Genomic DNA, 57122 nt, shown 5'->3' on the forward strand with positions numbered 1-57122 from the left:
AACGCCCCGACGAGGTCGAAGGCCGTGCTGTGCCTGGTCACTGGGAGGGGGATCTGGTGATCGGGAAGGGCGGCACGTCGGCGGTGGCGACCCTGGTGGAACGCACCAGCCGGTTCCTGATCCTGGTCCCGCTGACCGGTCGGGACTCGCTCACGGTGACCCAGGCGGTCATCGCCGCCGTCGGCGACCTCCCGGCCACGGTGAAGCGGTCGTCGACCTGGGACTGCGGGTCGGAAATGGCTCTACACAGGGACGTTACCGCGACAGGGTTGCCGGTGTACTTCGCCCACCCGCACTCACCGTGGGAACGCGGCAGCAACGAGAACCTCAACCGCATCGTCCGCGAGTACCTGCCCACAGGTGTCGAGATCACCAGCGACCCCACCTACCTCGCCGCCATCGCCGCGGAGATCAACGACCGACCCCGTAAGATCCACGACTGGAAGAAGCCCAGCGAGGTATTCACCGAACTCCTCGAAGCAGATGCTTCCACCGCCTGAACTCGCCAGCCACTCCACCCAATCGAGCAGGACGGATGGGCGGGTGCTGTTCCAGCTCAATGACTTTGGGGATGAGGGGTGGAGGGCCTGAGGGGGTGTGGGCTGGGCTTGAGGGCTTTGTGGCTGGGGGGCTTGTGGCCTGAGGCAGGGCTACGCGGGGCTTGGGGCCGGGAGGCTTGAGGGGCTGGGCTGGGCTGGCGGCGCTTGAGTGGGGATCGCGGGGACTCTGTGGCTGAAGCTGGGCTTGGGCTTGGGCTTGGGCTTGGGCTTGGGCTTGGGCTTGGGCTTGGGCTTGGGGCAACGAAATACCCCACCTGCCTGACGGACTGGCGGTCAGGCTGGTGGGGTATTGGTCGGGCTCGGTGGTGGGCTACAGCTTGACCATGGGGACGCTGCCGATGAGCATCAGGCGGATGGTTCCCGAGGTGCCGAAGTCGATGGTCGCGGTGGCGCGTGGGCCTTGTCCGTCTGAGGCGATCACCGTGCCCAGGCCGTACTTGTCGTGGTTGACGCGGTCGCCGACGTTGAGGGTCAGGGCGGGGGTGTCCTGCCAGCCCTTGGTCGGGGACGAGCGCAGTCTGTTGGCCTGGACCGACTCGCTGGAGCGGTTGCCCCAGGTGGTGTTGCGGATCGGGGCGGAGCGCTCGGGGCCCAGTCTGCGCCAGTCCAGGAGTTCTGCCGGGATCTCGTCGAAGAAGCGGGAGGCCGGGTTGGTCATCGGCTGGCCCCAGGCGGAGCGGACCAGGGCGCGGGAGAGGTAGAGGCGTTCGCGGGCGCGGGTGATGCCGACGTAGGCCAAGCGGCGTTCCTCCGCCAGTTCCACCGGATCGCTGAGGGCGCGCATGTGCGGGAAGATCCCGTCTTCCCAGCCGGTGGCGAAGACGACCGGGTATTCCAGGCCCTTGGCCGTGTGCAGGGTCATCAGGGTGACCACGCCGCCGGATTCCTCGTCCGCGTCGGGGAGGGAGTCGGCGTCGGCGACGAGGGAGACGCGTTCCAGGAAGGCGGCCAGGGATCCCGCGATCGGGCCGGTGGGCTCGACCGGGGCGGTGTCGTCGGGGGCGTCGTCGGCCGCCGGGGCGGGGAGTTCGGTGAACTCGCGGGCGACGGTGACCAGCTCGTTGAGGTTCTCCAGGCGGGAGGCGTCCTGCGGGTCGTCGCTGGCCTCCAGCTCGGCGCGGTAGCCGGTCTGGTCGAGGACCGCGTCCAGGACCTCGGCGACGTCTTGGCCGTCGTCGACGAAACGGCGCAGGCCGTCGAGGAGTTCGACGAAGCCGGCGATCGCGCGCTGGGAGCGCGGGTTGAGCATGGCCACCTTGCCCTCGGTGGCGGCGCGCAGCGCGGCGGCGAAGGAGACGCGCTCGCGGTCGGCGTGGGCTGACACGCAGGCCTCGGCGCGGTCGCCGATGCCGCGCTTGGGCACGTTGAGGACCCGGCGCAGGCTGACCGTGTCCTCCGGGTTGGCCAGCACCCTCAGGTATGCCAGCGCGTCCCTGATCTCGCGGCGTTCGTAGAAGCGGACGCCGCCGACGACCCGGTAGGGCAGGCCGAGGCGGATGAAGATCTCCTCGAACACCCGGGACTGGTTGTTGGTGCGGTAGAAGACCGCCACGTCACTGTTGTTCGCGGCGCCGCTGTCGACCAGGCGGTCGATCTCGCCCGCGACGAAGCCTGCCTCGTCGTGCTCGTTGTCGCCGACGTAGGCGACGATCTTCTCGCCGTCGCCCATGGCCGTCCACAGGCGCTTGTCGCGGCGGCCCGCGTTGCGCGAGATCACCGCGTTGGCGGCGCTGAGGATGGTCTGGGTGGAGCGGTAGTTCTGCTCCAGCATGATCGTGGTGGCGTTCGGGTAGTCCCGTTCGAACTCCACGATGTTGCGGATGGTGGCGCCGCGGAAGGCGTAGATCGACTGGTCGGCGTCGCCGACGACGCACAGTTCGGCGGGCGGCAGAGCCGCCGGGCCGTCGGTGCCCTTGCCGACCAGCTCGCGGACCAGCGTGTACTGCGCGTGGTTGGTGTCCTGGTACTCGTCGACCAGCACGTGCCGGAAGCGCCGGTGGTAGTACTCGGCCACGTCCGGGAAGGTCTGCAGCAGCTCGACCGTGCGCATGATCAGGTCGTCGAAGTCCATCGCGTTGGCCTGGCCCAGCCTGCGCTGGTACTCGGTGTAGACCTCGGCGACCCGGCGCTCCAGGTCGTTGGTGGCGTTCGCCGCGGCCGTCTCGGCGTCGACCAGCTCGTTCTTCAGGTTCGAGATGTGCACCGACAGGGTGCGCGCGGCGTAGCGCTTCGGGTCGAGGTCGAGGTCGCGGGCGACCAGGGTGATCAGCCTGCGCGAGTCGTCGGCGTCGTAGATGGAGAAGCTGGAGGTCATGCCCAGGGTCTTGGCCTCGCGGCGCAGCACCCGCACGCACATGGAGTGGAAGGTCGACACCCACATCGCGTTGGCGCGCCGCCCGACCAGGTCGGCGACCCGCTCCCGCATCTCGGCGGCGGCCTTGTTGGTGAAGGTGATCGCCATGACCTGGCCGGGGTGCACGTGGCGCTCGGCCAGCAGGTAGGCGATCCGGCGGGTGAGCACCCTGGTCTTGCCCGAGCCCGCGCCCGCGACCACGAGCAGCGGGGTGCCGGCGTGCTCGACGGCCGCGCGCTGCTGGTCGTTGAGGTCGTCGACGAGCGCGGCCGTGCCCGCTCGCGGGTCCGGGGTGCTGGGCTGGGTGGGGAGGTCGAAGAGAGCTTCCATCGTGTCGTCAACCGTACCGGTGACCACCGACGAAGACGACGACGGCGCGCTCCCACGGACTAGGACCCACCGCTCGACGCGCCCGCCCGCGCTGTGCGAGACTCGACCCGTGCAGCGCCACGTCAGCTTTTTTTACGGGAACCGGACTCCGGCTCCCGTGGTTGTGTAGCCGCACACCAGACCACGACGAAGCCCCGGAGTCCTCGGACCCCGGGGCTTCGCTGGCTCCAGGGGTCCGGAGCTCCACGACACACCGAGGACGACGATGAGCCCCATCACCGAAGACCAGGCAGGCCAGACCAAGCCCAGCACCGAGCTGCCCGCCCCGGAGGAGGTGGCCGAGCTGCGCAAGGAGATAGACCTGCTGGACCAGGAGATCCTGCGGCTGGTGAAACGCCGCGCCGAGGTCTCCCGCACGATCGGCGCGGCGCGGATGGCCGCGGGCGGACCGCGGATCGTGGTCAACCGCGAGATGGACGTGGTGGCCCGCTACCGCGAGCTCGGCCCGGCCGGGCGGACGCTGGCGATGGCGCTGCTGGACCTCGGCCGCGGCAAGCTCGGCCGCTGACCCCGGCGAACCGGGGTCCGACTAGGGGGAATCCCCCATTCCGGATCGGCGCCGCTGGGGCAGACTGTGCCCATGGAGCTGATCGCTTTCATCGTCGTCATCGTCGGCCTGGTCGCCGCGGTGGGCAACGCCGCGTACCTGGCGCTGCTGAACTCGGCCGCGAGCAAGAAGGGGGCGAGCGGGTCCCCGGTGGCGCACTACGTGCGGAGCCGGTGGCCCGTCGCCGGCATCACCACCGCGGGCGCGGTGCTGGCGGCGCTGTTCAGCACCGGCGACGGCTTCCTGGACGTGCTGGCGATCCTGCTGGCGGCGGGTTCGGGCGCCTGGGCGGGCCAGTCGCTCTCGATCACCCGCGCCAAGTACCGCGGCGACCGCTGAGCGAGCGCGTCAAGGTTCACGCAAAAGAGTGGTGTAAGGCCCAGATCCGTTCCTGGGCCTACGAAAACGGTGGGACCGCTTAGTCTTTCCGGCGTGAATGGCGTTACTCCCCGCGACGACGTGCGCACGGCGCTGGTGGTCTGCGCGCACCCCGACGACGTGGACTTCGGGGCCGCGGGAACGGTGGCCGTGTGGACCGCCGCGGGCATCGCGGTGACCTACTGCCTGTGCACCTCCGGCGAGGCCAGCGGCGACGGCTCCCGCCCGGCCGAGGAGGTGGCCGCGGTCCGGCGCGCCGAGCAGCGCGCCGCCGCGGCCGAGGTCGGCGTCACCGAGGTGATCTTCCTCGAGCACGCCGACGGCACCGTGGAACCGACCATCGCGCTGCGCCGCGACCTGACCCGGGTGATCCGCCAGGTCCGGCCGGACCGGGTGCTCACCTGGTCCCCGGAGATCAACTGGGCGATGGTGGCGACCGCCCACCCCGACCACCGCGCCGTGGGCGCGGCCACCTTCGCCGCGGTCTACCCCGACGCGCGCAACCCCAACGCGCACCCCGCCCTCCTGCGCGACGAGGGCCTGGCGCCGTGGACGGTGCCCGAGCTGTGGCTCGCCGACGCCCCCGAGCGGCTGCGCGACCACGCCGTGGACATCACCGAGCACTTCACCCGCCGGATGGCGGCCCTGCGCGCGCACGTCTCCCAGGTCGGCGACAACCCCGGGCTGGAGGCGGGCATGCGCGCGCACTTCACCGCCGCGGCCGCCCGGCACGGGTTGCCACCCGGGCGGCTGGCGGAGGAGTTCCAGGTCGTCGACACCAGCTGACCACCACGGCGGCCGGGGACGCGGTACCGGCCGGGCACGACAGGAGTACTCACCAGATGGCGGTTACCAGGGACGAGCCGGGCAGGCACCGCGCCGGCCGGGCAGCCGACGCGCTCGGGCGCGGCAGGCCGCGGTCCGACGACGACACCGACGTGCTGCCGGTCATCGGGACCGGCCCGGACGGGCCCGCCACCGGGCTGGCCAAGTTCGACCTCGGCACCATCCCGGCCTCGGTGACCCCGCCGAGCTCCTGGCGGCGCGCGGCGTGGTTCGCGGTCACCGCGGCGGTCATGGTGGTGGTGGGCCTGACCTACGCGGCAGTCACCCTGATGAGCGGCCCGCGCAGGCCGGACGTGATCGAGGCGCTGCCCGGTCTGCCGAGCGGCCTGCCGCTGCCGTTCACCGACGTCGCACCGGAGCGAACCGTGGCGCCCCCGCCCGCGCCCGAGTCGAGCGCGCGGGCGGTCACCGCCACGACGACCACGCCACCGCCGGAGGCGCTCACCGCGGCGAGCGAACCGCCGGGGACCGCGCGGGCCGAGGAGCCGGGGCCCACGTCCGAGTCCCCGTCCTCCGAGCAGACCTCGGAGGACCCGGTCGCGCGGAGCAAGCCGAGCACGGCCACGCGCAGCACGGTGGTGACGCCGATGCTCGTGGTGGTGCCCAACGACGCCACCGCGATGGGCGACCGGACCGAGGCCTACTACCGGGCGGTCACCCACGACCCCGACGCGGCGTACGCGCTCACCAGCGGGCAGCTGCGCCGGGGCGGGCAGGACCAGATCGCCCAGCGCTACGCCGAGGTGGACCGGGTGGAGGTGCAGCAGCTGGTGATCGACCCGGCCAGGGCGCGCACCCGGGCGGTGCTGCGGGTGGTGGGCAAGGACGGGTCGGTGACCACCGAGACCCGGGAGCTGACCTTCTCCCACGGGGCCGATCCCCGCATCACGGCGGAGAAAGAGACGTCTTGACGTGTCATCATCTTCATGTTTCGGCTGGTAGGACCGGATGGCCAAGCGGCGCACCCACGGATGGACCGCGTGGCCTGCCCCATTGGGCCGATCGCACCCGACCCAGCGGGATTCAGTCGCCGCCCAGCGTGACGATTACTCTTTTCGAGTGAATCCTGCCGCCGCCTATCGCCTCGATCGGGTGACTCGCCGAGAAAGAGTGGTGTGAGCACCCGGCAGCACGGTACGAGTTGCCCCGACGAGCGACTCAAGCGGAGGAAAGCGGCAGTGGATCGTCCGACGACCGGCAGGCGGCGGGTGCGCTCCGGCTCGGTACACGTCACCGAGCTGATCCGGCGGCACCCCGTGCTCGACCTGCCCGCGGACCCGGACCCGGCGGAGCCGCCGGTGGCACCGGAGGCCGCGACGCGACTGGCCGACGCGCCCGAACCGGAGCCGGGCAAGGCCGGGTCCCGGACCGCCCAGCTGGCGAAGCTCACCGGTCTGGGTCTGGCCGTGGTCACCCTCTGCGGCGCGATCGCCACCGCCACTGTCATCGCCCGCGAGCGCCAGGGCGCGCAGGAGGCGCCGAGCGTTCGACCGGGACTGCAGATCACCGGCGAGCGCGCGCTGCTGCCGCACGAGCTCAACCGTGCCGTCACCACATCGGGTGGCAAATCGGGTGACGACCAGTCGGGGATGGCCCCGCCCGCCACCGGCGCCGCGTCCGGCAACCTGAGCATGGCGCCCGCGCCCACCTCCAGCACGCCGCCGCGCGGCGCCCGCTCGAACGACACCAGCCCGGCCCGCTCCGGTCAGGTGCCCGGTCGCCGGGTCACCTCCAGCCGCGAGCTGGTGCTGGAGTACTACCGGTTGATCGAGGTCAACCCGCGCGGCGCGTTCGACCTGGTGGCCGCCGACCTGCTGGGCACCACGCTCAACGACTTCCTCGGCTCGTGGACCGATGTGACGAGGATCGAGGTGCTCAACGTCGTCGAGCGGCCGGACGGCGTACTCGCGGTGATCCGAATGCAGCTGTCGGACGGGTCTCACCTGCGGGTTCAGCAGCTACTGACGGTCACCAAATCGGCACCGCAGCGCATCGTCGGGGCCGAACTGGTGTCCGCCCAGCTGGACTGAAGTCCAGAACACCCCCGACCGGGGGACGATTGTGACAATATGTAGCCGCTGCCGTCCTGTCCCGGTGGGTAGCGGGACTGCGTTCATGCGCGCTGAGTGAACGCCTAGCCTGGACCGGTCGGCCAACCCCGGTCCGAAGGCGGCGTCCCGACGCCGGTCGGCGGACGCGCACGGGGCCGTGGACAGCGCCGATGACGAAGAAAAAGCCCGCGAGGCGGTTCGCGGGCAAGGGAGGTTCCGGTCGGGATGAGCGACGAGGGCCGGCTGGTCGCCGGGCGCTACCGGCTGGAGCGTCGGATCGGCAGCGGCGCCATGGGCGTGGTGTGGCAGGCCTTGGACGAGCGGCTGAACCGCCCGGTGGCGGTCAAGAAGCTGCTGCTGCCACCGGGGCTGCCCCCGGACGAGGCCGACGAGGCGGTGGCCCGCTGCATGCGCGAGGGCCGGATCGCCGCGCGCCTGCACCACCCGAACGCGATCGCGGTGTTCGACGTGGTCGACGAGGACGGCGTGCCGTGCCTGATCATGGAGTACCTGCCGTCGGACAGCCTGGCGATCGCGCTCAACGAGCGCGGGCCGCTGGAGCCGACCGAGGTGGCCCGGATCGGCGCCCAGGTCGCGGCCGCGCTGGCCGCCGCGCACGCGGCCGGGATCGTGCACCGCGACATCAAGCCGGGCAACATCCTGCTCGGTGACGACGGCTCGGTGAAGATCACCGACTTCGGCATCTCCCGGGCCACCGACGACGTGACGGTCACCAAGACCGGCCTGATCGCGGGCACCCCGGCCTACCTGGCCCCCGAGGTGGCCGTCGGCCGGGACCCCTCGGCCGCCTCCGACGTGTTCTCGCTGGGCTCCACGCTCTACGCCGCGACCGAGGGCGAGCCGCCGTTCGGCCTGTCGGAGAACACCCTGGGGCTGCTGCACGCGGTCGCCTCCGGCAAGACCAACCCGCCGACCCAGTCCGGCCCGCTGACCACCGTGCTGGTCGCGCTGCTGGCCTCCGACGTCGACACCCGGCCCACCGCGGCCAAGGCGCGCGACATGCTCGCCGCGGTCGCCCGCGGCGACGACCCGGACGTCCCGCTGGTCGCGGCCGCCCCGGTCGAGGCGGCCACCCGGCTGGTGGTCCACCCGGCCGCCGACCCGACCTCGGTCGTGCGGCCCACCCCGGCCCGCCCGGCCCGGCCGACCCCCACCGGCGGCAGCAGGCCCGCGATGGCCCCGGCACCGCTGCCGCCGCGCTCGCGGATGCCGCTGGTGGTAGCGGGGGTGGGCCTCGCCGCGATCCTCACCGTGGGCGCGCTGCTGATGTTCAACCGGAACGACAAGGAACCCGGCGAGAACCAGACCCCGGGGGTCAACCTGCCCAGCTCTGTGGTCACTCCGGTCACCACGACGGAGCCGTCGCAGGTCGTCGAGACCACGACCAACAAGGGCGTGCCGGTGCCCACCACCACCGCGCCCAAGGCGACCTCGGTCGCGCCGACCACGACCACCACCTCGGTCACCACCACGACGACGACCACCAGCAAGCCCCCGCAGACCACGACGACCACCACGGCGCCGTCGGCCACCAGCACCGAGCCGACCACGACCACCACCGTCACCAACAACCCCCAGTGAGCCGGGAGCGGCAATGAGCAGCGAGCAGATCATGGTGGCGGGCCGCTACCGGCTCGGCGCGCGCATCGGCAGCGGGGCCATGGGCGTGGTCTGGCAGGCGCGCGACGAGCGGCTGCACCGCACCGTGGCCGTCAAGCAGTTGCTGTCGCAGCCCGGGCTCTCGGCCGACCAGGCCGAGGAGGCCCGGCAGCGGGCGATGCGCGAGGGCCGGATCGCCGCGCGGCTGGCGCACCCGAACGCGATCACCGTCTACGACGTGGCCGAGCACGACAACGAGCCCTGGCTGATCATGGAGTACCTGCCGTCGAAGAGCCTGGCGACGGTGCTCAACGAGCGGGAGACGCTGCCGCCGGTGGAGGCGGCCCGGATCGGCACCCAGATCGCCGCCGCGCTGGTCGCCGCGCACGCGGCGGGCATCGTGCACCGCGACGTCAAGCCCGCCAACGTGCTGCTCGGCGAGGACGGCACGGTCAAGATCACCGACTTCGGCATCTCCCGGGCCACCGGCGACATCACCGTGACCGCCACCGGGATGCTCGCGGGCACGCCCGCGTACCTGGCGCCGGAGGTGGCCAAGGGCGAGCAGCCGACCGCCGCGGCGGACGTGTTCTCGCTGGGGTCGACGCTGTACACGGCGGTGGAGGGACACTCCCCGTTCGGGTTGAGCGAGAACACCCTCGCGCTGCTTTACGCGGTTGCCGCGGGCAAGGTCGTCCCGCCGCGGCAGGCCGGGCCGCTGACCGCGCTGCTCATGCAGCTGCTGCGGGCCGACCCGCTGGAGCGCCCGACGATGACCGCGGCCAAGGACGCGCTGGCCGCGGTGGCGGCGGGCAGGCCGCTGCCGTCGATGAGCGACCAGCGCACGGTGCCCTCGTCCAAGCCGCCGGTGCGCCCGTCCGGCCCGCTACCGCTGGGCACCCGGCTGGACATGAACCCGTTCACCGAGCCGGTGCCGTCCGGGCCGGTCCCGCTGCGGCAGCAGCCGCCGATGGGGCCGCCGTCGGGTGCCATGCGAGCCGCGTCGGCGCCGCGCACGCCCCCCGGTGGGATGCGGCCGCCACGGCAGCAGCCGCCGCCACCGGAGAAGAAGAAGCACGACGCGCGGTCGGTGCTGCTGACGGTGCTGGCCATCGTCGCCGCGGCGCTGGTGGGCGTCCTGGTCGCGAGCCTGATGTCGAGCAACAACTCGCCGCAGGCCGGTGGTTCCACGCTGACGAGCACGACGGCACCCGCGCCGACCACCACGCCGAAGGTGACGACGACCCCGAAGAAGACCACCACCACGACCACGACAACCGAAGAAACGACCACTACGACGACCACGCCCGCCGGGCCGACCCCGGCGCAGTTCGAGGCCGCGCTGCGCGACTACTACGGACTGCTGCCCGGCAACCCGCAGGCCGCCTGGGCGATGCTGACCGACAAGGCGCAGGTCAAGTCGCGCGGCTACGACAGCTTCGCGAAGTTCTACGACGACCAGGCCGCCGTGCAGCTGGTGTCCGCGCGCGCCGAGGGCAACCGGGTGGCCGCGGAGATCAAGTTCACCAACAAGAAGGGCAAGACCTCCGTCGAGCCCTACTCCTTCGCGCTGGTCGAGCAGGACGGCAAGATCAAGATCGACAACTACGAGCAGGGCCGCAACGGCGGCTGACCCCGCAGGCGCGGTGGTTCGCGGGTGCGGCCCGCGCGATCAGCGGCCGCACGGCTCCGACCGCACGGACGAGCGGCCCGTGCACCGGACTCGCTGGCCAGGGCCTAGGACCGGCTGCGGGCCGCGTCGCGCAGGGCGTCGAGCAGGTCGAGCAGGGCGGGCTGTTCCAGGGACGACTCGCGCACGGCCGCGTGGATCACGCGCACCGGCTCCGGGTGGCGCAGGCGGCGCACGACCACCCCGGGGTGCCGGTTGGCCAGGCCCATCAGCGGGATCAGGCTGATCCCCAGCCCGGCGGCCACGAAGCCCTGCGCGTTCGTATAGTCCTCGCTCTCGACCACGATGTCGGGCGTGAACCCGGCGGCGCCGCAGGCGTCGTAGATGATCTGCTCGCACGGCCCGGACGGCCACTCGTTGCCCACCCACGGCTCCTCGGCGAGCTCGGCCAGGTCGATCACCCGCTTCGCGGCCAGCCGGTGGCCGACCGGCAGGACCGCGCGGTACGGGTCGTCGAGCAGGTGGGTCATCTGGATCCCGCGCGGCACCGTCTGCCGGGGGTGCACCACGATCGCCAGGTCGGCGCGGCCCTGCTCGACCTCGGGCAGCGGGTCCTCCGGGTCGAACAGCTTCAGGTCGAGCTGGACGCCGGGGTGCTCGCGGCGCAGCCGGGCCAGCGCGGGCGGGACCAGGGCGGCGCCCGCGGTGGCGAAGTAGCGGATGGCCAGCCGCCCGGTGCGACCCGCGCGCAGGTCGGCCAGCGCGGTCTCGGCCTCGGCGACGTAGCGGCTGATGATCGCGGCGTGCTCGGTGAGCAGCCGCCCGGCCGCGGTCGGCTGGACACCGCGGCCGACCCGCTCGAGCAGGGCGAGCCCGGCCTGCTTCTCCAGCGCGGCGACCTGCTGGCTGATCGCCGATGGGGTGTAGCCGAGGTTGGTCGCGGCGGCGGTGACCGACCCGCTGGTGACCACCGCGCGCAGGACCTGCATCCGTCGTACGTCAAGCATGTAGCAGAGCTTAACGGTTGGTCTACGACATTTCACTTGTGCTGTTGATAGCTCTGAGTCATCGTTTCGGAGGGGACGACCCGACAGGAGGACAACGGTGCTCAGCGGCGGCAAGGGAACCCTGGTCAGGATGGGCGTGCTGGCCCTGCTCTGGGGGTCGAGCTTCCTGTGGATCAAGCTCGCGCTGCACGGGCTGAACCCGGTGCAGATCAGCTTCGTCCGCTGCGCGCTCGGCGCCGTGGTGGTCCTCGTGCTCTGCTACTCGGCCCGCAGCAGGCTGCCGCGCGACCGCAAGGTGTGGGCGCACCTGCTCTTCGCCGCCTTCTTCGGCAACGCGCTGCCGTTCGTGCTGTTCGGGGTGGGTGAGCGCACGGTGGACTCGGGGGTCGCCGGGGTGCTCAACGCCACCACGCCGCTGTGGGCGCTGCTCATCGGCCTGGCCATCGGCACCGAACGCGGCCTGCGCCCGGTCCGGCTCGGCGGCCTGCTGCTCGGGTTCGGCGGCACGCTGCTGATCTTCGCGCCGTGGCAGCAGGCGGGGCTGGCGAGCTGGGGGGCGCTGGCGATCCTGGCCGCCGCCGCGAGCTACGCGGTCGCCTACGCCTACATCGGCCGCGTGCTGTCCGGCCGGGGGACGACGCCGATCGCCCTGTCCGCGGCGCAGCTGGTCACCGCGACCGGCCTGAGCGCGCTCGCGCTGCCGGTCGGCGGCACGGGGTCGGTGCACCTGAGCGTGACGGTGATCGTGGCGGTCAGCATCCTGGGGGTGTTCGGGACCGGCTTCGCCTTCGCCATCAACTACCGGCTGATCGCCGACGAGGGCGCGACCAACGCGACCACCGTGGGCTACCTGCTGCCGGTCGTGTCGGTGCTGCTGGGGGCGGCGTTCCTGAACGAGGGGCTGAACGTCCGGGTGATCGCGGGGATGCTCGTGGTGCTGGTCGGGGTCGGGATGACCCGGTGGCAGCGGAAGGCGCCGTCGCCGGTGCTGGCGGAGGACCCGACGGCCGTGCTCGCCAAGGCACCGTGAGCGGCCACCGAGAAGGCGGCTGAGCAGCGGTGGTCACGACACCCGGGTGAACCGGGTCGGCCGCCGGGCCCAACCGTGGTCTGATCTCCCGAGCATGATCAACTCGGCGGGGGGAGACGACGATGGGCTACGCGGACAAGGGCTATGAGTGGTACGAGTCCTCGGAGGACACCGACCAGCACACCCTCGACGACGCCGCGCTCCGGCGGACCGGTGAGGGTGGCGCGCTGTACCTCTACGAGCACGAGTTCGGCAACCGGCTCAAGCGGGGAGCGGTGCTGCGGACCCGGGTCGACCTGGAGAACCTGGGCGCGCTGGGGAGCAACTGGAGCGACCGGGTGTCCTCGGTCTACAACCACTCCGCGCACCGGGTGAAGCTGTTCGAGGACGCGGACTTCGAGGGTGCCTCGTTCGTCCTGGAGCCCGGCGCGTCGCACTCGTTCCTGGCCAACCGGATCGAGAAGTCCGGGACGCTGTCCACCGGGCTGACCAAGATCATGCCGGTGGACCTCGCCGTGGACTGGAACGACCGGATCACGTCCGTGCTCTTCGTCGCCTGACCGGTCGGACCGGCCGATCAGACCGGCCGATCAGACCAGGCGGCGGTCGGAGGCCCAGCGGGAGAGCTCGTAGCGGTTGGACAGCTGGGTCTTGCGCAGCACGCTCGACACGTGCGTCTCCACCGTCTTCACCGAGATGAACAGCTCCGAGGCGATCTCCTTGTACGCGTACCCCCGCGCGAGCAGCCGCAGGACGTCGCGCTCACGCGGGGTGAGCAGGTCGAGCTCGGGGTCGCTGATCGGCGCCGCGCCCGGGCGGTCGGCGAAGGCGTCGAGCACGAACCCGGCGAGCCGCGGGGAGAACACCGCGTCGCCCTCGGCGACGCGCAGCACCGCGGTGACCAGTTCCTGGCTGGAGATCGTCTTGGTGACGTACCCCCGCGCACCCGCGCGGATCACCGCGATGACGTCCTCGGCCGCGTCGGAGACCGACAGGGCCAGGAACACCACCTCGGGGAACGCCTTGCGGGCCTGCCGGAGCACCTCCGCGCCGCCGCCGTCGGGCATGTGGACGTCGAGCAGGACCACGTCGGGGCGCAGGTGGCCGATGCCTGCGACCGCCTCCCCGACGGTGCCCGCCTCCCCCACGACCGTGATGTCGTCGGTGAGGGTGTCGAGCTCGGCGCGCACGCCCGCGCGGAACATGCTGTGGTCGTCGACCAGGTAGACCCGGACCGGGCGCCTGGGCTGGTTCTCCGGCTGCTCACTCATGTGGTCACTTTCGCACGCGGCATGTGCAGCTGTACCTCGGTCCCGTCACCCGGTGCGGTGCGCAGCGTGATCTCGCCGCCGTTGCGCTCCATCCGGCCGCGGATCGAGTCGGCGAGGCCGTGCCGGTCGGCCGGGACGCCGTCGGGGTCGAAGCCCTTGCCGCGGTCGCGCACGAACACGGTGACCTTCTCGGCCTCGACCTCGGCGTAGACCGAGACCTCGGCGACCCCGGCGTGCTTGGCCGCGTTGACCATCGCCTCGCGGGCGGCCATCACCACGGCCATCAGCCGCTCGTCGAGTTCGCACTCGCCGACCACCACGTGCTGGACCTTGATCGCGAAGGTGTCCTCCACCTCGCCGGAGGCACGGGCCACGGCCTCGGAGAGCAGGCCGGTCGGCGAGCCGTCGGGCAGCGAGCGGCCGTAGCCGGTGGGGCCGTAGAGCCAGCTGCGCAGCTGCCGCTCCTGGCCGCGGGCCAGGCGCAGCACCTCGCGCGGGGCCTCGGCCTGCTTCTGGATGAGCGCGAGGGTCTGCAGGACCGAGTCGTGCAGGTGCGCGGCGATCTCCGCGCGCTCCTCGGTGCGGATCCGCGCCCGGCGCTCCTCGCCCAGGTCGCGGACCAGGCGCAGCCACCACGGCACGGTCAGCACGGCCACCCCGACCAGCGCGGCGACCACCGCGAGCAGCGCGAACTGCACCGAGTCGAGGCCGACGCTGCCGATCAGGAAGATCGTGATGCCGGTGGCCACCAGCGCCGCGCCGCTGAGCACCCGGACGAGCGCGGAGCGGCCCCCACCACCCATGACCGCGCCCTTGACCCGCTTGCGCTGGGACTGGTCGGCTTCCCGCCAGACCAGGACCGCGCCGACCAGGGTGAGCGCGATCGCGCCCGCGGCCCAGCCGTTGACCAGGCCGGACAGCGTGCCCGCGCCGATGGTCAGGCCCACGCCCAGGGCGATCAGGCCGAACGCCTGCTGCCGCTCGCGGGTGGAGACGTTGGACGGGTTCTCCTCGGCGGGCGCCTGCGGCACGAAGATCCACAGCAGCCCGTAGCCGACCACCCCGGCGCCGCTGAGCGCGGCGAGCAGGGCGAAGGCGATCCGGACGTAGAGCACCTGGACGCCCAGGTGGTCGGCGAGACCACCGGCGACGCCCGCGACGGTCCGGCCCGACCGGCGGCGGGTCACCCCACCCTGGCCGGGCACCGCCACCGTGCCACCGGACGTCCGCTCGATCCCCGCCTCCACCGGCCCGTGCTCCTGGAGTGCTGCTTCCACACCAGAATGCTCACACGGCGCGGTCGGCGCCACATCGGGGATGGACCCTGAGCGCAAAGTCAGGGTCGTTCCCGGATGCACGGGGACCGGGTCGGGAGCGATCGTTGTAGTCGTGAGTGGCACATCGAACCAGGCGCACGGCGCCAAGGGCGTGGAGGACACGCTCAAGGACTTCTGGGCGACCCGCCCCCGGCGGCCCCGCCAGGGCCGCAAGGTGGCGGGCGTCGCGGCCGCCATCGGCAACCGCTACGGCATCGACCCGGTCATCGCCCGGGTCGGGTTCGTGGTGGCCACCTTCTACGGTGGTGCCGGTGTCGTGTTCTACCTGCTGGGCTGGCTGTTCTTCGCCGAGGTCGACGACGAGGTCTCCCCCGTCGAGTCGGTGCTCGGCAAGGGCCGCAGCTCCAGCTCCACCGCGTTCACCATCGCGCTGGGCATCGGCGTGGTCGTCGCGTTCAGCGCCTTCCTCGACCACGACTTCAGCGGGTGGCTGGGGGTGGCCGTCGCGGCGGGTCTCGTCTACCTGCTGCACCGCACACGGGGACACCTCGGCACACCAGGCACACCCGTGGCGGCCGAGCAGCCGACCACGGCGATGCCGCCCACCACCGGGATGCCCACGGGCATGCCGACCGGGGCGCCCACGATGACGATGCCGACGGCGAGCGCGCCCACGCAGGCCGCGCCCACCGAGAGCCACGTCTACCCCACCGAGCCCCCCGCGTGGGACCCGCTGGGCGCGGCGCCGTTCGCCTGGGACCTGCCGGAGCCGAGTTCGACCCCGGAGCCCGAGCCGCCCGCCCCGCGCAAGCGGTCCAAGGTCGGCGCGATCACGCTGGCGGCGGCGTTCCTGTTCGTGGGCGCAGCGGTGATCGTCGAGCCGTACGGCGGCGCGTGGGTCTCGGTGCGCCACATCCTGGGTGTGGTGCTGGGCATCCTGGGCGCGGGCATGGTCGTCGGGTCGTTCTTCCGCGGCGGCCGCGGCCTGATCGGGCTGGCGATGCCGGTCGCGGCGCTGGGCATCGCGCTGACCGCGCTGTGGCCCAACGGCTTCTCCCCCGACGGGGTCGGCGACCTCACGGTCCGGCCGCTGACCATCGACCAGGTCAACGACACCTACGACCGCGACATCGGGTCGATCGAGGTCGACCTGACCGGGCTGCCCGCGACCGGCGAGCTGCACACCAGGGCCGAGGTCGGCGTGGGTGACGTGACGGTGATCGTGCCGCGCGACGCCGATGTCGAGGTGTACTGCTCGGTCGGGGTCGGCGACGTCGACTGCCTGGGCGAGCAGCAGGGCGGCGCGAGCCCCGAGCTGAGCAAGACCGACCTCGGCGCCGACGGCGAGGGCGGACTCCAGATCAAGGTCGACGCCGAGGTGCACGGCCCCGGATCAGTGAAGGTGCGACGTGGCTGACGAGACCAGGGTGACGCGCAGGCGGCCCGACTTCCTGACCATGTTCTTCGGGGTGATCACCCTGTTCGCCTCGGCCTACGTGCTGACCGACGGCCGGATCTGGGTGCCGACGATCGACCCCCGCTGGCTGCTGGCCGGTGGCGCGGTGCTGGTGGGGCTGCTCCTGCTGGGGGCGTCGCTGCGCAAGGGCAAGCGCGGGTAGGCCCCGCTCGCCGCTCACCAACCGAACGGCCCGGTCACCTCGGTGACCGGGCCGTTCGCGCGCCGCACTCCCACTCAGCGGCTCGCTCCCACTCAGCGGCTCACTCCCACTCGATGGTGCCCGGCGGCTTGCTCGTCACGTCCAGCACGACCCGGTTGACCTCGGCGACCTCGTTGGTGATCCGGGTGGAGACCCGTTCGAGCACCTCGTAGGGCAGCCGGGTCCAGTCGGCGGTCATGGCGTCCTCGCTGGACACCGGGCGCAGCACGACCGGGTGGCCGTAGGTGCGGCCGTCGCCCTGCACGCCGACGCTGCGGACGTCGGCCAGCAGCACCACCGGGCACTGCCAGATCGAGCGGTCCAGGCCCGCCGCGGTGAGCTCCTCGCGGGCGATCGCGTCGGCCGCGCGCAGGATCTCCAGGCGCTCGGCGTTGACCTCGCCGATGATCCGGATGCCCAGGCCCGGCCCGGGGAAGGGCTGGCGCGCCACGATCGTCTCCGGCAGGCCCAGCTCGGTGCCGACCCGGCGAACCTCGTCCTTGAACAGCGCGCGCAGCGGCTCGACCAGCTCGAACTCCAGGTCCTCGGGCAGCCCGCCGACGTTGTGGTGGCTCTTGATGTTGGCCGCGCCGGTGCCGCCGCCGGATTCGACCACGTCCGGGTAGAGCGTGCCCTGCACCAGGAAGCGGTACTTGTCGCCGCCCGCCTCGGCCTGCAGGTCCAGCTCGGCCTGCTCGAAGACCCGGATGAACTCCCGGCCGATGATCTTGCGCTTCTGCTCCGGGTCGGTCACCCCGGCCAGCGCGCCGAGGAAGCGCTCGCGGGCGTCGACGGTGACCAGCCGGACCCCGGTGGCGCTGACGTAGTCGCGCTCGACCTGGGCCCGCTCGCCCGCGCGCAGCAGGCCGTGGTCGACGAACACGCAGGTCAACCGGTCGCCGATGGCGCGCTGCACCAGGGCGGCGGCCACCGCGGAGTCGACCCCGCCGGACAGGCCGCAGATCGCCCGGCCGTCGCCGACCTGGGCCCGGATCCGGGCCACCTGCTCGTCCACGATGGACGCGGTGGTCCACTGTGGACGGATGCCCGCCACGTCGTGCAGGAACCGGCGCAGCACCTCCTGGCCGTGCGGGGAGTGGTGCACCTCGGGGTGGTACTGCACACCGGCGAAGCGCCGCTCGGTGTCCTCGAAGGCGGCGACCGGCGCGCCCTCGCTGGACGCGGTGACGGTGAAGCCCTCGGGCGCCTTGGTGACGCAGTCGCCGTGGCTCATCCACACCGGGTGGCGCGCGGGGAGGCCGTCGTGCAGGACGCCCTCGGCGGCGCCCAGGTCGGTGCGGCCGTACTCGCGGGTGCCGGTGTGCTCGACGGTGCCGCCCAGCGCGCGGGCCATGGCCTGGAAGCCGTAGCAGATGCCGAAGACCGGGACGCCCGCGTCGAAGAGGGCGGGGTCGACGGCGGGAGCGCCCTCGGCGTAGACGCTCGAGGGACCGCCGGACAGGACGATGGCGACCGGGTCCTTGGCGAGCAGGTCGGCCACGGTGGTGGTGTGCGGGACCACCTCGGAGTAGACCTGCGCCTCGCGCACCCGGCGGGCGATCAACTGGGCGTACTGGGCGCCGTAGTCCACGACGAGGACGGGGCGATCGGTCATCTTGGCCTCAACCTTCGGGTAGCAGCCGGGAGCGCGAGAACGGGAACTCGGTCTCGGCACGCAGCGAACAGCACTGGGTGCCGACCGGTCCCTCCCTGGGTTTCTCTCCCGGAGGTGCCCACCCGCCCACGGGGCGCGGGCTTCCGTGACGCTCGAACCAGACCCGCGGGAAGCGGCGGAACCCTAGTCACCAACTTCGGTCAGCCACGACCATCCTATCCTGCGCTCCTGAGCAAGCCTTCCGCCCGGTCCCGGCCTACGGTTGGGGCATGAGCGAGGACGAAGACGCCGTGGTGGCCAAGCCGCGCCCGTTCTGGGTCGCGGGCAGGCCGGAGACCAGCGAAGAGACCCTGGACGTGCGGCATCCCTTCGACGGGACCGACGTCGCCACCGTGTCCGTGCCCACCCCCGAGCACGTCGAGCGCGCGGTCGCGGCGGCGGCCGGGGTGGCCAAGCAGTTCCGGTCGCTGCCCGCGCACCGGCGCGCGGCCGCGCTGGAGCACGTGTCGCAGGCGCTGGCCGAGCGCACCGAGGAGATCGCCGAGACGATCACCGCGGAGAACGGCAAGCCGATGAAGTGGTCGACCGCCGAGGTCGGCCGGGCGGTGTCGGTGTTCCGCTTCGCCGCCGAGGAGGCGCGCAGGCACGTCGGCGAGCTGCAGCGGTTGGACACCGACGCGAGCGGCGAGGGCAGGCTCGGCCTGATCCGGCGGCGGCCGCGCGGACCGGTGCTGGCGGTGGCGCCGTTCAACTTCCCGCTGAACCTGGTGGCGCACAAGGTCGCGCCCGCGCTGGCGGTGGGCGCGCCGGTGATCGTCAAGCCCGCGTCGGCCACCCCGCTCTCGGCGCTGCTGCTCGGCGAGATCCTGGCCGAGACCGACCTGCCGGAAGGTGCCTTCTCGGTGCTGCCGGTGCGCGGGTCGGCGATGGCCGCGCTGGTCGAGGACCCCCGGCTGCCGGTGATCTCGTTCACCGGGTCGACCGGGGTCGGCTGGGGGATCATGAGGTCCGCGCCGGGCAAGCACGTGGTGATGGAGCTGGGCAGCAACAGCGCGGCCATTATCTGTCCTGATTGGACAGACCTGGACTGGGCGGCGTCCCGGATCGCGACCTTCGGCAACTACCAGGCGGGCCAGTCCTGCATCTCCGTGCAGCGGGTCGTGGTGCACCGCTCGCTGGCCGAGGAGTTCATCCCGAAGCTGGTGTCGGCGGTGGAGGCGCTCAAGACCGGCGACCCGCACGACCCGTCGGTGGACGTGGGCCCGCTGATCGACGAGGGCAACGCCGAACGCGTGGCGGACTGGATCGACGAGGCCGTCGGCGCGGGCGCGCAGCTGCTCACCGGCGGCAAGCGCACCGGCGCGACGGTGGCGCCGACGGTGCTGAGCGGCGTTCCCGCGACGGCGAAGGTGTCGTGCGAGGAGGTGTTCGGGCCGGTGCTGGTCGTGTCGGTGGTGGACACCGTCGACGAGGCGTTCGAGATCGCGAACAGCACGGACTACGGCCTCCAGGCCGGCGTGTTCACCCGCGACCTGCAGACCGCGTTCCGCGCGACCGCGGAGCTGGAGGTGGGCGGCGTGATCATCGGCGACGTCCCGTCCTACCGGGCCGACCAGATGCCCTACGGTGGCGTGAAGGGGTCGGGCAACGGGCGTGAGGGTCTCCGCTCGGCGATGAACGACTTCACCGAAGAGCAGGTGATGGTCCTTTCCGGGTTGGAGCTCTGAATGGCGTTACCCGGTGCCTTGCAGCTACCGGATGGTTCGTGGGTGCGCGGCCGGGGATTGCGGAACCCGTCCCCGGCCGGCATCCCCGACTACGGGCTCTACCTGGGCGGCAAACGCTTGCGGGAGCGGCACTCGACGAGCCTGGCGTGGTCGCACGACTGGATCCCGTGGCCGGATTTCCTACTGCCGCAAGACAACGCGCTCGCCGTCCGGCTGATCCGCGCGGCGCACGGTCGGGCGCTGGCGGGCGCGGACGTCGAGATCGCCTGCGGTGGCGGGATCGGCCGGACCGGGACGGTGATCGCCTGCCTGGCCATCCTCAGCGGGGTGGCACCAGCGGACGCGGTCGCCTGGACGCGCGCCCACCACGACCCGCGGGCGGTCGAGACCCCGTGGCAGAAGCGTTGGGTGCTGGCGTTCCCCGGGCGAGCGGCTACCTGACCGCGAGGTCGGGCGCGAGCTCCGCGCCCTTGACGTCCTCGTCGACCAGCGGCAGGTAGTCGTCCTGGTTGGTCAGGTGGTAGAGGAAGAACGCGGTCAGCAGGGCGCGGGTGAGCCGCTGGGTGGCGTGCTCGGCCTTGCCGTGCACCAGCAGGTTGCTCCAGTGCCGCCCCTCGGTGAAGCCCAGGTGCGACGCCTTCTCGATCGTGCGCACCCGGGTGGGGCCGGCCCACGAGCGGGCGATCAGCTCACCGTTGCCCGCGGGCGGGGCGACCAGGTCGTTGCCCGCGAGCACGTGCAGGGACGGCATCTCGCACCGCGCCGCCGCGTCGGTGGCGAAGGGCCTGGTCTGCGACGCCGCCAGCAGGGCCACCGCGCGCACCCGGGAGTCGTCGGCCGCCGCGAGCGCGGCGCTGCCCGCGCCGGTGGAGTGGCCCGCCAGGCCGAGCTTGTCCGGGTCGACGCTGATGGCGCCGTCGCCCAGCCGCACGCCGGTGCACACGTCCAGCGCGGTGCGCAGGTCGGCGGCCAGCAGGCGGTGGGAGCCCAGCGGCCCGGTGTGCGTGCCCGGGACCGCCACGACCAGGCCCCAGGACGCCAGGTGCCGGAACAGGCCGCGGTAGCGCAGCGGTGGCTGCAGCCAGCCGTGGCCGAAGGCGATGGCGGGCAGACCGAGACCCGAGCGGGGGGTGAACACGAGCCCGGGCATCCCGACGAGGGCCAGGTCGCCGCGCAGGACCTGGTGCGGACCGGGGCGGGAGAGGGCGTCGACGAGGTGCTTGGCCTTGGCTGCCATGGGCGCAGCCTATCGGTGCCCGGTCGACTCGGCGTGCCGCCGCGCACCCGGCCCGGCTGGTGTGTCGGTGGTCGAGAGACTCGGCGGGCGAAGCGCCGGCTACCCTGGTGCGCGTGTGCGGAATCGTGGGATATGTGGGTCATCGTCCGGCCCTCGACGTGGTGCTCGACGGCCTGCGCAGGCTCGAGTACCGAGGGTACGACTCGGCCGGTGTGGCGGTGATCGCCGACGGCGGGCTGGCCGTCGAGCGCAAGGCGGGCAGGCTGGCCAACCTGGAGGCCCGGCTCGACGAGGTGGGTCGCGACGGGTTCGCGGGCACCGCGGGCATGGGCCACACCCGGTGGGCCACGCACGGCGCGCCGGTCGACCGCAACTCCCACCCGCACCGCGACGTCAGCGGCCGGGTCGCGGTGGTGCACAACGGGATCATCGAGAACTTCATCGCGCTGCGCGCCGAGCTGGAGGCCGCCGGGATCGAGTTCGCCAGCGACACCGACTCCGAGACCGCCGCGCACCTGGTCGCCCGCGCCTACGCCGAGGGCGACACCGCGGGTGACCTGCCCGCCAGCGTGCGCGGCGTGTGCAGGCGGCTGGAGGGCGCGTTCACCCTGGTCGTGACGCACGCCGACGAGCCGGACCTGATCGTCGCCGCGCGCCGGTCGTCGCCCCTGGTTGTCGGCATCGGCGAGGGTGAGACCTTCGTCGCCTCGGACGTGGCCGCGTTCATCGAGCACACCCGCGAGGCCGTCGAGCTGGGCCAGGACCAGCTGGTGGTGATCACCCGCGCGGGCTACGAGGTGGTCGACTTCCACGGCGAGACCGCGCCGGTCAAGCCGTTCACCGTGGACTGGGACCTCTCCGCCGCCGAGAAGGGCGGCCACGAGTACTTCATGCTCAAGGAGATCGACGAGCAGCCCACGGCCCTGGCCGACACCCTGCGCGGGCACTTCGTCGGCGGCCGGATCGTGCTCGACGAGCAGCGCCTGTCCGACCAGGACCTGCGCGACGTGGACAAGGTCTTCGTCGTCGCCTGCGGCTCGGCCTACCACTCCGGCCTGGTCGCCAAGTACGCCATCGAGCACTGGACCCGGCTCCCGGTCGAGGTCGAGCTGGCCTCGGAGTTCCGCTACCGCGACCCGGTGCTCGACCGCGACACCCTGGTCGTGGCGGTGTCCCAGTCCGGTGAGACCGCCGACACTCTGGAGGCCGTGCGGCACGCCCGCGAGCAGAAGGCCCGCGTGCTGGCCGTCTGCAACACCAACGGCGCCCAGATCCCGCGCGAGTCCGACGCGGTGCTCTACACCCACGCCGGACCCGAGATCGGGGTCGCCTCGACCAAGGCGTTCCTCGCCCAGATCGCGGCGAACTACCTGGTCGGCTTGGCCTTGGCGCAGGCGCGCGGGACCAAGTACCCCGACGAGGTGGCCCGCGAGTTCCACGAGCTGGAGGCCATGCCCGAGGCGGTGCGCCGGGTGCTCGGCTGCACCGCGCGGGTACAGGAACTGGGCCGGGAGCTCTCCGACGCCAAGGCCGTGCTGTTCCTGGGCAGGCACGTGGGCTACCCGGTGGCCCTGGAGGGCGCGCTCAAGCTCAAGGAGCTCGCCTACATGCACGCCGAGGGCTTCGCCGCGGGCGAGCTCAAGCACGGCCCGATCGCGCTGATCGAGCCGGGGCTGCCGGTCGTGGTGGTAATGCCGTCGCCCAAGGGGCGGGCGGTGCTGCACTCGAAGCTGGTGTCCAACATCAGCGAGATCCAGGCCCGCGGCGCGCGCACGATCGTGATCGCCGAGGAGGGCGACGAGACCGTGCTCCCGTTCGCCGACGAGCTGATCGAGGTGCCCGCGGTTCCTACGCTGTTGCAGCCGCTGGTGTCGACGGTGCCGCTGCAGATCCTGGCCGCCGAGATCGCGCGGTCGCGCGGGTACGACGTGGACAAGCCGCGCAACCTGGCGAAGTCTGTCACCGTCGAGTAGCAGTCGAGTTGGGGAGTCGCATGCGGGCCGCTTGGACCACCGGTCGCGTCCGGGACGCCGAAGACCTCGTCCTGGCCAAGACCGCACCGGGTGCCCTGATGCGCCGGGCCGCGCACGGCGTGGCGCTGCACGCGGCGCGCCTGCTCGACTCCCGCACCGGCGGTGTGGCCGGTCGGCGGGTGGTCCTGCTCGTCGGCGCGGGCAACAACGGTGGCGACGCCCTGTGGGCAGGTGCTTTCCTGCGACGCCGCTCGGTCGGGGTCACCGCGGTGCTGCTGGCGCCCGAGCGCGCGCACGCCGAGGGCTTGGCGGCGCTCAAGCGGGCCGGTGGCCGGGTGGGCACGGTCGAGGACGTGGACTTCGCCGACCTGGTCGTCGACGGGATCGTGGGCCTGTCCGCGCGCGGTCCGCTGCGCCCGGACGCCGCCGCGGTCGTGGCCCGGGTGCGGGCGCCGGTCGTGGCCGTCGACCTGCCCAGCGGTGTCGACCCGGACACCGGCGCGGTCGACGGACCCGCGGTCCAGGCCGAGGTGACGGTGACCTTCGGCGCGTACAAGCCGGTGCACTTCCTCGCGGGTGCCCGCTGCGGCGAGGTCCACCTGGTCGAACTGGGGCTGGAGCTGTCCGAACCGGACCTCCAGGTGCTCGACCGGGCCGATGTCGCCGCGCACTGGCCACTGCCGGGCGCCGAGGACGACAAGTACACCCAGGGCGTCGTCGGGATCGCGGCCGGTTCCTCGACCTACCCCGGCGCGGCGGTGCTCTCGGTGGGTGCCGCGGTGCTCGCGACCTCCGGGCTGACCCGGTACGCGGGCTCGGCCGCCGACGAGGTCCGGAGGCGGTGGCCCGAGGTGATCGCGACCGGGTCGGTGGGCGACGCGGGCCGGGTGCAGGCCTGGGTCGCCGGGCCGGGCATGGGCACCGGCAAGGCCGCGCGGGACGTGCTCGCCCACGTGCTCGGCGCGGGCGTGACGACCTGCGTGGACGCCGACGGGATCACCCTGCTGGCCAACCACCCCGAGCTGTGGGACGCCCGCGACCCGGACGCGGCAGTGCTGCTCACCCCGCACGACCGCGAGTTCGCCCGGATCGCCGAGCCGCTGGGCATCGAGCTGGGCGCCGACCGGCCCGCCGCCGCCCGCGCGCTGGCCGCCGAGCTCAACGCCACCGTGCTCCTCAAGGGACACGCGACGGTCGTGGCGGGACCGGACGGCCGGGTGCTGGTGAACCCGGCGCGGTCGCACTGGCTGGCCACCGCGGGCTCCGGCGACGTGCTCTCCGGCGTGGTCGGCGCGCTGCTCGCCGCCGGGCTCGACCCGGTCGTGGCGGCCGGGTGCGCGGCGTTCGTCCACGTGCGAGCGGGGGAACTGGCGGCGCGCGGCGCGCCCGCGCCCGCGTCGGCCATCGTGGCCGCGCTGCCCGCGGCGATCCGTGCCGTGGTCGCGCCTGTGCGACCATAAACAGTGTTATGGCTGCTCACCCACCCCCTCGCGCCGAGGTGACCATCGACCTCGGCCTGCTGCGGCACAACGTCGCGCTGCTCGTCGACCGCGCCGCGGGCGCCGAGTCGATGGCCGTGGTCAAGGCCGACGGCTACGGCCACGGCGCCGTCCCGATCGCCCGCGCGGCCCTCGAGGCAGGCGCCACCTGGCTCGGCTCGTGCTCGCTCGACGAGGCACTGGCCCTGCGCGCGGCCGGGATCACCGCGCCGATCCTGTCCTGGTTGGACGTCGCGGGCGCCGACCTGTCCGCCGCGGTCGAGGCGGGCATCGACGTCGCGGTGTCCGATGTGGACCAACTGCGCGGGCTGCGCGGCGCCCGGCTGCACCTCAAGGTCGACACCGGCCTGTGCCGCAACGGGTGCCCGCCCGCGCGGTGGGCGGAGCTGGTGCGGGCGGCGGCCGCCTCGAACAACGAGGTGTACGCGGTGTGGTCGCACCTGGCGTGCGCGGACGAGCCCGGGCACCCGTCGATCGACCTGCAGGCCAAGCGCTTCGACGACGCCTACCACGCCGCGCTCGCGGCGGGGGTCACCCCGCGCAGGCACCTGGCGAACTCCGCGGCCACGCTGAACCGCCCCGACCTGCACTTCGACATGGTGCGGCTGGGCATCGCCATGTACGGCCTGAACCCCTTGGCGCAGCGCGAGGACCTGCGGCCGATCATGTCCTTCCGGTCGAGCGTCGCACTGGTCAAGCGGGTGGCCGCGGGCGAGTCGGTCTCATATGGACAGTCATGGACGGCCGAGCGGGACACCACGCTGGCCCTGGTCCCGGTCGGCTACGCCGACGGGATCCCACGGCTGCTGTCCAACCGGATGGAGGTGCTGGTCGGCGGGGTGCGCAGGCCGCAGCGCGGCCGGGTGTGCATGGACCAGATCGTCGTCGACTGCGGCGACGACCCGGTGGCACTGGGCGACGAGGTGGTGCTGTTCGGCTCCGGCGAGCACGGCGAACCCACCGCGACCGAGTGGGCCGAGACGATCGGCACCATCGACTACGAGATCGTCACGGGCATGCACCGCCCGCGACTGGCGCGCAGGTACGTCCGGTGAACCGGGCGGGCAAAGTCGCCGCGGGCGCGGGCGTCTTGGCGGCGGTGGCGGCAGTGGCCGTTGGTGTGACGCGGAAGCGCTCGACCGCGGACGACCCGTACGCCGACGAACCACTGGGCCAGCTGAAGCCCGACCGCGCGTTCAGCGTCGCCGCCACCGACGGGTTGGCGCTGTCGGTGGAGGAAGTGGACCCGGCGGACGGCGGAGAGCCCGTCCTGACGGTGATCCTGGTGCACGGGTTCGCGATGAGCAGGCTGGCGTGGCACTTCCAGCGCCGCGACCTGGCCGAGCTCACCGACCCGCGGGTGCGGCTGGTGCTCTACGACCACCGCAGCCACGGCCGCTCCGGCCGGGCGAACGCCACCACCAGCAGCATCGACCAGCTCGCCGCCGACCTCGACGAGGTCATCCGCGCGGTCGCGCCGGACGGCCCGCTGGTCCTCATCGGGCACTCGATGGGCGGCATGGTGGTGATGGGCCTGGCCGAGCGGCACCCGGACCTGTTCGCCGACCGGGTGCGCGGGGTGGCGTTGATCGGCACGGCCGCGGGCGAGGTCGGCAAGAGCGGGCTGCCGCGACCGCTGCTGTCGAAGTACAACCCGTTCACCCGCATCGTCGGCCAGTTCGCCGAGTGGCAGCCCGGGATGGTCGAGCTGATCCGCGCCGCGGGCGGCCAGCTGACCCGACGGGCCACCCGCACCATCGGCTTCGGCGCGAACGAGGTCAGCCCGCGGCTGGTCGACTTCCTGGTCGACATGCTCAACGTGACCCCGGTACGGGTGCTGGCCGACTTCATCGACACCCTCGGCAGCCACGACCGCTACGCCGCACTGGCCGGACTGCGGCACTGCCACGTACTCGTCCTCTCCGGCGACCACGACTGGATGACCCCGTTCAGCCACGCCGAACGGATCAACGCCGAGCTACCAGACTCCCGGCTGGTACGCGTCCGCGGCGCCGGTCACATGGTCATGGTGGAGCAGCCGGAACTGGTCAACGCGGAACTGACTACGCTGCTACGCGACTGCGCCGCCGGTCGAGGCGCAGGGCGGAAGAGGTGGTGGAACCGTGGCTGAGACAACCGAACTGCGCACGGCCGAGGACACACTGGCGTTCGGCCGGGCCCTGGGCGAGGTACTGCGCGCGGGCGACCTGGTCCTGCTCGCGGGCCCACTCGGAGCCGGGAAGACCGTGCTGGCGAAGGGCATCGCAGCGGGCCTGGGAGTGCTGGGGCGGGTGAGCAGCCCGACATTCGTCATCGCCCGCGAGCACCGCGCAGGCCAACGCGGGATCCCGATGGTGCACGTCGACGCCTACCGACTCGGCGGCGACCTCGCCGAACTGGACGACCTGGACCTCGACAGCGAACTGGTCGAGTCGGTGGTCGTGGTCGAGTGGGGCGAGGGCAGCGCGAACCGCCTGTCCGAGGACCACCTGCTGATCCGCCTCGACCGCAGGCCAGACGACAGCAGACTGGCCACCATCGAACCGCACGGCGATTGGGCTGAACGCTCTGCGTGGGCCCCGCTAAGCCAATCGCGAGCCTAGAAGCAGCACCTTCCCCTCCGCACCACCTGAACTCTTTCCACCTCAAAATAGATCCTAAGTCTTGAATCTCTAATCTCTGATCCCTAATCCCTAATCCGCGCCCGCTGGTACGCAACACCCGTTACGTTTGTGCTCGATTGGGTGGACTGCCTTCGTGTGGGGGGAGAGTGCCGCTAAACTTGCCGTGTGTGGGGATGCCCTTCACCCCACGCTTTTTCCCCACCGCGGTGCTCTAGGGGCCCCACGCGAAGGCAGTCCAGCCAATCGAGCCCCGCTCTTACTCGGGCAGCTCGTGGGGTGTGCCGCACGCCGACCTACGGTCGACCTGCATGGTGGCTCATCGCTGGGGTTGCCCGAGGAAAAGATAGGGGGCTCGATCTAGTGAACTCGCTTCGTGTGGGGCCCCTAGAGCACCGCGGTGGAGAGAAAAGGGCAGGGTAAGGGCATCCCCACCCACGGCAAGTTTAGCGGCACTCTCCCCCCACACGAAGCGAGTCCACTAGATCGAGCATCCGTAACGGGACTTGCGTACCAGCGGGGTCGGCCTCACCGCTGCGGTTTGCTGGGGGGCGGGATTCACTTGGGTGCCACCGAATTCGGCCTCACCGCTGCGGTTTGCTGGGGGGCGGCATTCACTTGGGTGCCAGCGGATTCGGCCTATCCGCTGCGGTTTGGTGGTGGTGGTGGCGGCGGCCGTGGTGTGGTGGCAGTGCCGCAATGGCGGGGTGGCCGGGGCGGCGGTGTGGCGGTGGCGTGGTGGCGGCGGTGTGATGGCGGTGGTGCTGGACAGCCTGCGGCCAGCCTTGGCGGTCACTGTGCGCTAACCCCCGAACGGGGCCGGAACGAAGCCCACCGGGGTATCGGACCACAAGCTGTTGTGCGCCATGGTGAGTCCGGATGGGACTGTCTCATCCGGACGACTGGGGAGTCGACATGCGATTGCGCGCATTCGTTTTCAGTGCGGTCTTGGCCGTGGGGGCGCTGCTCAGCGCGGTCCCGGCGGGCGCCGACGTGCGGGAGTCTCCCGTGCCGGGCGTGCGGTACGAGGTGGTGGTGCAGAGCAGTGACAAGTGTCTGGACGTCTCCGGCGCCAACCCGGACAACGGCGCCCAGGTGATCCAGTGGAGCTGCCACGGCGGTCCCAACCAGCGGTGGTGGCTGACGTCGGTCGGCGGTGGCAACTACCAGGTCCAGGTCGAGCACAGCGACAAGTGCCTCGACGTTTCCGGTGCCAGTCCGAGCAACGGGGCCCGGGTGATCCAGTGGAGCTGCCACGGCGGTCCCAACCAGCGGTGGCGGCTGGTGGCGTCGGGGCCGGACGTCTACCAGGTGCGTGTGGCGCACAGTGACAAGTGCCTGGACGTCTCCGGGGCGAGTCCGAGCAACGGCGCGAACGTGATCCAGTGGGACTGCCACGGCGGCCCCAACCAGCGGTGGCGCTTCCGCAGGCCGTAGTCGCCTGCCAGGAGGCGCACCTGGGGCAGGTGCGCCTCCCGGCCTCGTTCGGCGCGAGACCCCTGTGCCGAGGTCAGCCGTCGGGATGGGCCTGGCGGTAGGCCTGGGCGAGGCGTTCAGTCACCGTGGGGCCGCTGTTCTCGGGGAGTGGCGTGCCGAGATGGACGTGGCGCAGTTCGGCCATGTAGGCGGCCCACAGGTCCGGGCCGCCCGCCTCCAGCAGCTCCGCCCGGACCCGCAGGCGCTCGGTGGTCGGCCGGTGCCTGGTGCCCCATGCGCCGAGGTGGGCGAAGACCGGGACCAGGTCGATGGCCTGGTCGGTCAGGCTGTAGGTGGCCCGTTGGCCGCGTCGGGCGTCGTCTCGGGTGAGCAGGCCGCCTGCCACCAAACGCTTGAGGCGGTCGGCGAGGATGTTGGAGGCGATGCCCTCCTCGGAGCCCGCGAGCAGTTCGCGGAAGTGCCTGCGGCCGCCGAACATGATGTCGCGCACCACGAGCAGGCTCCACTGGTCGCCCAGGGCCTCGACCGTGGCGTTGATCGGGCAGCCCGATCGCGGCGTCCCGCGCATGACCCGTCCTCCGACCCGGTGCTTGCGTTCCACAACCACCCTCGCCTACGGTAGCGCCTAGTGCTTGCAGAGTGCAATCACCAGGGAGGGGTGGTCATGGCCAGGCTGCGGGTGCACAACTTCACCGTCACGCTGGACGGGTACGCCACCGGGACCAACCAGCGGGCGGACGCGCCGTTCGGCGACGGTGTCGACGGCCTGCACGCCTGGATGTTCGCCACCCGGTTCGGCCACGAGATGCGGGGGCTCGACGGCGGCAGCGAGGGGTTCGACCAGGAGCGCGCCCGCGCGGGCGACGACAACGTCGGCGCGACCATCATGGGGCGCAACATGTTCGGCCCGGTCCGCGGCCCGTGGCCGGACCACTCGTGGACCGGCTGGTGGGGCGACACCCCGCCCTACCGGCACGACGTGTTCGTGCTGACCCACCACCCCCGCCCGTCGTTCGCCATGGACGGCGGCACCACGTTCCACTTCGTGCCCGACGGCCCGGAAACCGCGCTGCGCCTGGCCTTCGAGGCCGCGGACGGCAAGGACGTGCGCGTCGGCGGCGGTCCCGGGACGGTCCGGCAGTACCTGCGGGCCGGGCTCATCGACGAGCTGAACCTGGTGATCACGCCCCTGCTGGCGGGTGCGGGCGAGCGCCTGTTCGACGACCTGGGCGCCGGCCTCGGTGCCTACGAGTGCGTGGAGCTGGTCACGTCCGAGACCGTCACCCACGCCCGCATCGTGCGGCGCTGACCCGCGAGCCGTCAGACGATCCCGCGGACGACCCCCAGCTCCAGCAGGTCCGCGGGCCGCAGTCGCAACCGGTCGGCCAGCGCGGGGGCCTCCGACACCGGCCGCTTGAGGATCGCCGCCGCCAGTTCCGGTGCTATCACGGAGAAGTACGCGTCCGGGGTGATCCACGTCCGGTCCGGCGCGGCCAGCGCCAGCGCGCCACCCGAGCCGCCCTCACCGACCACCAGCGTCGTCACCGGGACCCGCGCGGCGGCGACGGTGCCGAACAGCTCGGCGATGGCCGACCCGACCCCCGCCCGCTCGGCGGCCGCGTCGTTCGCCGCGCCCGGAGTGTCCACAAGGGTCAGTACCGGGATGCCGAGCCGATCGGCCAGGCGGATCAGCCGGGAGGCCGTGCGGAAACCCGCGGGAGTGGTGGCCGTACCGGTCTGCGCGGCGAAGGCGATGGCCCGCGTGCCACGCATACCAATGCCGCACAACATCCCCGGGTCGACGCCGCCCGCCCGGTCGCCCGAAATCGAGCGCCGCAGGTCGAAGTAGTCGTCCAGGTACGCCGCCGCGCGCGGCCTGCGTGCCGAACGGGTCAACTGGACGGCGGCCCAACCGGACTCCGCCGGGGTCTCGGTGCCCAACGCGTTCGGCACGTCCGCGGGTCCGGGAGAGCCAGAACCCAGCAGGGTCAACCACTCCGACACGGTTTCGGCGAGGTCGGCGGCCGAGCACAACGCGTCGACATGGCCCGCGGCGAACTGCCCCTCCGCAGTGTAGGCGACGCCGTCCTCGGGCCGCACCCGGGCGCCCGCGAAACCGACCTGGGCGCCCGGCAGGGCGAGCACCACGTCCGCTCCGGCACCGAGTGAGGCCCACAGGCCGCCGGTCGTCGGGTCGCGCAGCACCGAAACCTGCGGCACACCCGCCTGGTGCAGCAGCGCCGAGGCCCGAGCGATCCGCTGCAACTGGCGCAGTGACAGCATTCCCTCGTGCATCCGGCTGCCGCCGGTGGCCAGCAGCGCCACCAGGGGCGTCCGGGTCTCCCGCGCGTGGGTGAACGCGTGCTCGATCCGGTCGCCGGTCGCGGTGCCCACGGACCCGCCCAAGAAGCGGAAGTCGAACGCCACCAGCACGGCGGCGACCCCGCCGACCCGACCGGTGCCGCACACCACGGACTCGGTCTCCCCGGAGCGCTCGGCGGCACGCGCCCGCGCCGCGCCGTAGCCCGGCCAGTCCAACGGGCCGTCCGGGCCGTACCGCGACCCACTGTCCACAGTGAACTCAACGAACCCGGTGGCGAGCGACGCCAGCACCGAGCGGGCGCCCTCAGCCACCCAGGGCTCGCTTGGTGACCTTGCCCATCTCGTTGCGCGGCAACGACTCCAGGTAGTGCACGACCCGCGGCCGCTTGTGCGGGGCGAGCAGCCGGGACACGTGGTCGGCCAGCTCCTCGAGCGCGGGCCGCGCGTCGACCGGCACCACCCAGGCCACGATCCGCTCGCCCAGGTCCTCGTCGGGCTCGCCGGTGACCGCCACCTCGGCGACCCCCGGGTGCTCCAGCAGGGCGTTCTCGATCTCCCCCGCGCCGATCTTGTAACCGCCGCTCTTGATCAGGTCGGTGGCCCGCCGCCCGACGATCCGCAGGTACCCGTCCGGCTCCAGCACCGCCATGTCGCCGGTGCGGAACCACCCGTCGCGCAGCGCCTCGGCGGTGGCGTCCGGGCGGTTGAGGTAGCCCAGGAACAGGTTCGGCCCGCGCACCTCGATCTCGCCCACCACCCCGGGCTCGGTGAACGGCGCACCGGCGTCGTCGACCAGCCGCACGGCCACGCCGTCCACCGGCAGCCCGACGGTCCCCGGCCTGCGGTCACCCGCGGCCCGCACGCTGCAGTTCATCAGCGTCTCGGTCATCCCGTACCGCTCGACAACCCGCTGCCCGGTGGCCGCGGTGATCCGCGCGTGGTCGGTGGCGGGCAGCGCCGCCGACCCGGACACCAGCAGCCGCGCCCGGCCGATCGCCGCCGCCAGGTCCGCGTCGGCCTCGCAGTCGGCGGCGAGCCGGTGGTACATCGTCGGGACGCCGAACACGACCGTCGCGCCGTCGGCCAGCTCGCGACCGATCGCGGCCGAGTCGAAGCGCCCGATGTGGCGCACCGCGCCGCCGCGGCGCAGCGGGCCGAGCACACCCAGGATCAGCCCGTGCACGTGGAACAGCGGCAGCGCGTGCACCACGGTGTCCTCGGCGGTCCACTCCCAGGCCGCGGCCAGCGCGTCCAGGTTCGTCGCGATCGCCCGGCGGGGCAGCAGCACGCCCTTGGGCGGGCCGGTGGTGCCCGAGGTGTAGACGACGAACGCGGGCGCCTCCGGGTCGGCCTCGGCGGGCAGGTCGCCGTCGAGCCGGGCGGCCGGGTCGACGTCCACCCGGCGCAGCGCGGCCAGCGCGGGCGGCAGCTCCACCCCGGGCGCGGTCAGCACCAGCTCCGGCTCGCTGTCGGCGACGATGTGCGCCAGCTCCCGCTCACCGATCTTGGGGTTGATCGGCACCACCGCGACCCCGGCGGCCAGCCCGCCCACCACGGCCAGGCAGGTGTGCGGGCTCGGCGTGGCCCAGACCGCGACCCGCGTGGTCCCGGACACCGCGGCGGCGACCGCCCGGGCGGACCCGGCCAGGTCGGCGTGGGTGAGGGCGTCGGCGCCGAAGCGGACCGCGGCGCGCCCGGTGGGCGTGGCGAGCGTGGGCAGCAGCACCCGGCCAACCCTAGTGGCGGGCGCTGACACGGAACCGGTGAACTCCGTCGCACAGCGTGAACCCGTGTTACACGCGGACCCCACGGCGCGATAGTCAGACTCGGGAGACCTCTGGTTGGAGTCGGCGTGTACTTCGGGAAGCTGTTCGAGCTGCTGGTGCGGCGCTGGCTGGTGCTCGTCCCGCTGCTGTTGATCACCGCGGTGGCGGCGGGCTACTTCTACATCTCCACCCCGGTGGGCTACCAGTGGACCGGCACCGTGGTGATGCTCGCGCCCAAGGACGGCCGGATCGTGCGCCCGCCCAGCCAGCTCGAGCAGACCAACTCGCTGCTGGCCTTCGCCCCGACGCTGTCCACCATCACCATCATGCTGATCGAGGAGACGCACGTCTCGGCGGGCAAGCTGGCCACCCAGCCCAAGGACGCGGTCGAGATCAGCCGCGAGGGCCCGTTCATGACCGCCAAGGTCGAGGGCGCCTCCGCGGCCCGGGCCAAGCAGCTGGGCGCGGACGCCTTCGAGCTGATCCGCAAGGCCCTCAACAGCAAGCAGGAGACCCTCGGCGCGCCGCCGAGCACCTGGGTCACGGTCAGCGTGGTCACCGCGCCCGCCGAACCGGAGAAGCTGCCCAAGGCGAAGATCACCAAGGTCGGCGGCACGCTGGCCGCGGGCGGGCTGCTCGCGCTGTTCTGCGCGTTCGCCGTGGAGAGCATCGCGGTGAACCGCCGCAAGCGCGTCCAACCGGTCCACTGACAGCCGCCGGGACCAGCCTCGTACCCTTGTCGACCGTGCTGGTACTCGCGGTCGACACCGCCACCCCCGCGGTCACCGCCGGCGTCGTCGAACTGGTCGACGGGTCCGCGCGGCTGCTCGCCGCGCGCGTGACCGTCGACGCCCGCGCCCACGGTGAGCTGCTCAGCCCCCACCTGCGCGACGCGCTGGCCGCGGCGGGCCGCACGCTGGCCCAGGTCGACGCCGTGGTGTGCGGGGTCGGGCCGGGCCCGTTCACCGGGCTGCGCGCGGGCATGGTCACCGCCGCCGCCCTCGGCCACAGCCTCGACCGGCCGGTGTACCCGGTCTGCTCGCTCGACGCCATCGCCGCCGACGCGGCCGCCGACCCCCCGGGCGGGCCGCTGCTGGTGGTCACCGACGCGCGCCGCCGCGAGGTCTACTGGGCCGCCTACGCCGCCGACGGCTCCCGGGTGGCCGGCCCGTCGGTCACACCGCCCGCCGAGGTACCAGTCGCCGAGCTGGGTGTCACCCGGGTCGCCGGGGCGCGGGTCTTCGACTTCGGGCTGCCCGCGGTCGGCCCCGAGCACCCGAGCCCGCTCGGCCTGGTCGCCGCCGCGGACCTCACCGCGGAACCCGGCCCGCTCACCCCGCTCTACCTGCGCAGGCCCGACGCGGTCGAGCCTGGCGCGCGCAAGCGGGTGAGCCCGGGATGAGTGTCCGGATAGCCCCGCTGCAGCGCGCAGACCTGCGCCGGTGCGCTGAGCTGGAGCGGATCCTGTTCGCGGGCGAGGACCCGTGGAGCGAGTCCGCGTTCGCCTCGGAGCTCGACTGGGGCCACTACTACCTGGGCGCCTACGCCGACGAGCTGCTGGTCGGCTACGCGGGCCTGTCGGTGGCGGGTCCGCCCGGGGACACCGAGGCCAGCGTGCACACCATCGGCGTCGACCCGGTCTGGCACCGCAAGGGCATCGGCCGCGAGCTGCTGCGCGCCCTGCTCGCCCGCGCCGACGAGGTCGCCGCGCAGGTGTTCCTGGAGGTCCGCACGGACAACGCGGGCGCCATCGCGCTCTACCAGGCGCACGGGTTCACCACGGTGGGCCTGCGCCGCCGCTACTACCAGCCCTCCGGCGCCGACGCGTACACCATGGCCCGGCCCGCTCGGGTGGAGGAGACCACGTGACGATCATCCTGGGCATCGAGAGCTCCTGCGACGAGACCGGTGTCGGCATCGTCGAGCTCGGCGCCGACGGCGGCCTGGAGCTGCTGGCCGACGAGGTCGCCTCCAGCGTCGAGCAGCACGTCCGCTTCGGCGGCGTGGTGCCCGAGGTGGCCAGCCGCGCGCACCTGGAGGCGATGGTCCCCACCATGCGCCGCGCGTTCGAGACCGCGGGGCTCGGGCTGTCCGATGTGGACGCCATCGCGGTCACCTGCGGACCCGGCCTGGCGGGCGCGCTGCTGGTGGGCGTCTCGGCGGCGAAGGCGTACGCGATGTCGCTGGGCGTGCCGCTCTACGGCGCCAACCACCTCGCGGGCCACGTCGCCGCCGACACCCTCGAGCACGGCCCGCTGCCCTCGCCCGCGCTGGCGCTGCTGGTCTCCGGCGGCCACAGCCAGCTGCTGCGGGTGGACGACCTGGCCGGGAAGATCACCGAGATCGGCTCCACCATCGACGACGCCGCGGGCGAGGCCTACGACAAGGTCGCCCGCGTGATCGGCCTTCCCTACCCGGGCGGTCCCCCGATCGACAAGGCCGCGCAGCGCGGAAACCCTTCTGCCATCGCGTTCCCGCGCGGGCTGACCGGGCCGCGGGACGCCAAGTTCGACTTCTCGTTCTCGGGGTTGAAGACGGCCGTCGCCCGCTGGGTGGAGGCCCGCGAGCGCGACGGTGAAGAGGTCCCGGTGGACGACGTCGCGGCGTCGTTCCAGGAGGCCGTGGCCGACGTGCTCACCGCCAAGGCCGTGCGCGCGGCCACCGAGTTCGACATCGACACGCTGGTGGTCTCCGGTGGCGTGGCGGCGAACTCACGGCTCAAGCAGCTGGCCGCCGAGCGCTGCGCGAAGGCCGGGATCACCCTGCGCGTGCCGAAACCCAGGCTGTGCACCGACAACGGCGCCATGATCGCCGCGCTGGGCGCGCACCTCGTGGCCGCCGGGGTCGAACCGTCCTCTTTGGACCTCTCGGCGAACCCGGCGCTGCCGGTGTCGACGATCTCGGTCTGAGCACCGGCGTTGCCCGGGGTCGACCCGGGCAACGCCGTCCGAGCCCTAGGACTGGTTCAGGGTGGGCACCCGGTCCTCGACGACGAAGCTCGCCGCCGTGCTCACCTCGGCGCCCGCGGTGCGCACGTAGGGCAGCACCCGGAAGTCCGCCCGCAGCTCCCGGGCGGTGAAGCGGGTGCGCACGTAGCCGCGGCGGTTCTTGTAGAACTTCAGGTGCGGGTTCTCGGCCAGCACACCGGCGTTGGTGTCGTCGCCGCCGTCCCCGGTCGAGGTGATCGAGGTCGTGACCAGCTCCGTGCCGACGGTGCGCGAGTCGGGCCGGTCGTAGCCCTGCTTGACCTCGCCCGCCCAGTGCCGGTGCACATCACCGGTGAGCACCACGCCGTTGCGGGTGTGCCCCAGCGCCTCGGCCACTCGGTCGCGACTGGCCTGGTAGCCGTCCCAGGCGTCCATGCTGAAGCCCTGCTTCTCGCCCGCGGTGAGGTCGCGCTGGGCGAAGAACACCTGCTGCCCGAGGATGTCCCACCGCGACCGCGACGAGCGCAGACCGTCGAGCAGCCAGCGCTCCTGCTCGACCCCGGTGATCGTCCGGACCGGGTCGAGGCGCTCGGCGCAGTCGACCTTGGTGCCGTCACCGCAGGCCTGGTCGTCGCGGTACTGGCGGGTGTCGAGCAGGTGGAAGTTGGCCAGCGCGCCCCACCGCACCCGCCGGTAGAGCTGCATGTCGATCCCCCGCGGCCGGGCGGACCGGCGCAGCGGCATGTTCTCGTAGTACGCCTGGAACGCCGCCGCCCGGCGGGCCGGGAACTCCGGGTCGGGCTGCTCGGGAACCTCGTCGGCCCAGTTGTTCTCGACTTCATGATCGTCAAATACGACCAGCCATGGGGCGACGCGGTGCGCCTCCTGCAGGTCGGCGTCGGTCTTGTACTGGGCGTGCCGCAGCCGGTAGTCGGCCAGCGTGCGCGTCTCCGGGCCGACCACCACGCGCACGTCGGCGGCCTTGGCGGCGTACTCGTACTGGTAGTCGCCCAGGTGCAGCACCAGGTCGGGCTGGTCCTCGGCGAGCCTGCGGTAAGCGGTGAAGAAGCCCTCGCCGTAGTGCGCGCACGAGGCGAAGCACATGGTCAGCGCGCCGGTCAGGGTGTGCGGCGCGGGAGCGGTGCGCGTGCGACCGATCGGGGAGAGGTGGTCCTGCACGCGGAAGCGGTAGAAGTACTCCGTGCCCGGGCGCAGGCCCGCGAGCTCGACGTGCACGCTGTGCCCGGCCTCCGGGCGGGCGAACTCGACACCGGTGCGCACGACGTGCCGGAACCGCTCGTCGGTGGCGACCTGCCAGAGCACGGGCACCGGCCGGGCGGGCATGCCGCCGAGCCCGTCGAGCGCCAGCGGGTCCGGCGCGAGGCGGGTCCACAGCACGACACCGTCGGCGGACGGGTCGCCCGAGGCCAGGCCGAGGGTGAACGGGTCGGCGAGCTTGCGCTCCGGCACGGCCAGGGCGGGCAGGGTGGCCACGGCGGTCAGCCCGACCGCGGCGGCACCGCCCAGCAGGATCGAGCGTCGGGTGGTGTTCATCGGTGGTGGGACCTCCCGGTTCGGGGTTACCGGGGCACCCTCCACCGCCCCAGTGGCCCCCGACCCACGTCCGGGTGAGCCTCCGGTGAGTTCCTGACGTACCCCAGGTGTCGGCGGTGAGCACCCACCGGCCCCGCCCACCGCGTGGCGGCGGGCGCTACGTTCGGCCTCGTGCACCCTGTACTCGAACTGCTGCGCCACCGCCTGGCCACTGGCTCCCGCGACGACGGCAGGCGGCTCGCCCTGGCGATCGAGGGCGGCGGCAGCCGGGGCGCGTTCGCGGGCGGCATGGTCGCGGGCCTCGACGACCTCGGCCTCGCCAACGCCTTCGACGCCGTCTACGGCGCGTCGGCGGGCGCCCTCAACGGCGCGTGGTTCCTCGGTGGACAAGCCCAGGTCGGCACGATCGGCTGGTCCGACCCGACCATCATGCGCCGGGTCACCAACCCCTGGCGCCTGCGCCGGGTCGTGGACACCGAGCACCTGGTCCAGGTGGTGTACGAGGCGGTCCCGATGGACTTCGCGGCCATCCTGGCCAACCCCACCACGTTCCACCCGATGGCCACCGACGCCGACACCGGGGCGGCGGTGGACCTGCGCCCGTACGTGGTCGACCAGCGCACCCTGCAACTGGCGCTGCGCGCGTCCACGGGGCTGCCGCTGCTGTCCGGCCGCCCCGTCCCCCTAGGCGGCAGGCGGTGGGTGGACGCGGGCCTGGCCGAGGCGATCCCGTTCCGCACCCCGATCGCCGACGGCGCCACCGACGTGGTGGTGCTGCGCACCCGCCCGGTCGGCTGGTCCGCGGTACCGCCGTCCCGCCTGGAGACGGTCCTGGTGTCGCGCTACCTCCGGCGAGCGGCCCCCGGCGCCCTGGCGGCCTGGGAGTCCCGCCACACCCGCCAACTCGCCGACGACGCCGACCTGGCCGGGCACGCGTCCATCCTGGAGATCCGCCCACCCGCGGACTCCCCCGAAGTCCCCCGCCTGACCCGCGACACGGTCCTGCTGCGACGCGCGGTCCGCCTGGGCCGCGAGGCAGTGCACGCGGCGCTGGGCTAAGGGATGTCTCGTCACTCACAGCGCGGATCTCCGGTGGTGATCATGGTGTGGTGCGGGTGATCTCGGCATCGCGGTCGGAGTGGATCGTCGCGTTCACCGGGCTCACGCCCGGGCGGTTCCGCGCGCTGGCGCACAAACCTCACGATGCGTCAGATCGGGTTGTTGTTCGGGGTATCGCACTCCGCGGCGCACCGGGTGATCGACACCATCGGCCCGCTGTTGGCGCTGGGCCCGGTCCGCCAGCCCCGGGTCGATCAGGTCCCGACCCGGGACCACCGCTTGGCTGCGAAGTCGAAGAACCACCGCCACCGCCCGACTGGAAGACCGAACTGAACACCACCCACACACGCGTCCCGCCCGCCTCGAACACGCCCTCGCCGACACGAAGGGCTACCGCCGAGCCGCCCACACCCTGGCCACTACCGCAGCCAGGATCGCCTTCCTCCACAACCTCGCCCCACCACCTGACCAACCCCCGACACATCAACAACAAGATCAGTTACGAGACACCCCTAGCCGATCGCCACCGTCACCGGACGTCGCGGCGCATGCAGACCCGCAGCGCGGGATCAAGCCCGATCAGCGCCTCCCGCGCCACCACCTCCCGCAACGCCTCGGACGGCTCAACCACCCGAAACCCCAACCGCTCGTAGTACGGCGCGTTCCACGGCACGTCCCGGAAGGTCGTCAGCGTCACCGCGGGCATCCCCTGTCCCCACGCCCACGCCCCCACGTGGGTGAGCAGGTGGCCACCGAACCCGCGCCCCCGGTAGTCCGGGTGCACGCTCACCTCCGCCACGTGCGCACACCCACCGACCTCCTCGGCCAACAGGAACCCGGCCACCACCAGCGACTCGATCCACACCCAGGCCCGGTGCTCGTCGGCGAACGCACCCAACACCTCATCCGGCGGCGTGGGCATGTCGGCGATCTCGTCCATCCCGACCTCGCGGAACATCTCCCCAGCCGCCCACGAGACCTCCCGGATCCGCTCGAAGTGGTGAGGACTCGCGGTGGTGATCACCGCCCCAACCTAGCCCGCCCGCCGGGACCGGGCCTCCCGTTTGACGCGGGCGAGCAGCCCGCTGCCGCAGTACCAGCGGATCGCCGAACCTGCCAGGTCAGGGCTCGCCGTGGGACCCCGTTGCGGCGTTAGCAGTCGCGTCGGTAGAGTGCTAGTCGTACGGCACCGGTACCGCCCCGGCACCCGCGACGGCGGGGTGGCAGGAGCCGTCGGCGTGGTGTCCAATCCGGACGCCGCGCCTTGTACCTGCCAACGCTTTCGACGACCCGTGGAGGTCACAGCGGTGAGCGTGAACATCAAGCCGCTCGAGGACAAGATCGTCGTCCAGGCGAGCGAGGCCGAGGCCACGACCGCCTCCGGTCTGGTCATCCCCGACACCGCCAAGGAGAAGCCCCAGGAGGGCAAGGTCCTGGCCGTTGGCCCGGGCCGGATCGACGACAAGGGCAACCGCGTCCCGGTGGACGTGGCGGTCGGTGACGTCGTCATCTACTCCAAGTACGGCGGCACCGAGGTCAAGTACAACGGCGAGGAGTACCTGATCCTCTCCGCGCGCGACGTGCTGGCCGTCGTCAACTAAGACGGGCCCGCTGACCTGGCTGAAAACGCCCCGGCAGCCCCGTTCGGGGCCGCCGGGGCGTTGCTCGCTTCGCAACGCAAACAGATAGAGGGAGCAATGCCCAAGCAGATCAGCTTCGACGAGGACGCTCGTCGGGCGCTCGAGCGCGGTGTCAACAAGCTCGCCGACGCGGTCAAGGTCACCCTCGGCCCGCGTGGGCGGCACGTCGTGCTCGCCAAGAAGTTCGGCGGCCCCACCGTCACCAACGACGGTGTGACCATCGCCCGCGAGATCGAGCTCGAGGACTCGTTCGAGAACCTCGGCGCCCAGCTCGCCAAGAACGTCGCCACCAAGACCAACGACGTCGCCGGTGACGGCACCACCACCGCGACCGTGCTGGCCCAGGCGCTGGTGCGCGTCGGCCTGCGCAACGTCGCCGCCGGTGCGAACCCGACCGCGATCGGCAAGGGCATCCAGGCCGCCGCCGACGCGGTGGTCGCCTCGCTCAAGGCCAAGGCCACCCCGGTCAAGGGCCGCGACAACATCGCCCAGGTGGGCACCGTCGCCTCGCGCGACGCCTCGATCGGCGCGCTGCTCGGCGAGGCCATCGAGAAGGTCGGCGAGGACGGTGTGATCACCGTGGAGGAGTCCTCCACGCTGGCCACCGAGCTCGTCATCACCGAGGGCGTGCAGTTCGACAAGGGCTACGTCTCCGCGCACTTCGCGACCGACCTGGAGTCGCAGGAGGCAGTGCTGGAGGACACCTACGTCCTGCTGCACCGCGAGAAGATCTCCGCGCTGGCCGATCTGCTGCCGATCCTGGAGAAGATCGCCGAGAGCGGCAAGTCCGTGCTGATCGTGGCCGAGGACGTCGACGGCGAGGCGCTGTCCACCCTGGTGGTCAACGCCCTGCGCAAGACGATCAAGGCCGTGGCGGTCAAGGCGCCGTTCTTCGGCGACCGCCGCAAGGCGTTCCTCGACGACCTCGCCACCGTCACCGGCGGTCAGGTCATCGCGGCCGAGGTCGGTCTGAAGCTGTCCGAGGCGACCCTCGACACGCTGGGCACCGCCCGCCGCGTCGTGGTCACCAAGGACGAGACCACCCTGGTCGAGGGCGGCGGCAGCAAGGCCGACATCGCCGGGCGCGCCGAGCAGCTGCGCAAGGAGATCGAGGCCACCGACTCCGACTGGGACCGCGAGAAGCTGCAGGAGCGGCTGGCCAAGCTCTCCGGCGGGGTCGCGGTCATCAAGGTCGGCGCGGCCACCGAGACCGAGCTCTCCGAGCGCAAGCACCGCATCGAGGACGCCGTGGCGGCCACGAAGGCGGCCGTCGAGGAGGGCATCGTCCCCGGCGGCGGCGCCGCGCTGGTCCAGGTCGCCAAGGAGCTCGAGGGCAACCTCGGCCTCACCGGCGACGAGGCGACCGGTGTCGCCATCGTCCGCGAGGCGCTGTCCGCGCCGCTGTTCTGGATCGCCGCGAACGGCGGCCAGGAGGGCGCGGTCGTGGTGAACAAGGTCCGCGAGCTCCCGTGGGGCCAGGGCTTCAACGCCGCCAAGCTCACCTACGGCGACCTGCTCGCCGACGGTGTCGTGGACCCGGTCAAGGTCACCCGCTCCGCGGTGGCCAACGCCGCCTCCATCGCCCGCATGGTGCTCACCACCGAGAGCGCGGTCGTGGAGAAGAAGGCCGACGAGCCCGCCGCCACCGGGCACGGGCACGGCCACGGTCACTGATCCACCGCACTACCCACCGCACGGGGAAGGGCCCGGTCGCTCGCCGACCGGGCCCTTCCCGCGTCCGGGGCTACTTCGCCACGGCCAGCGTGCGCTTCTCGGTCTTGATGATCGCCTCCCGCTCGGACTCGGAGAGCCCGCCCCAGATCCCGTACGGCTCGTGCACGGCGAGCGCGTGGCTGCGGCACAGCGACAGCACGGGGCAGGCCTGGCAGATCGCCTTGGCCTTGGCCTCCCGGCGCGCCCTGGCAGGCCCGCGCTCGCCGTCGGGATGGAAGAAGAACGCGCTGTCCATGCCTCTGCACGAACCGTCGAGCTGCCAGTCCCACACGTCGGCGTTCGGACCGGGAAGCCTGCGAGTGTCCGCCATGGTGGCCGCCTCCTGACGAGTGGATGTCGGAGTCAATACTCCATTCGGTGCAGCGGGTTACACGCTAGAACCGCGCCAATACTTGTTCAAGGGTGATCGACTCTTTGGTTGCCCGATTCAGCCGATCGGCATCACCCGGTCGACGCAGCGTGGTCAACTATCCGGTTGCCGGACACCCCTGGTCACCCGACGATGGGTGTGTGGTGACCAAATCCGACGCCGTGCGACCAGGTGGACCTACCGAGGGTGGGTCACCGCGGGCGGACGGGCCGATATCGGAGCCCACATTGCCGGTCGCGGCGGTCGCGCGCAGGCTCGGCGTGGCCCCGTCGACGCTGCGGACCTGGGACCGCCGGTACGGCCTGGGACCCGCCGACCACGCCACCGGGACGCACCGCCGCTACGGCCCCGCCGACATCGCCCGGCTGGAGACCATGCGCCGCGCGCTGCTCAAGGGGGCCGCGCCCGCCGAGGCCGCCCAGTACGCCTTGCGGACCCCCGTGGCGGACCAGGACGGTCTGGGGAGCCGAGATCACGCCCCTGATCACGCCCCTGGTCCGGAGAGCCTGGACCACGAGCCCACGCCGGTCCGCCGCCCCGGTGGCCGCGGGCTCCCGCTGCCGGGCGGTTCGCCCGCCGCGCGCGGGCTGGTCCGGGCGGCGATGGCCATGGACGACCGCGCCGTGCAACGGCTGATCGGCGAGGCCATCGAGGTCGGCGGGGTCGTCGAGGCCTGGGACGGGGTGGTGCGGCCGGTGCTCAACGCCATCGCGGCGCGCTGGGCCCACGCAGGCGACTGCGTGGAGGTCGAGCACCTGGTCAACGAGTGCGTGCTGGCGGCCATGGTGCGCGCGACCCCGCCGGTGCCCGCGCCCCGCAACGCCCGCCCAGTACTGCTGTGCTGCGCCCCAGGCGAGACGCACAGCCTCCCGCTCTACGTCCTGCGTGCCGCCCTCGCCCAGCACGACATCGGCACCCTGATGCTCGGTGCGGCCGTCCCCGGCGCCGCCCTGGCCACCGCCGTCCGCCGGACCGCGCCCGCCGCGGTCGTCGTGTGGGCGCAGTTGGCGGGCAACGCCGACGCCGACTCGCTGGTCGCGGTGCCGCGCACGGGCAGGCGCTCGCGCCTGTTCGCCTGCGGTCCCGGGTGGGCCGAGGTCGACCTGCCCGAACGGGCCGAGCGGCTCGACGACCTCGCCGGCGCGCTGGGGCGGATCGGGGCCCACGTCCTGGGTGAACCGGATTCAGCCGCGTGAGTGACCCCGTTCGTGCGTCGCCGTGGGACGCCGCCTTCGGTTCCCGACCAGGTGACGTCCCCCAGACGGAGGGTTTGGCGCGCGGGGAGGCTTGGCTGGCGGCGGTAGCTCTCGGTGGTCGCGGCGACTACGCCGCTGCGGTCGCGGTGCTGGCCCCGCTGGTCGGTGGGAGCGACCCGGTGATCGCCGCGCTGGCCGCGGCGACCCTCGCCTCGCACCGCAGGCAGCTCGGCGGGCACGCCGCCGCGCGGGCCCTCGACGGCCACGGCCTGCGCAGGCTCGCCGAGGCCGGGCTGTTGACCACCGGGCAATCCCGGCAAGATCACCACGAGCGCCCGGACGGCCTCGGCCGGGACGGCGCCGACGCCCGGGCGGCCCGCTCGGACGTCCTGCTGGGGCTCGCCGCCGACGCGGTCGGGCTCGGCCGGGTCGGCGAGGCGCGGGCGCTCTTCGGAATCGAGTCGGCCTCGCCCGACGCGGGGTGGCGCGCGGTCGTCCGGCGGGGCTGGGTGGCCGCCGAGATCGAGCTGGTGGCCGGTGCGGCGAGCGCGGCGGTGGCGCGGGCGCGGGCGGCCGCCGCGGCTGCGGCCAGATCGGGATCGGTTCGCCACCGGGTCAAGTCGGCGCTCGTGCTGGGGGCCGCGCTGGCGGCCGCGGGAGAGCGCGCCGAGGCGCTGGAGCTGATCTCCGGTTGCCGGTCGGAATCGATCACGCACGGGCTCCGGCCGCTGCGCTGGCCGAGCGCCCTGGTGCTGGCCGACCTCGACCCGGACCGGGCGTCCGCACACCGGACTGAAGCGTCCGCGACCCTGCACTGTGTGTTACGACACTCCGACCCCGAGGGCAGGCGGCTGGCCCTCGGCTCGCCATGGCTCCCGACCTCGGGTTTTGATCTTGCTCCGAACAGGTGAACCCACCGAGACGGTCATCCGGTGGATTGGTTGACAGATTTACCACCGAATCGTGTCAAGGTTCGGGCCGTGGCGTCCGATAGGGGAAATGGAACGTCACTCGGCTGCAGGAAGGAGTCCCCGTGACGACGGTCTTGATCTGCGACGACCGCCGCAGCGTGCGGGAGGGCTTGACCCGTGTCATGTCTGCTGTACCAGGGGTCAGTCGCATCGACTGCGTAGCGCACGGTGACGAGTTGCTCGCCCGCTTCTCCCGGCAGCCGGTCGATGTCGTCCTCGTCGGCACTCAGCGCGCTGTCCCGACCGGGGTCGAAGCCACTCGTCGGCTCGTCTCCGCCAACCCGCAGGCGAACGTCATCGTCTTCGGCGCACCCGACGACGCGGGCAGCATCGCCGCGGCCATCGCGGGCGGCGCTCGCGGCTACCTCCGCTGGGACGCCTCGCGTCCCGAGCTGGTCGCCGCGCTCGCGCACACGCTGGCCAGCACCTCGGTACCGGCACCCCGCCAACCCTCCGACCCAGGTGTCCAGCTCACCGACCGCGAGCTCCAGGTGTTGCGCGGCATGAGCCAGGGCAAGAGCAACGGCCAGATCGGCCGCGAGCTCTACCTGTCGGAGGACACCGTGAAAACCCACGCCCGGCGGCTCTTCCGCAAGCTGGGCGTGCGCGACCGCGCACAGGCGGTGGCTCATGGGTTCCGGCGCGGCCTGGTCTCCTAGGGACCACAGCGTCGGCGACGAGCCGTGCGTGCCCGTTGCGGAACGGGCACGCACGGCTCGTCGTGCGTGCCCACCCGGGCAGATCGGACTCCCGGGGCGCTCGCGCGCCAGCTACTGTGTCCTGTGCCACTGCCGCCACCGCGGCGCCCAGCCGCGGCGCCGTCGTCCACCACAGCCCCCGCGGGGCCACCGAACAGGGCGGTACGGTGGTCATCGAGCCGGGGAACGGACTCGGTTCGGTGTCCTTGAGTTGACCACATTCGTAACACCAGGGCTGCATTCTGCGATGACCACATTGGGGGACGGACTGGACGCGTCGGTGAGCGCTGCCGTCGAGGGTGATCCTCGAGCGGTCGAACGCGTGCTCGCGTCTGTTCGGCCCCTCGTGGTGCGGTACTGCCGCGCCCGCGTCGGTAGGCAGGAGCGATCGTTCGCCTCGGCGGACGACGTGGCACAGGAGGTGTGTCTCGCGGTGTTGACGGCCCTGCCCGGCTACCGCGACCAAGGCCGCCCATTCCTGGCCTTCGTGTACGGGATCGCCGCGCACAAGGTCGCCGACGCGCACCGCGCCTCGGCGCGTAACCGATCGGAGCCCGTCGCCGACGTACCCGACGAACCGGAGACCGAGGCGGGGCCCGAGCAACGGGCCATGCAAGGCGAGTTGTCGAGGCGGATGAGCGAACTGCTGCGGGTACTGCCGGACAAGCAGCGCGAGATCGTGGTGCTGCGCGTGGTGGTCGGCCTGTCAGCCGAGGAGACCGCGGAGGCGGTGGGGTCGACGCCCGGCGCGGTTCGGGTGGCTCAACACCGGGCACTTGCCCGGTTGCGGAAGACTTTGTCGGCGGAGGAGGTGGCCTGAGTGCCCGATCAGAGCGATCGCGATGAGCGCGGTGTGGACGAGGTGACATCGTCGCCCCCCGCCCGCGGTGAGCACTCCAACGTGACCCCGGTCGCGTTCGGGTCCGGTCTCCGGCTCGACGACGAGTACGACCTCGACCAGCTCGCCGACCTCGAGGACTCCGACGACGCGGTCGACATCTCCCGCGTGCACGCCGACGACGCCTTCCTCGACGCCCTCGGAGCCGCCGTGCGCGGTGACCGCGGTACCGGTGGCCTGGGCGGCCTCGACTCGGACCTGCCCGACGACATCCGCGACGACGACCTCGCGGCCCTGCTCACCTCCTGGCGCGACGAGGTCGACTCGACGCCCATCGGCGAGCTGGTCGACACCAAGCTGGCGGTGGCCACCGTGTTCGCCGCCAAGCACCGCAAGCGGCGCAGACCCCGGCTGCTCGTGCCGTTCGCCGCCGCGGCCGCCGTGCTGGCCATCGCCTTCACCGGCGCGGGTCTGGCCGCCCGCGACGCCCAGCCCGGCGACACCCTGTGGGGCCTGACCAAGGTCCTCTACGCCGACCACGCCCGTTCCGTCGAGGCCGCCGCCTCCGTGCGCCAGGACCTCGACATCGCCCAGACCGCCCTCGCCGAGGGCAAGGTCGCCGAGGCGAAGTCCAAGCTCGAGGACGCCCAGAAGGGGCTCCCCGCCATCGCGAACGAGGATGGCGCCGCCGAACTGGCCGCCACCCACGCCGACCTGGTCTCCCAGCTGCCCGGCGCCCCCGCGAACGGCGTGCAGCTGCCGCCTTCGGCCTCGCCGAGCACCGCCCCGCCCGCGCCCACGACGCAGCAGCCGTCCTCCGTGCAGGTGACCGTCGTCCCGGTGCCCCCCGTGACCACCCAGCCGACGACGACCCCGCCCGCGCCGACCACCGAGCCCACGACGCAGCCCACGACGACTACCGCGCCGGAGCCCTCGGACACACCGACGCAGCCGCAGAGCGAGGCACCGCGGGTCAACGAGCCCGGCAGCAGCCCTGTGGAGTCGGGGCAGGGTCAACCGCTCACCGAGACCGGTACGACTACCACCAGCCCGTAGCAGCACGCAGGAAGGGCCCGCCGGATGTCCGGCGGGCCCTTCCTGGTGTCTGTAGGTCTCTTCCTGCCGCGCAAGCCTCTTAGAGGGCGTTCTCGTTCTCGCTGGCGGTGACGCCGTCCGCGTAGCCCCGGCAGTACTCCCAGCTGACGTAGGCCGACGGGTCCGGGTCGAACGCGGGCTCGTGCGGGCGCATCTTGCCGTCGTTGAGCAGCTGCTCGAGGCTCGCCGCCAGCAGCGCCCAGTCGTGGTAGTGCGGCTCCTCGCACTCACCGCAGTCGACCACGATGCCGCGCACCCCGCGCGACTGGAGCAGCGCCTGGTAGACCGCGAGGTCGGTCAGGTCGGCGAGCAGCTCTTCGCGTTCCTCGTGGCTCATCGGCGGGCCTGCCTCGTCATCGGGCTCGTCGAGCGCCCGGGCGGGATCGTCCGGGTCGCCCGCGAACGGGTCGGGCGGCAGCGCCCCGCGCGGGTCCCCGGCGGGGCGTTCGTCCCACGGGCCACCGGGGAGCGGGTTGGGGGGAACTGCGTCATGCGCCACGACCACGCACGGTACCGGGCGGGGCCAAGGGACTGCCCGGATACCATGGGCGAACCGGCCCGGCCGCGCGTGCACGCGGGCCAACGGCGCGGTAGCAGGCCACCCCCGAACCCCCGGCTCGGCCACCGGGTCCGCACGCCCCGCAGGAAGGTCCGCCACCCACCATGACCAGCGAGCTCAACGCCGACGGGGTTCCGCCCAAGTTCGCCACCCTCGGGCTCACCTTCGACGACGTCCTGCTGCAGCCCGCGCAGTCCGATGTGATCCCCAGCACGGTCGACACCGCGACCCGGATCTCGCGCAACGTCACGCTGCGCATCCCGCTCGCCTCGGCGGCCATGGACACCGTCACCGAGGCCCGGATGGCCATCGCGATGGCCCGCCAGGGCGGCATCGGCATCCTGCAGCGCAACCTCTCGATCGAGGAGCAGGCCCGGCAGGCCGAGACGGTCAAGCGGTCCGAGGCGGGCATGGTCACCGACCCGGTCACCTGCTCCCCCGGCGACACCCTCGCCGAGGTCGACTCGATGTGCGCCCGCTACCGGATCTCCGGTCTGCCGGTCACCGACGCCGAGGGCACCCTGGTCGGCATCATCACCAACCGGGACATGCGCTTCGAGGTCGACCACACCCGCCTGGTCAGCGAGGTCATGACCAAGGGCCCGCTGGTCACCGCGCAGGTCGGGGTCTCCGCCGAGGCCGCGCTGGGCCTGCTGCGCAGGCACAAGGTGGAGAAGCTGCCGATCGTCGACGGCGAGGGCAAGCTGCGCGGCCTGATCACCGTCAAGGACTTCGTCAAGACCGAGCAGTACCCCAACGCCACCAAGGACCCGGACGGCAGGCTGATCTGCGGCGCCGCGGTCGGCGTCGGCGAGGACGGCTACAAGCGCGCGATGACCCTGTTCGACGCCGGGGTGGACGTGTTGATGGTCGACACCGCGCACGGGCACTCCCGCGCGGTCCTCGACATCGTCGCCCGGCTGAAGAAGGAGCTCGGCGACGCGGTGGACGTCGTCGGCGGCAACGTCGCCACCCGCGCGGGCGCGCAGGCCATGGTCGACGCGGGCGCGGACGGGGTGAAGGTCGGCGTCGGCCCCGGCTCGATCTGCACCACCCGCGTGGTCGCGGGCGTCGGCGTGCCGCAGATCACCGCCATCTACGAGGCCTCGCTCGCCGCGGGTCCGGCCCGGATCCCGGTCATCGGCGACGGCGGCATCCAGTACTCGGGCGACATCGCCAAGGCCATCGCCGCGGGCGCCAGCTCGGTCATGCTGGGCAGCCTGCTTGCGGGCACCGCCGAGGCGCCGGGCGAGCTGGTCCTGGTCAACGGGAAGCAGTTCAAGAGCTACCGGGGCATGGGCTCGCTGGGCGCGATGAAGTCGCGCGGCGAGGCCAAGAGCTACTCCAAGGACCGCTACGCCCAGGACGACGTGCTCTCCGACGACAAGCTCGTCCCCGAGGGCATCGAGGGGCGGGTGCCCTTCCGCGGCCCGCTCTCGCAGGTGGTGTTCCAGCTCGTCGGCGGCCTGCGCGCGGGCATGGGCTTCACCGGCTCGCGCACCATCGCCGACCTGCAGCGGGCGCAGCTCATCCGGATCACGGCCGCGGGGCTCAAGGAGAGCCACCCGCACGACATCACGATGACCGTCGAAGCGCCGAACTACACCACTCGCTGACCTCTTAGCGCTTCCCGAAAGGAACACCCCCAGTGCGGGATCTTGTCGACATCGGCATGGGCCGGACGGCCCGGCGCGCCTTCGGGCTCGACGAGGTGGAGATCGTGCCGTCGCGGCGCACCCGCTCGTCCAAGGACGTCTCCACCACCTGGCAGATCGACGCCTACCGGTTCGACATCCCGCTGGTCACCCACCCGACCGACGCGATCGTCTCGCCCGCCACCGCGGTGGCCGTCGGCGAGCTGGGCGGGCTCGGGGTGCTCAACGCCGAGGGCCTGTGGGCGCGGCACCCGAACGTCGAGGAGACGCTGGCCCGGCTGGTCGCCGCCGCCGAGGAGGGCGAGGACCCGGCCGCGCTGGTGCGGGTGCTGCAGGAGCTGCACGCCGCGCCGCTGCGGATCGACCTGATCACCGAGGCGGTCAAGCAGGTCCGCGACTCCGGGGTGACCGTGGCGGTCCGGGTGAGCCCGCAGCGGGCCTCCGAGCTGACCCCCGACCTGCTGGCCGCGGGCGTGGAGATCCTGGTGGTGCAGGGCACGATCGTCTCCGCCGAGCACGTGGCCCGCGACTCCAACGACTCCGACGCCCCGCTGAACCTCAAGAGCTTCATCGCCGACCTGGACGTGCCGGTGATCGCGGGCGGGGTGCACGACTACCGCACTGCGATGCACCTCATGCGCACGGGCGCGGCGGGCGTGATCGTCGGCTACGGGCACTGCGACGGCGTCACCACGACCGACAGCTCGCTGGGCATCGGGGTCCCGATGGCCACCGCGATCGTCGACGCCGCCGCCGCCCGGCGGGACTACCTCGACGAGACCGGCGGCCGGTACGTGCACGTGATCGCCGACGGCGACGTGCACGCCAGCGGCGACATCGCCAAGTCGATCGCCTGCGGCGCCGACGCGGTCATGCTCGGCGCGCCGCTCGCGCTGGCCGCCGAGGCGCCCGGTCGGGGCCTGTACTGGACCTCGGCGGCGGCCCACCCGTCGCTGCCGCGCAGCCGGGTGCTGCCGGTGGCCGAGGACATCGAGGTCGACCTCAAGACGCTGCTGTTCGGCCCGTCCGCGGACGCCGACGGCCTGGTCAACCTGTTCGGCGCGCTGCGCAGGTCGATGGCCAAGACCGGCTACTCCGACCTCAAGGAGTTCCAGAAGGTCGGCCTGACGGTCCGCTCGTGAGGCGGGTCCTCGCCGCGGCGGGTGGGCTGACCCTGGCCGTGCCCGCCGACGGCGACGCCGAGCTGATGGCCGCGGGCTGGGACTCGGCGTTCGACGTCGACCCCGACGACCGCCCGCAGGCGCCGCCGGTCGGGTTGGTCAGGGCCGTCTTGCTCGACTCGCCGACCAGTGAGCTGCTCGGCCAGCTGAGTTGGCACCAGGTCGGCTGGGGCCGCACCCGGGCGTGCGCGGCGTGGAACCTCGGTATCGCGCTCTTGCCCGCCGCGCGTGGGCGAGGCGCGGGTGTGGGGTCCTTGCGGCTGTTGATCGAGCACCTCTTCGCCACCACCGACCTGGATCGCGTAGAGGCCGCGACAGACGTGGACAACGCTGCCGCCCGGCGAGCGCTAACCGCAGCTGGGTTGCGCGAAGAGGGCATCGTGCGCGGCGCACAGCTGCGCGGGGGCGTGCGGCGGGACCTGGTTCTGCTCGGGCTGCTCAGGAGCGACCTGGACTGTTACTCCAGGTCACAGAAAAATCCGTTCGGACCCTAGCCGGGGTCCCGACCAGCGCATAACCTCAGTCCATGGGCGCGCAACTCACCGGTAACAAGCCGGACTTCGACGTCGTCGTGGTCGGCTCGGGCTTCGGCGGCAGCGTCGCCGCACTGCGGCTGACCGAGAAGGGCTACCGGGTCGCGGTGGTGGAGGCCGGTCGCCGGTTCGCCGACGACGAGTTCGCCAAGACGTCCTGGGACATCCGGAACTACCTGTGGGCGCCGCGGCTCGGGTGCTTCGGCATCCAGCGCATCCACCTGCTCAAGGACGTCCTGGTGCTCGCGGGCGCGGGGGTCGGCGGCGGGTCGCTGGTGTACGCGAACACGCTCTACCGGCCGCTCAAGCCGTTCTACGCCGACCGCCAGTGGGCGCACATCACCGACTGGGAGTCCGAGCTCGGCCCGCACTACGACCAGGCGTCCCGGATGCTCGGCGTGGTCACCAACCCGACGGTGACGCCGTCGGACGAGGTGATGCGCAAGGTCGCGGCCGACATGGGCGTGGCCGACACCTACCACCCGACCCCGGTGGGCGTGTACTTCGGCGCGGCGGGCAAGCGGGCGGCCGACCCGTACTTCGGCGGCGCGGGACCGGAACGCACGGGGTGCACCGAGTGCGGGTCGTGCATGACCGGGTGCCGGGTGGGGGCCAAGAACACATTGGTCAAGAACTACCTGTACCTCGCGGAGAAGGGTGGGGCGCAGGTCATCCCGCTCACCACCGTCACCAGCGTGCGCCCGCGCGGGGATGGCTCTTACGAGATCGACGTGCGCAAGACCGGTACGCGGTCGAAGAAGTTCCGCTCCACCATCACCGCAGGGCAGGTAGTCCTAGCGGCGGGCACGTGGGGCACGCAGAACCTCTTGCACGACATGCGTGATTCCGGCACCCTGCCGAGGCTTTCCGCGCGGCTGGGCGAGCTGACCCGCACCAACTCCGAGGCGATCCTCGGCGCGGGCCGCACCTCGGTCGACCCCGAACACGACTACAGCCGCGGTGTGGCGATCACGTCCTCGATCCACCCGGACGAGACGACGCACATCGAACCGGTGCGCTACGGCAAGGGCAGCAACGCGATGAGCCTGCTGCAGACGATCGCCACCGACGGCGCGTCGCCCGTCCCGCGGTACCGGCAGGCGCTCCGGTTCATGCTCCGGCACCCGGTGCAGACCGCACAGCTGCTGCAGGGCTACCGGTGGAGCGAGCGGACGGTGATCTTGCTCGTCATGCAGAGCCTGGACAACTCGATCACCACCTACACCCGGCGCGGGCTGTTCGGGCGGCGCCGGTACACCTCCAGGCAGGGCCACGGCGAACCCAACCCGTCGTTCATCCCGGCCGGGCACGAGGCCAACCAGCTCACCGCCAAGCACATCGGCGGCATGGCGGGCGGCACCTGGGGCGACCTGGTCGACGTCCCGATCACCGCGCACTTCATCGGCGGCTGCGCGATGGGCGGCAGCGCCGAGGACGGCGTGATCGATCCCTACCACCGCGTCTACGACTACCCAGGTATCTCCGTGGTCGACGGTTCCGCGATCACCGCGAACCTGGGCGTGAACCCGTCGCTGACGATCACCGCCCAGGCCGAGCGCGCGTTCTCGCTTTGGCCCAACAAGGGCGACGCGGACCCACGTCCCCGGCAGGGGGCCGCCTACGAACGACTCACCCCGGTCGCCCCGATCCGGCCCGCGGTCCCGGCCGAGGCGCCGGGTGCGCTCCGGCTACCGATCGTGCGCGTCAACGGCGCTCCGCGCGAAACCGCCGTCCGCCAGCCCTGACTGACACGCCGGTCACGCGCGGGGGTTCGACGCCGAGGACAATCGGGCTATGAGCCCGCGCAGCAAAGGTCGCAAGACCGCTCACAAGCCAGTTGGCGGCCCCAGGCTGGTGGAGGGAGGTCAAGAGGCGTGCGACTGCCCTGACTGCCAGGGGCTGCCCACACGAGTGAGCGCTCTGATCGACGAGCTGCTCAAGACCGGGGCGGCGCTGGCGACATCGCCGGACCCACTGGACACCGAGCTGATCGCGGCCTCGTTCCTCAGTATCGGGACGCTCGCGGCGGAGGCGTTCGCCGACGCTCTCGTGCAGGTACTCATACCGGACATCGAGGCCCGCGGCGGCGTCGGCGCGGTGGCGCTGCTGCTCTGCCTCGGCGCCATCGCAGGGGACGCCCGTTCGTCCGAAGCCGCTGCCGCGGCTGCCGGCCGGCTCGTCCGCTCGGGCGCGCCCGAGCCCGCCTGGGCCGCTGAGCTGGCGACGCCGGTCCGAGCGACGGATCTGGTGCGGCTCACGAGCGGGCACGCGGCCCCGTCGATGCTCGTTGGCGTGTTCCACCGGGCGCGGCGGTCGCACGCCGTCCTGGTGGCCGTTGACCCAGACGGCGTGGCGCAGGGCGTCTTCCTCACCGGTGCGCGTGAGCTCCCCGACATCGTGCGGGCCATCGCGGCGAGTGGAGACCTCCGGCCTGAGGCGATCAGTCCGGCCGAGTACCGGCTGCTGCTGGAACAGGCCTTGGACGCCCGGCTGGACCGCGACCTGACCGAGGGGCTCGCCGAGCTCTCGGAGGACGAGGAGGACGGCCCTGGCTACAGCACCCTGTCGGTGCTGCTGCGCGCCCGCTTGGCCACCCTGCCCTGGCCGGAGGACCTCGCGGCGGAGGTGCCGGACGCCGTCGTCCTGCCCTACCGGAAGCCGCCCCGGCGGCGGTCGTCCGGGCAGGCCCCGGTGTACCAGCTCAAGATCGGCCTATCCGGTGCCAAGCCGCCGATCTGGCGCAGGCTGGAGGTTCCCGCCGACACCACCCTCGCCGGGCTGCACCAGGTGATCCAGCGCTCGTTCGACTGGGACGACAGCCACCTGCACGAGTTCGAGACCCCGTTCGGCGAGTTCGGCGTGCCGGAGCAGGGGCTCGGGCACCCGGCCACGACCTCGGTGACGCTGGAGCAGGTCGCCCCGGGCGCTGGGGCGAGGTTCGGCTACCGGTACGACTTCGGGGACAGCTGGGCCCACGACATCCTGGTCGAGAAGGTGCTCGACCGGCGGCCCGACGTCGCCTACCCCCGGTGCACCGGGGGCAGGCGCGCGGCGCCCCCGGAGGACTGCGGCGGCCTGTGGGGCTACGCCGGGCTCGTCGAGACGCTGGCGGACCCGGCCCACGAGGACCACGCCGAGCTGCTCAGGTGGCTCGGGATCGCCGACGCGGCCGAGTTCGACCCGGCTCGGTTCAGCGCCGCCGAGGTGACCGAGGCCCTGTCCGACCTGCGCTGACCGCGAGGTTGTCCACAATGCCGTGAGTCGTCCACCGGTCGCGGGCCGACCCTGTACCGAGGCGCCGACCGGTGGCAGTGTTGCGGTCGTGACGAAAGCATTCGCATCCAGCGCCGACCTCGAGCGCAAAGTCGAGACCTTCACCGAGCTCGCGGACGGCGTCTACGCGCTGACCGCCGAGGGCGACCCCAACGTGGGTGCCATCGAGGGCGAGGACTTCCTGGTCTGCTTCGAGGCCCGGGCGACACCGGTGGCGGCGCGCCGGTGGCTCGACCTGCTGCGCGAGCGCACCGACAAGCCAGTCCGCTACCTGGTGCTGAGCCACTACCACGCGGTCCGCGTGCTGGGTGCCAGCGCCTTCGACGCCCAGGAGATCGTCACCCACGAGACCACCCGCGCGCTGATCGCCGAGCGCGGGGAGGCGGACTGGGCCAGCGAGTTCGGGCGGATGCCGCGGCTGTTCGAGGAGCCCGCGAGCATCCCCGGGCTGACCTGGCCGACGCTGACCTTCACCGACCGGATGGTCATCCCGCTCGGCGGCACCCGGGGCGACCTGGTGCTCGCCCACTGCGGCCGCGGGCACACCGCGGGCGACATCGTCGCCTGGCTGCCGCAGCAGAAGATCCTGTTCGCGGGCGACCTGGTCGAGGCGCAGGCCGCGCTCTACACCGGCGACGCCTTCCACGACGACTGGGCGACGTCCACTTTGGACAACATCGGCGCGTTCGGGGCCGAGACGCTGGTCGGTGGCCGCGGCGCGGTGGCCCGGGGCCGGGCGGCGGTGGACGCCGCGGTCGCGCAGAGCAGGCACTTCCTCGACGAGCTGCGCCGGATCGTCGGCGAGGTGCACGGTCGCGGCGGCACCGTCGGCGAGGCGTTCCGCGCCACGCACACCGCGCTGGAGCCGGAGTACGGCCGCTGGCCGATCTTCGAGCACTGCCTGCCCTTCGACGTGCAGCGCTACTGGGACGAGCTCGGCGGGCACGACTGGCCGGTCGTCTGGACCGCCGAACGCGACCGCGAGGTGTGGGCGGCGCTGCAGGAGGGGGAGTGAGCGAGCCGGTCCTGGTCGTCGGCGCCGGTCCGGTGGGGATGGCGGGCGCGCTGGTCCTGGCCAGGCACGGCGTCCCCACCATCGTCGTCGACGCGCTGCCCGGGCGGCTGCTGGAGGGCAGCCGGGCGATCTGCGTGCAGCGCGACGTGCTCGACGTGCTGCACCGGGTCGAGGCGGGCTGGCCGGTGGTCGAGGCCGGGGTCACCTGGTACTCGGGCCGGATCTTCTACCGCGAGCACGAGGTCGTCACGATGAACCTCGTCGAGCCCGCGCCCGGGCACTTCCCGCCGTTCGTCAACACCCCGCAGAACAGCATCGAGCACGTCCTGGAGCAGCGGGTGCTGGCCGAGCCGCTGATCGACCTGCGGTACTCGACGAGGGCCGTCGACATCGACCAGGACGAGGACGGTGTGACCCTGCGGCTCGAGGGTCCCGAGGGTGACTACACCGTGCGCGGCACGCACTGCATCGCCGCGGACGGCAGCCGCTCGACCATCCGCAAGCTGCTCGGGCTCAGCTTCGACGGGCACTCCTTCGACGACAAGTTCCTGATCACCGACATCCGCGCCGACTTCGCCTACCCGGTGCCCGAGCGGCGGTTCTACTTCGACCCGGAGTGGAACCCGGGCCGCCAGGCCCTGCTGCACCCGCAGCCGGACTCGGTCTGGCGGATCGACTGGCAGGTGCCGGTCGACTACGACCTGGCGGCCGAGCAGGAGAGCGGCGAGCTGCACGTGCGCATCCGCAAGGTGCTCGGCGACATCGACTACGAGCTGGTGTGGGCCTCGCTCTACCGGTTCCACCAGCGCCGGGTGCCGCGCCTGGCGGTCGGCCGGGTGCTGCTCTGCGGCGACTCGGCGCACATCATGAGCCCGTTCGGCGCCCGCGGCATGAACTCCGGCCTGGCCGACGTGGAGAACGCGGCGTGGAAGATCGCCGCCGTCCGCCGCGGCTGGGGCGGTCCCGGGCTGCTGGCCTCCTACGACCTCGAACGCGGCCCGGCCACCGACGAGAACCTGCGGGTCACCGGCACCACCATGCGCTTCCTGTGCCCCGCCGACGACGACGAGTGGGCCCGCAGGCGGGAGGTGCTGGAGCGCAGCGTCACCGATCCGGCGGTTCGCGCCGACATCGACTCCGGCAAGCTGTCCGAGCCGTTCTGGTACCTGGACTCGCCGCTGACCACACCGGCGCCGGCGGCGGAGCTGGCGGCCTTCCCCCGGGCGGCCGGGCAGCCCAGGCCGCCGCTGGCCGGTGTCCTGTTGCCCGACCTGCCGATGCCCGGCGGCACCCGGCTGCGCGACCACCTGGGTCTCCGCTTCACCGTGCTGGCCGCCCGCGACGCCGCCCTGCCCGAACTCGACGGTGCCCCCGGGCAGCCGGCACCCGGTCCCGAGCCCTCGACGAACGCCACCCAGCCGCACTCGGCGCTGCACGACGGGGCAGGCACCACCCGTTCGACCACCGGCGTACCCACCTTGGGACCGCCCAGCACGGATGGGTCCCCGCAGCGGGTCCTGGCCGATCCTGCGGGCCGAGTGGCCACCCCGTCGCCCGCGCGGGCAGCCGAGTCGGCGGTCCAGGTCGGTCGAACGGAGCAGGCGGTCGCCTCCTGGTCCAACCCGCACGGGGTCGGTCAGGACATCACCGTGCTGCGGGTGCCCGACGACGTGGCGGCCGCGCTGCGGATCGGTCCGGACGGGGCGGCGCTCGTGCGGCCGGACGGCTACCTCGCCGCGGTGTTACCGAGCGTCCATTCGGCCCAATCGCTGGTGGCGGCGGTGCTGCGGGCCTCGGGGAGATCGGTTTCGGGCTGGGAAAAACAACCCTCGCCGGTGTCTACTGGGAACGGACACGGCTAGCAGTCGGGCTCCCGCGGTGCTGAGATCAGGTCCTCGCGGGTGGAAGGTCGGGGACTTGATCAGCAGGAGAACATTTCTGCGGGCGGCGGGCATCAGCACGGCGGCGGCGACCGCGGCATCGTGTTCCGGGGGGACGGCACCACGGGG

At 72.6% G+C, this 57122-nt stretch carries 53 protein-coding genes and 1 pseudogene; 41 read left to right on the forward strand and 13 right to left on the reverse strand.

The window, feature by feature from the left end; translation table 11 throughout:
* On the forward strand, nt 1–500 hold a 500-nt coding region (locus QSK30_RS27930; RefSeq protein WP_285507277.1), incomplete at its 5' end, for an IS30 family transposase.
* A gap of 370 nt (nt 501–870) precedes the next feature.
* Here QSK30_RS27930 and pcrA read toward each other — a convergent pair.
* On the reverse strand, nt 871–3243 hold the full coding sequence (gene pcrA / locus QSK30_RS27935; protein WP_285507278.1) for a DNA helicase PcrA: 2373 nt from the start codon (nt 3241–3243) through the stop codon (nt 871–873).
* A gap of 265 nt (nt 3244–3508) precedes the next feature.
* On the opposite strand from pcrA, the gene QSK30_RS27940 reads away from it, so the two are divergent.
* The 7 genes from QSK30_RS27940 (at nt 3509) to QSK30_RS27970 (ending at nt 10378) form a co-directional block, all read left to right on the forward strand.
* Nucleotides 3509–3811 carry a chorismate mutase gene (locus QSK30_RS27940; protein WP_285507279.1) on the forward strand — a complete coding sequence of 101 codons (303 nt, stop codon included), beginning with the start codon at nt 3509–3511 and terminating at the stop codon, nt 3809–3811.
* Nucleotides 3812–3883: 72 nt separating this feature from the next.
* Nucleotides 3884–4189 carry a hypothetical protein gene (locus QSK30_RS27945; RefSeq protein WP_285507280.1) on the forward strand — a complete coding sequence of 102 codons (306 nt, stop codon included), beginning with the start codon at nt 3884–3886 and terminating at the stop codon, nt 4187–4189.
* A gap of 93 nt (nt 4190–4282) precedes the next feature.
* The gene (locus QSK30_RS27950; RefSeq protein ID WP_285507281.1) at nt 4283–5014 is read left to right on the forward strand and encodes a PIG-L deacetylase family protein; all 732 of its coding nucleotides are present in this window, start codon (nt 4283–4285) and stop codon (nt 5012–5014) included.
* Nucleotides 5015–5070: 56 nt separating this feature from the next.
* Nucleotides 5071–5985, forward strand: coding sequence for an RAD23 family protein (locus QSK30_RS27955; protein ID WP_285507282.1), 915 nt, complete (start codon nt 5071–5073; stop codon nt 5983–5985).
* Nucleotides 5986–6252: 267 nt separating this feature from the next.
* On the forward strand, nt 6253–7104 hold the full coding sequence (locus tag QSK30_RS27960) for a hypothetical protein (protein ID WP_285507284.1): 852 nt from the start codon (nt 6253–6255) through the stop codon (nt 7102–7104).
* A 246-nt stretch (nt 7105–7350) separates the two neighbouring features.
* A complete protein-coding gene (locus QSK30_RS27965) occupies nt 7351–8727 on the forward strand; it encodes a serine/threonine-protein kinase (protein WP_285507285.1) in 1377 nt (458 codons plus the stop codon).
* 13 nt (nt 8728–8740) lie between these two features.
* On the forward strand, nt 8741–10378 hold the full coding sequence (locus QSK30_RS27970) for a serine/threonine-protein kinase (RefSeq protein ID WP_285507286.1): 1638 nt from the start codon (nt 8741–8743) through the stop codon (nt 10376–10378).
* Nucleotides 10379–10482: 104 nt separating this feature from the next.
* On the opposite strand, the gene QSK30_RS27975 is transcribed toward QSK30_RS27970, so the two are convergent.
* A complete protein-coding gene (locus QSK30_RS27975) occupies nt 10483–11382 on the reverse strand; it encodes a LysR family transcriptional regulator (protein WP_285507288.1) in 900 nt (299 codons plus the stop codon).
* A 130-nt stretch (nt 11383–11512) separates the two neighbouring features.
* On the opposite strand from QSK30_RS27975, the gene QSK30_RS27980 reads away from it, so the two are divergent.
* Together QSK30_RS27980 and QSK30_RS27985 are read left to right on the forward strand one after the other, a co-directional pair.
* Complete coding sequence (locus tag QSK30_RS27980; protein ID WP_285507382.1) at nt 11513–12412, forward strand: DMT family transporter; 900 nt, start codon at nt 11513–11515, stop codon at nt 12410–12412.
* 122 nt (nt 12413–12534) lie between these two features.
* A complete protein-coding gene (locus tag QSK30_RS27985; protein WP_285507289.1) occupies nt 12535–12972 on the forward strand; it encodes a peptidase inhibitor family I36 protein in 438 nt (145 codons plus the stop codon).
* 30 nt (nt 12973–13002) lie between these two features.
* Here the strand turns inward: QSK30_RS27985 and QSK30_RS27990 are convergent, their stop codons facing one another.
* On the reverse strand, nt 13003–13683 hold the full coding sequence (locus tag QSK30_RS27990; RefSeq protein ID WP_285507290.1) for a response regulator: 681 nt from the start codon (nt 13681–13683) through the stop codon (nt 13003–13005).
* On the reverse strand, nt 13680–14918 hold the full coding sequence (locus QSK30_RS27995) for an ATP-binding protein (protein WP_285507384.1): 1239 nt from the start codon (nt 14916–14918) through the stop codon (nt 13680–13682). Before QSK30_RS27995 ends, QSK30_RS27990 begins: the two co-directional genes overlap by 4 nt.
* A gap of 154 nt (nt 14919–15072) precedes the next feature.
* Here QSK30_RS27995 and QSK30_RS28000 point away from each other — a divergent pair, with 154 nt between their 5' ends.
* Complete coding sequence (locus QSK30_RS28000) at nt 15073–16377, forward strand: PspC domain-containing protein (RefSeq protein ID WP_285507292.1); 1305 nt, start codon at nt 15073–15075, stop codon at nt 16375–16377.
* Entirely contained in the window at nt 16370–16579 is a 210-nt protein-coding gene (locus tag QSK30_RS28005; RefSeq protein WP_285507293.1) for a hypothetical protein, read from the forward strand. The genes QSK30_RS28000 and QSK30_RS28005 overlap by 8 nt, the downstream gene beginning before the upstream one ends.
* A gap of 100 nt (nt 16580–16679) precedes the next feature.
* Here QSK30_RS28005 and guaA read toward each other — a convergent pair whose 3' ends face one another.
* Nucleotides 16680–18233, reverse strand: coding sequence for a glutamine-hydrolyzing GMP synthase (gene guaA, locus QSK30_RS28010; protein ID WP_285507294.1), 1554 nt, complete (start codon nt 18231–18233; stop codon nt 16680–16682).
* Between the two features lie 269 nt (nt 18234–18502).
* Between guaA and QSK30_RS28015 the strand changes: the two genes are divergently transcribed.
* The gene (locus tag QSK30_RS28015) at nt 18503–19960 is read left to right on the forward strand and encodes an aldehyde dehydrogenase family protein (RefSeq protein WP_285507295.1); all 1458 of its coding nucleotides are present in this window, start codon (nt 18503–18505) and stop codon (nt 19958–19960) included.
* Nucleotides 19961–20401, forward strand: a complete 441-nt coding sequence (locus QSK30_RS28020) for a protein-tyrosine phosphatase family protein (protein WP_285507297.1) — start codon at nt 19961–19963, stop codon at nt 20399–20401. It abuts the gene before it with no gap.
* Here QSK30_RS28020 and QSK30_RS28025 read toward each other — a convergent pair.
* Nucleotides 20394–21197, reverse strand: coding sequence for a dienelactone hydrolase family protein (locus QSK30_RS28025; protein ID WP_285507298.1), 804 nt, complete (start codon nt 21195–21197; stop codon nt 20394–20396). The genes QSK30_RS28020 and QSK30_RS28025 overlap by 8 nt on opposite strands.
* Before the next feature lie 113 nt (nt 21198–21310).
* On the opposite strand from QSK30_RS28025, the gene glmS reads away from it, so the two are divergent.
* The 6 genes from glmS to QSK30_RS28055 all read left to right on the forward strand — a co-directional run bounded on the left by glmS (nt 21311) and on the right by QSK30_RS28055 (nt 28727).
* Nucleotides 21311–23170 (forward strand): glutamine--fructose-6-phosphate transaminase (isomerizing), encoded by a 1860-nt coding sequence (gene glmS / locus QSK30_RS28030; protein WP_285507300.1) that lies wholly within the window; start codon nt 21311–21313, stop codon nt 23168–23170.
* A 20-nt stretch (nt 23171–23190) separates the two neighbouring features.
* A complete protein-coding gene (locus QSK30_RS28035; protein ID WP_285507302.1) occupies nt 23191–24630 on the forward strand; it encodes an NAD(P)H-hydrate epimerase in 1440 nt (479 codons plus the stop codon).
* An 8-nt stretch (nt 24631–24638) separates the two neighbouring features.
* The gene (gene alr, locus QSK30_RS28040) at nt 24639–25724 is read left to right on the forward strand and encodes an alanine racemase (RefSeq protein ID WP_285507304.1); all 1086 of its coding nucleotides are present in this window, start codon (nt 24639–24641) and stop codon (nt 25722–25724) included.
* The gene (locus QSK30_RS28045; RefSeq protein WP_285507306.1) at nt 25721–26800 is read left to right on the forward strand and encodes an alpha/beta fold hydrolase; all 1080 of its coding nucleotides are present in this window, start codon (nt 25721–25723) and stop codon (nt 26798–26800) included. Before alr ends, QSK30_RS28045 begins: the two co-directional genes overlap by 4 nt.
* Complete coding sequence (gene tsaE, locus QSK30_RS28050; protein WP_285507308.1) at nt 26793–27272, forward strand: tRNA (adenosine(37)-N6)-threonylcarbamoyltransferase complex ATPase subunit type 1 TsaE; 480 nt, start codon at nt 26793–26795, stop codon at nt 27270–27272. Before QSK30_RS28045 ends, tsaE begins: the two co-directional genes overlap by 8 nt.
* 933 nt (nt 27273–28205) lie before the next feature.
* Nucleotides 28206–28727, forward strand: a complete 522-nt coding sequence (locus QSK30_RS28055) for an RICIN domain-containing protein (protein WP_285507309.1) — start codon at nt 28206–28208, stop codon at nt 28725–28727.
* 73 nt (nt 28728–28800) lie between these two features.
* On the opposite strand, the gene QSK30_RS28060 is transcribed toward QSK30_RS28055, so the two are convergent.
* Nucleotides 28801–29295: a winged helix-turn-helix transcriptional regulator gene (locus tag QSK30_RS28060; RefSeq protein ID WP_285507310.1), complete on the reverse strand. Its 495-nt coding sequence runs from the start codon at nt 29293–29295 to the stop codon at nt 28801–28803.
* Nucleotides 29296–29391: 96 nt separating this feature from the next.
* On the opposite strand from QSK30_RS28060, the gene QSK30_RS28065 reads away from it, so the two are divergent.
* The gene (locus QSK30_RS28065) at nt 29392–30036 is read left to right on the forward strand and encodes a dihydrofolate reductase family protein (RefSeq protein ID WP_285507312.1); all 645 of its coding nucleotides are present in this window, start codon (nt 29392–29394) and stop codon (nt 30034–30036) included.
* Between the two features lie 11 nt (nt 30037–30047).
* Here QSK30_RS28065 and QSK30_RS28070 read toward each other — a convergent pair whose 3' ends face one another.
* The gene (locus tag QSK30_RS28070; protein ID WP_285507314.1) at nt 30048–31361 is read right to left on the reverse strand and encodes a carboxyl transferase domain-containing protein; all 1314 of its coding nucleotides are present in this window, start codon (nt 31359–31361) and stop codon (nt 30048–30050) included.
* The gene (locus tag QSK30_RS28075; RefSeq protein ID WP_285507315.1) at nt 31354–32775 is read right to left on the reverse strand and encodes an acyl-CoA synthetase; all 1422 of its coding nucleotides are present in this window, start codon (nt 32773–32775) and stop codon (nt 31354–31356) included. The genes QSK30_RS28070 and QSK30_RS28075 overlap by 8 nt, the downstream gene beginning before the upstream one ends.
* A 126-nt stretch (nt 32776–32901) precedes the next feature.
* Here QSK30_RS28075 and QSK30_RS28080 point away from each other — a divergent pair, with 126 nt between their 5' ends.
* From QSK30_RS28080 to tsaD, 4 genes are read left to right on the forward strand one after another with little or no spacing between them, the layout of a single operon-like run.
* Nucleotides 32902–33525, forward strand: coding sequence for a hypothetical protein (locus QSK30_RS28080; protein WP_285507316.1), 624 nt, complete (start codon nt 32902–32904; stop codon nt 33523–33525).
* Between the two features lie 35 nt (nt 33526–33560).
* Complete coding sequence (gene tsaB / locus QSK30_RS28085; RefSeq protein WP_285507318.1) at nt 33561–34217, forward strand: tRNA (adenosine(37)-N6)-threonylcarbamoyltransferase complex dimerization subunit type 1 TsaB; 657 nt, start codon at nt 33561–33563, stop codon at nt 34215–34217.
* The gene (gene rimI, locus QSK30_RS28090; protein ID WP_285507320.1) at nt 34214–34684 is read left to right on the forward strand and encodes a ribosomal protein S18-alanine N-acetyltransferase; all 471 of its coding nucleotides are present in this window, start codon (nt 34214–34216) and stop codon (nt 34682–34684) included. The genes tsaB and rimI overlap by 4 nt, the downstream gene beginning before the upstream one ends.
* Nucleotides 34681–35724 (forward strand): tRNA (adenosine(37)-N6)-threonylcarbamoyltransferase complex transferase subunit TsaD, encoded by a 1044-nt coding sequence (gene tsaD, locus QSK30_RS28095; RefSeq protein WP_285507322.1) that lies wholly within the window; start codon nt 34681–34683, stop codon nt 35722–35724. Before rimI ends, tsaD begins: the two co-directional genes overlap by 4 nt.
* 45 nt (nt 35725–35769) lie before the next feature.
* On the opposite strand, the gene QSK30_RS28100 is transcribed toward tsaD, so the two are convergent.
* On the reverse strand, nt 35770–37296 hold the full coding sequence (locus QSK30_RS28100) for an alkaline phosphatase D family protein (protein ID WP_285507324.1): 1527 nt from the start codon (nt 37294–37296) through the stop codon (nt 35770–35772).
* A 171-nt stretch (nt 37297–37467) separates the two neighbouring features.
* Here QSK30_RS28100 and QSK30_RS28105 point away from each other — a divergent pair, with 171 nt between their 5' ends.
* Nucleotides 37468–38355 carry a patatin-like phospholipase family protein gene (locus QSK30_RS28105; protein WP_285507326.1) on the forward strand — a complete coding sequence of 296 codons (888 nt, stop codon included), beginning with the start codon at nt 37468–37470 and terminating at the stop codon, nt 38353–38355.
* A 117-nt stretch (nt 38356–38472) separates the two neighbouring features.
* Nucleotides 38473–38664 (forward strand): annotated as a pseudogene (locus QSK30_RS28110) (helix-turn-helix domain-containing protein); the annotation flags it as partial.
* A gap of 220 nt (nt 38665–38884) precedes the next feature.
* Here QSK30_RS28110 and QSK30_RS28115 read toward each other — a convergent pair.
* On the reverse strand, nt 38885–39379 hold the full coding sequence (locus QSK30_RS28115; RefSeq protein ID WP_285507328.1) for a GNAT family N-acetyltransferase: 495 nt from the start codon (nt 39377–39379) through the stop codon (nt 38885–38887).
* A gap of 283 nt (nt 39380–39662) precedes the next feature.
* On the opposite strand from QSK30_RS28115, the gene groES reads away from it, so the two are divergent.
* Nucleotides 39663–39956 carry a co-chaperone GroES gene (gene groES, locus QSK30_RS28120; protein ID WP_091384212.1) on the forward strand — a complete coding sequence of 98 codons (294 nt, stop codon included), beginning with the start codon at nt 39663–39665 and terminating at the stop codon, nt 39954–39956.
* A gap of 96 nt (nt 39957–40052) precedes the next feature.
* Entirely contained in the window at nt 40053–41669 is a 1617-nt protein-coding gene (groL, locus tag QSK30_RS28125) for a chaperonin GroEL (protein ID WP_285507332.1), read from the forward strand.
* 70 nt (nt 41670–41739) lie between these two features.
* Here the strand turns inward: groL and QSK30_RS28130 are convergent, their stop codons facing one another.
* Nucleotides 41740–42039, reverse strand: a complete 300-nt coding sequence (locus QSK30_RS28130) for a WhiB family transcriptional regulator (protein ID WP_092777779.1) — start codon at nt 42037–42039, stop codon at nt 41740–41742.
* A gap of 287 nt (nt 42040–42326) precedes the next feature.
* Here QSK30_RS28130 and QSK30_RS28135 point away from each other — a divergent pair, with 287 nt between their 5' ends.
* The 5 genes from QSK30_RS28135 to QSK30_RS28155 all read left to right on the forward strand — a co-directional run bounded on the left by QSK30_RS28135 (nt 42327) and on the right by QSK30_RS28155 (nt 46858).
* A complete protein-coding gene (locus tag QSK30_RS28135) occupies nt 42327–43295 on the forward strand; it encodes a MerR family transcriptional regulator (RefSeq protein ID WP_285507334.1) in 969 nt (322 codons plus the stop codon).
* Nucleotides 43292–44206 (forward strand): hypothetical protein, encoded by a 915-nt coding sequence (locus tag QSK30_RS28140; protein ID WP_285507335.1) that lies wholly within the window; start codon nt 43292–43294, stop codon nt 44204–44206. The genes QSK30_RS28135 and QSK30_RS28140 overlap by 4 nt, the downstream gene beginning before the upstream one ends.
* A 122-nt stretch (nt 44207–44328) precedes the next feature.
* The gene (locus QSK30_RS28145; RefSeq protein ID WP_018682728.1) at nt 44329–44925 is read left to right on the forward strand and encodes a response regulator transcription factor; all 597 of its coding nucleotides are present in this window, start codon (nt 44329–44331) and stop codon (nt 44923–44925) included.
* A gap of 286 nt (nt 44926–45211) precedes the next feature.
* A complete protein-coding gene (locus QSK30_RS28150) occupies nt 45212–45784 on the forward strand; it encodes a sigma-70 family RNA polymerase sigma factor (RefSeq protein WP_285507337.1) in 573 nt (190 codons plus the stop codon).
* Nucleotides 45785–46858 (forward strand): anti-sigma-D factor RsdA, encoded by a 1074-nt coding sequence (locus tag QSK30_RS28155; protein WP_285507338.1) that lies wholly within the window; start codon nt 45785–45787, stop codon nt 46856–46858. It begins immediately after the preceding gene.
* A 79-nt stretch (nt 46859–46937) separates the two neighbouring features.
* Here QSK30_RS28155 and QSK30_RS28160 read toward each other — a convergent pair whose 3' ends face one another.
* Entirely contained in the window at nt 46938–47315 is a 378-nt protein-coding gene (locus QSK30_RS28160) for a DUF5319 domain-containing protein (protein WP_285507385.1), read from the reverse strand.
* A 245-nt stretch (nt 47316–47560) separates the two neighbouring features.
* Between QSK30_RS28160 and guaB the strand changes: the two genes are divergently transcribed.
* The 7 genes from guaB to QSK30_RS28195 all read left to right on the forward strand — a co-directional run bounded on the left by guaB (nt 47561) and on the right by QSK30_RS28195 (nt 56975).
* Nucleotides 47561–49072: an IMP dehydrogenase gene (gene guaB, locus QSK30_RS28165; protein WP_285507339.1), complete on the forward strand. Its 1512-nt coding sequence runs from the start codon at nt 47561–47563 to the stop codon at nt 49070–49072.
* Between the two features lie 32 nt (nt 49073–49104).
* Nucleotides 49105–50253: a GuaB3 family IMP dehydrogenase-related protein gene (locus QSK30_RS28170; RefSeq protein ID WP_285507342.1), complete on the forward strand. Its 1149-nt coding sequence runs from the start codon at nt 49105–49107 to the stop codon at nt 50251–50253.
* Entirely contained in the window at nt 50250–50786 is a 537-nt protein-coding gene (locus QSK30_RS28175; RefSeq protein ID WP_285507344.1) for a GNAT family N-acetyltransferase, read from the forward strand. Before QSK30_RS28170 ends, QSK30_RS28175 begins: the two co-directional genes overlap by 4 nt.
* A gap of 32 nt (nt 50787–50818) precedes the next feature.
* Complete coding sequence (locus QSK30_RS28180; RefSeq protein ID WP_285507346.1) at nt 50819–52570, forward strand: GMC family oxidoreductase; 1752 nt, start codon at nt 50819–50821, stop codon at nt 52568–52570.
* A 166-nt stretch (nt 52571–52736) separates the two neighbouring features.
* On the forward strand, nt 52737–54059 hold the full coding sequence (locus tag QSK30_RS28185; protein ID WP_285507347.1) for an IS1096 element passenger TnpR family protein: 1323 nt from the start codon (nt 52737–52739) through the stop codon (nt 54057–54059).
* Between the two features lie 88 nt (nt 54060–54147).
* Nucleotides 54148–55113, forward strand: coding sequence for an MBL fold metallo-hydrolase (locus QSK30_RS28190; RefSeq protein ID WP_285507350.1), 966 nt, complete (start codon nt 54148–54150; stop codon nt 55111–55113).
* Nucleotides 55110–56975, forward strand: a complete 1866-nt coding sequence (locus QSK30_RS28195) for an FAD-dependent monooxygenase (protein WP_285507352.1) — start codon at nt 55110–55112, stop codon at nt 56973–56975. Before QSK30_RS28190 ends, QSK30_RS28195 begins: the two co-directional genes overlap by 4 nt.
* Nucleotides 56976–57122: the final 147 nt, after the last annotated feature.

Origin of the sequence: Actinokineospora sp. NBRC 105648 (assembly GCF_030269645.1) — a bacterium.
GTDB lineage: Bacteria > Actinomycetota > Actinomycetes > Mycobacteriales > Pseudonocardiaceae > Actinokineospora.

Excerpts from the sequence above, each read along its gene's own strand:
- rimI (WP_285507320.1), top strand. The coding sequence starts at position 34,214 with ATGAGTGTCCGGATAGCCCCGCTGCAGCGCGCAGACCTGCGCCGGTGC.
- guaA (WP_285507294.1), bottom strand. The coding sequence starts at position 18,233 with ATGACCGATCGCCCCGTCCTCGTCGTGGACTACGGCGCCCAGTACGCC.
- QSK30_RS28100 (WP_285507324.1), bottom strand. The coding sequence starts at position 37,296 with ATGAACACCACCCGACGCTCGATCCTGCTGGGCGGTGCCGCCGCGGTC.
- groL (WP_285507332.1), top strand. The coding sequence starts at position 40,053 with ATGCCCAAGCAGATCAGCTTCGACGAGGACGCTCGTCGGGCGCTCGAG.
- QSK30_RS27955 (WP_285507282.1), top strand. The coding sequence starts at position 5,071 with ATGGCGGTTACCAGGGACGAGCCGGGCAGGCACCGCGCCGGCCGGGCA.
- QSK30_RS28130 (WP_092777779.1), bottom strand. The coding sequence starts at position 42,039 with ATGGCGGACACTCGCAGGCTTCCCGGTCCGAACGCCGACGTGTGGGAC.
- QSK30_RS28180 (WP_285507346.1), top strand. The coding sequence starts at position 50,819 with ATGGGCGCGCAACTCACCGGTAACAAGCCGGACTTCGACGTCGTCGTG.
- QSK30_RS28055 (WP_285507309.1), top strand. The coding sequence starts at position 28,206 with ATGCGATTGCGCGCATTCGTTTTCAGTGCGGTCTTGGCCGTGGGGGCG.
- QSK30_RS28060 (WP_285507310.1), bottom strand. The coding sequence starts at position 29,295 with ATGCGCGGGACGCCGCGATCGGGCTGCCCGATCAACGCCACGGTCGAG.
- QSK30_RS28025 (WP_285507298.1), bottom strand. The coding sequence starts at position 21,197 with ATGGCAGCCAAGGCCAAGCACCTCGTCGACGCCCTCTCCCGCCCCGGT.
- QSK30_RS28065 (WP_285507312.1), top strand. The coding sequence starts at position 29,392 with ATGGCCAGGCTGCGGGTGCACAACTTCACCGTCACGCTGGACGGGTAC.
- QSK30_RS28035 (WP_285507302.1), top strand. The coding sequence starts at position 23,191 with ATGCGGGCCGCTTGGACCACCGGTCGCGTCCGGGACGCCGAAGACCTC.
- QSK30_RS27985 (WP_285507289.1), top strand. The coding sequence starts at position 12,535 with ATGGGCTACGCGGACAAGGGCTATGAGTGGTACGAGTCCTCGGAGGAC.
- pcrA (WP_285507278.1), bottom strand. The coding sequence starts at position 3,243 with ATGGAAGCTCTCTTCGACCTCCCCACCCAGCCCAGCACCCCGGACCCG.
- guaB (WP_285507339.1), top strand. The coding sequence starts at position 47,561 with ATGACCAGCGAGCTCAACGCCGACGGGGTTCCGCCCAAGTTCGCCACC.
- QSK30_RS27970 (WP_285507286.1), top strand. The coding sequence starts at position 8,741 with ATGAGCAGCGAGCAGATCATGGTGGCGGGCCGCTACCGGCTCGGCGCG.
- QSK30_RS27940 (WP_285507279.1), top strand. The coding sequence starts at position 3,509 with ATGAGCCCCATCACCGAAGACCAGGCAGGCCAGACCAAGCCCAGCACC.
- QSK30_RS27945 (WP_285507280.1), top strand. The coding sequence starts at position 3,884 with ATGGAGCTGATCGCTTTCATCGTCGTCATCGTCGGCCTGGTCGCCGCG.
- QSK30_RS27980 (WP_285507382.1), top strand. The coding sequence starts at position 11,513 with ATGGGCGTGCTGGCCCTGCTCTGGGGGTCGAGCTTCCTGTGGATCAAG.
- QSK30_RS27965 (WP_285507285.1), top strand. The coding sequence starts at position 7,351 with ATGAGCGACGAGGGCCGGCTGGTCGCCGGGCGCTACCGGCTGGAGCGT.
- QSK30_RS28015 (WP_285507295.1), top strand. The coding sequence starts at position 18,503 with ATGAGCGAGGACGAAGACGCCGTGGTGGCCAAGCCGCGCCCGTTCTGG.
- QSK30_RS28150 (WP_285507337.1), top strand. The coding sequence starts at position 45,212 with ATGACCACATTGGGGGACGGACTGGACGCGTCGGTGAGCGCTGCCGTC.
- QSK30_RS27990 (WP_285507290.1), bottom strand. The coding sequence starts at position 13,683 with ATGAGTGAGCAGCCGGAGAACCAGCCCAGGCGCCCGGTCCGGGTCTAC.
- QSK30_RS27975 (WP_285507288.1), bottom strand. The coding sequence starts at position 11,382 with ATGCTTGACGTACGACGGATGCAGGTCCTGCGCGCGGTGGTCACCAGC.
- QSK30_RS28020 (WP_285507297.1), top strand. The coding sequence starts at position 19,961 with ATGGCGTTACCCGGTGCCTTGCAGCTACCGGATGGTTCGTGGGTGCGC.
- alr (WP_285507304.1), top strand. The coding sequence starts at position 24,639 with ATGGCTGCTCACCCACCCCCTCGCGCCGAGGTGACCATCGACCTCGGC.